Annotated in this window: 49 protein-coding genes, 8 tRNA genes, 1 rRNA gene and 2 pseudogenes (2 of these 60 cut by a window edge); 17 read left to right on the top strand and 43 right to left on the bottom strand. The window is 54.0% G+C overall.

Annotated elements, in window-relative coordinates:
- The 6 genes in view from NYE74_RS02150 to NYE74_RS02175 are tightly spaced (at most 32 nt apart) and all read right to left on the bottom strand, a layout consistent with a single transcriptional unit that may run on beyond the window.
- Positions 1 to 2,343 carry the 5' portion of a nucleic acid/nucleotide deaminase domain-containing protein gene (locus NYE74_RS02150; RefSeq protein WP_155619675.1) on the bottom strand. The gene continues 213 nt to the left of window position 1, outside the view, so the window shows 2,343 of its 2,556 coding nt (coding positions 1–2,343); its start codon is at positions 2,341 to 2,343; the stop codon falls past the left edge of the window.
- A 24-nt stretch (positions 2,344 to 2,367) separates the two neighbouring features.
- Positions 2,368 to 2,769, bottom strand: a complete 402-nt coding sequence (locus NYE74_RS02155; protein WP_128635263.1) for a DUF4280 domain-containing protein — start codon at positions 2,767 to 2,769, stop codon at positions 2,368 to 2,370.
- Between the two features lie 32 nt (positions 2,770 to 2,801).
- Positions 2,802 to 3,326 carry an imm11 family protein gene (locus NYE74_RS02160; RefSeq protein WP_128631028.1) on the bottom strand — a complete coding sequence of 175 codons (525 nt, stop codon included), beginning with the start codon at positions 3,324 to 3,326 and terminating at the stop codon, positions 2,802 to 2,804.
- Between the two features lie 16 nt (positions 3,327 to 3,342).
- Positions 3,343 to 3,972, bottom strand: coding sequence for a hypothetical protein (locus NYE74_RS02165; RefSeq protein ID WP_155619674.1), 630 nt, complete (start codon positions 3,970 to 3,972; stop codon positions 3,343 to 3,345).
- Positions 3,969 to 5,381 (bottom strand): phage baseplate assembly protein V, encoded by a 1,413-nt coding sequence (locus NYE74_RS02170; protein WP_155619673.1) that lies wholly within the window; start codon positions 5,379 to 5,381, stop codon positions 3,969 to 3,971. The genes NYE74_RS02165 and NYE74_RS02170 overlap by 4 nt, the downstream gene beginning before the upstream one ends.
- The gene (locus NYE74_RS02175) at positions 5,378 to 5,977 is read right to left on the bottom strand and encodes a hypothetical protein (protein WP_155619672.1); all 600 of its coding nucleotides are present in this window, start codon (positions 5,975 to 5,977) and stop codon (positions 5,378 to 5,380) included. The genes NYE74_RS02170 and NYE74_RS02175 overlap by 4 nt, the downstream gene beginning before the upstream one ends.
- Positions 5,978 to 6,554: 577 nt before the next feature.
- Between NYE74_RS02175 and NYE74_RS02180 the strand changes: the two genes are divergently transcribed.
- Both NYE74_RS02180 and NYE74_RS02185 read left to right on the top strand, forming a co-directional pair.
- Positions 6,555 to 6,734: a CopG family transcriptional regulator gene (locus NYE74_RS02180; RefSeq protein ID WP_155619671.1), complete on the top strand. Its 180-nt coding sequence runs from the start codon at positions 6,555 to 6,557 to the stop codon at positions 6,732 to 6,734.
- Between the two features lie 142 nt (positions 6,735 to 6,876).
- A complete protein-coding gene (locus tag NYE74_RS02185; protein ID WP_196427474.1) occupies positions 6,877 to 7,053 on the top strand; it encodes a hypothetical protein in 177 nt (58 codons plus the stop codon).
- An 89-nt stretch (positions 7,054 to 7,142) separates the two neighbouring features.
- Here NYE74_RS02185 and NYE74_RS02190 read toward each other — a convergent pair whose 3' ends face one another.
- Positions 7,143 to 7,904, bottom strand: coding sequence for an SIMPL domain-containing protein (locus NYE74_RS02190; protein WP_155619670.1), 762 nt, complete (start codon positions 7,902 to 7,904; stop codon positions 7,143 to 7,145).
- A gap of 287 nt (positions 7,905 to 8,191) precedes the next feature.
- Here NYE74_RS02190 and NYE74_RS02195 point away from each other — a divergent pair, with 287 nt between their 5' ends.
- Positions 8,192 to 9,310 carry an IS110 family transposase gene (locus NYE74_RS02195; protein WP_036623922.1) on the top strand — a complete coding sequence of 373 codons (1,119 nt, stop codon included), beginning with the start codon at positions 8,192 to 8,194 and terminating at the stop codon, positions 9,308 to 9,310.
- A gap of 718 nt (positions 9,311 to 10,028) precedes the next feature.
- Here NYE74_RS02195 and NYE74_RS02200 read toward each other — a convergent pair.
- The 7 genes and pseudogenes from NYE74_RS02200 to NYE74_RS33235 form a co-directional block, all read right to left on the bottom strand.
- Positions 10,029 to 10,298, bottom strand: coding sequence for an HPr family phosphocarrier protein (locus NYE74_RS02200; RefSeq protein ID WP_036627138.1), 270 nt, complete (start codon positions 10,296 to 10,298; stop codon positions 10,029 to 10,031).
- A 106-nt stretch (positions 10,299 to 10,404) separates the two neighbouring features.
- Positions 10,405 to 11,334 carry a DNA-binding protein WhiA gene (gene whiA, locus NYE74_RS02205; RefSeq protein ID WP_036627140.1) on the bottom strand — a complete coding sequence of 310 codons (930 nt, stop codon included), beginning with the start codon at positions 11,332 to 11,334 and terminating at the stop codon, positions 10,405 to 10,407.
- Between the two features lie 5 nt (positions 11,335 to 11,339).
- On the bottom strand, positions 11,340 to 12,284 hold the full coding sequence (locus NYE74_RS02210) for a gluconeogenesis factor YvcK family protein (RefSeq protein ID WP_051985939.1): 945 nt from the start codon (positions 12,282 to 12,284) through the stop codon (positions 11,340 to 11,342).
- A 90-nt stretch (positions 12,285 to 12,374) separates the two neighbouring features.
- The gene (gene rapZ, locus NYE74_RS02215; protein ID WP_036627142.1) at positions 12,375 to 13,268 is read right to left on the bottom strand and encodes an RNase adapter RapZ; all 894 of its coding nucleotides are present in this window, start codon (positions 13,266 to 13,268) and stop codon (positions 12,375 to 12,377) included.
- Positions 13,269 to 13,340: 72 nt separating this feature from the next.
- On the bottom strand, positions 13,341 to 14,291 hold the full coding sequence (locus tag NYE74_RS02220) for an ROK family glucokinase (RefSeq protein ID WP_036627146.1): 951 nt from the start codon (positions 14,289 to 14,291) through the stop codon (positions 13,341 to 13,343).
- A gap of 574 nt (positions 14,292 to 14,865) precedes the next feature.
- Positions 14,866 to 15,507, bottom strand: a pseudogene (locus NYE74_RS33230) (PAS domain-containing protein); the annotation flags it as partial.
- Between the two features lie 9 nt (positions 15,508 to 15,516).
- A pseudogene (locus tag NYE74_RS33235) lies at positions 15,517 to 16,194 on the bottom strand (DUF438 domain-containing protein); the annotation flags it as partial.
- A 189-nt stretch (positions 16,195 to 16,383) separates the two neighbouring features.
- Here NYE74_RS33235 and NYE74_RS02230 point away from each other — a divergent pair.
- The 11 genes from NYE74_RS02230 (at position 16,384) to NYE74_RS02280 (ending at position 29,073) form a co-directional block, all read left to right on the top strand.
- Positions 16,384 to 17,061 (top strand): response regulator transcription factor, encoded by a 678-nt coding sequence (locus NYE74_RS02230; protein ID WP_036627150.1) that lies wholly within the window; start codon positions 16,384 to 16,386, stop codon positions 17,059 to 17,061.
- Positions 17,058 to 18,476: a sensor histidine kinase gene (locus NYE74_RS02235; protein WP_051985796.1), complete on the top strand. Its 1,419-nt coding sequence runs from the start codon at positions 17,058 to 17,060 to the stop codon at positions 18,474 to 18,476. The genes NYE74_RS02230 and NYE74_RS02235 overlap by 4 nt, the downstream gene beginning before the upstream one ends.
- A gap of 60 nt (positions 18,477 to 18,536) precedes the next feature.
- On the top strand, positions 18,537 to 19,451 hold the full coding sequence (locus NYE74_RS02240; RefSeq protein WP_036627151.1) for an ABC transporter ATP-binding protein: 915 nt from the start codon (positions 18,537 to 18,539) through the stop codon (positions 19,449 to 19,451).
- Positions 19,448 to 20,164, top strand: coding sequence for an ABC transporter permease (locus tag NYE74_RS02245; RefSeq protein WP_036627152.1), 717 nt, complete (start codon positions 19,448 to 19,450; stop codon positions 20,162 to 20,164). The genes NYE74_RS02240 and NYE74_RS02245 overlap by 4 nt, the downstream gene beginning before the upstream one ends.
- Position 20,165: 1 nt before the next feature.
- Entirely contained in the window at positions 20,166 to 20,900 is a 735-nt protein-coding gene (locus tag NYE74_RS02250; protein WP_036627153.1) for an ABC transporter permease, read from the top strand.
- Between the two features lie 689 nt (positions 20,901 to 21,589).
- Positions 21,590 to 22,798 carry an ROK family transcriptional regulator gene (locus tag NYE74_RS02255; RefSeq protein ID WP_036627155.1) on the top strand — a complete coding sequence of 403 codons (1,209 nt, stop codon included), beginning with the start codon at positions 21,590 to 21,592 and terminating at the stop codon, positions 22,796 to 22,798.
- Positions 22,785 to 23,804 (top strand): ROK family protein, encoded by a 1,020-nt coding sequence (locus NYE74_RS02260; RefSeq protein ID WP_155619669.1) that lies wholly within the window; start codon positions 22,785 to 22,787, stop codon positions 23,802 to 23,804. The genes NYE74_RS02255 and NYE74_RS02260 overlap by 14 nt, the downstream gene beginning before the upstream one ends.
- On the top strand, positions 23,801 to 25,117 hold the full coding sequence (locus tag NYE74_RS02265) for an ABC transporter substrate-binding protein (protein WP_341004572.1): 1,317 nt from the start codon (positions 23,801 to 23,803) through the stop codon (positions 25,115 to 25,117). Before NYE74_RS02260 ends, NYE74_RS02265 begins: the two co-directional genes overlap by 4 nt.
- Before the next feature lie 82 nt (positions 25,118 to 25,199).
- Positions 25,200 to 26,132, top strand: coding sequence for a carbohydrate ABC transporter permease (locus NYE74_RS02270; RefSeq protein WP_036627157.1), 933 nt, complete (start codon positions 25,200 to 25,202; stop codon positions 26,130 to 26,132).
- A gap of 3 nt (positions 26,133 to 26,135) precedes the next feature.
- Positions 26,136 to 26,969, top strand: a complete 834-nt coding sequence (locus NYE74_RS02275) for a carbohydrate ABC transporter permease (RefSeq protein ID WP_051985798.1) — start codon at positions 26,136 to 26,138, stop codon at positions 26,967 to 26,969.
- A 31-nt stretch (positions 26,970 to 27,000) separates the two neighbouring features.
- The gene (locus NYE74_RS02280; protein ID WP_051985799.1) at positions 27,001 to 29,073 is read left to right on the top strand and encodes a hypothetical protein; all 2,073 of its coding nucleotides are present in this window, start codon (positions 27,001 to 27,003) and stop codon (positions 29,071 to 29,073) included.
- 393 nt (positions 29,074 to 29,466) lie between these two features.
- Here NYE74_RS02280 and trxB read toward each other — a convergent pair whose 3' ends face one another.
- Together trxB and NYE74_RS02290 are read right to left on the bottom strand one after the other, a co-directional pair.
- Positions 29,467 to 30,414, bottom strand: a complete 948-nt coding sequence (gene trxB / locus NYE74_RS02285; protein WP_036627158.1) for a thioredoxin-disulfide reductase — start codon at positions 30,412 to 30,414, stop codon at positions 29,467 to 29,469.
- 115 nt (positions 30,415 to 30,529) lie between these two features.
- Positions 30,530 to 32,269 carry a tetratricopeptide repeat protein gene (locus NYE74_RS02290; protein WP_036627159.1) on the bottom strand — a complete coding sequence of 580 codons (1,740 nt, stop codon included), beginning with the start codon at positions 32,267 to 32,269 and terminating at the stop codon, positions 30,530 to 30,532.
- Between the two features lie 235 nt (positions 32,270 to 32,504).
- Between NYE74_RS02290 and NYE74_RS02295 the strand changes: the two genes are divergently transcribed.
- Both NYE74_RS02295 and NYE74_RS02300 read left to right on the top strand, forming a co-directional pair.
- Positions 32,505 to 34,697: a tetratricopeptide repeat protein gene (locus NYE74_RS02295; protein ID WP_082207991.1), complete on the top strand. Its 2,193-nt coding sequence runs from the start codon at positions 32,505 to 32,507 to the stop codon at positions 34,695 to 34,697.
- A gap of 163 nt (positions 34,698 to 34,860) precedes the next feature.
- A complete protein-coding gene (locus NYE74_RS02300) occupies positions 34,861 to 35,250 on the top strand; it encodes an iron chaperone (protein ID WP_036627162.1) in 390 nt (129 codons plus the stop codon).
- A 251-nt stretch (positions 35,251 to 35,501) separates the two neighbouring features.
- Here the strand turns inward: NYE74_RS02300 and NYE74_RS02305 are convergent, their stop codons facing one another.
- The 11 genes from NYE74_RS02305 to NYE74_RS02355 form a co-directional block, all read right to left on the bottom strand.
- Positions 35,502 to 36,446, bottom strand: a complete 945-nt coding sequence (locus NYE74_RS02305; RefSeq protein WP_036627163.1) for a ribose-phosphate diphosphokinase — start codon at positions 36,444 to 36,446, stop codon at positions 35,502 to 35,504.
- Positions 36,447 to 36,857: 411 nt separating this feature from the next.
- Complete coding sequence (hisJ, locus tag NYE74_RS02310; protein WP_036629020.1) at positions 36,858 to 37,682, bottom strand: histidinol-phosphatase HisJ; 825 nt, start codon at positions 37,680 to 37,682, stop codon at positions 36,858 to 36,860.
- 22 nt (positions 37,683 to 37,704) lie between these two features.
- Entirely contained in the window at positions 37,705 to 38,520 is an 816-nt protein-coding gene (hisI, locus tag NYE74_RS02315; protein ID WP_051985800.1) for a phosphoribosyl-AMP cyclohydrolase, read from the bottom strand.
- On the bottom strand, positions 38,517 to 39,275 hold the full coding sequence (gene hisF / locus NYE74_RS02320; protein WP_036627164.1) for an imidazole glycerol phosphate synthase subunit HisF: 759 nt from the start codon (positions 39,273 to 39,275) through the stop codon (positions 38,517 to 38,519). Before hisF ends, hisI begins: the two co-directional genes overlap by 4 nt.
- A gap of 80 nt (positions 39,276 to 39,355) precedes the next feature.
- Positions 39,356 to 40,096 (bottom strand): 1-(5-phosphoribosyl)-5-[(5-phosphoribosylamino)methylideneamino]imidazole-4-carboxamide isomerase, encoded by a 741-nt coding sequence (gene hisA, locus NYE74_RS02325; RefSeq protein WP_036627165.1) that lies wholly within the window; start codon positions 40,094 to 40,096, stop codon positions 39,356 to 39,358.
- Between the two features lie 759 nt (positions 40,097 to 40,855).
- Positions 40,856 to 41,506, bottom strand: a complete 651-nt coding sequence (hisH, locus tag NYE74_RS02330; protein ID WP_278740320.1) for an imidazole glycerol phosphate synthase subunit HisH — start codon at positions 41,504 to 41,506, stop codon at positions 40,856 to 40,858.
- Between the two features lie 2 nt (positions 41,507 to 41,508).
- Positions 41,509 to 42,120: an imidazoleglycerol-phosphate dehydratase HisB gene (hisB, locus tag NYE74_RS02335; RefSeq protein WP_036627170.1), complete on the bottom strand. Its 612-nt coding sequence runs from the start codon at positions 42,118 to 42,120 to the stop codon at positions 41,509 to 41,511.
- On the bottom strand, positions 42,104 to 43,417 hold the full coding sequence (hisD, locus tag NYE74_RS02340; protein WP_036627173.1) for a histidinol dehydrogenase: 1,314 nt from the start codon (positions 43,415 to 43,417) through the stop codon (positions 42,104 to 42,106). Before hisD ends, hisB begins: the two co-directional genes overlap by 17 nt.
- 116 nt (positions 43,418 to 43,533) lie before the next feature.
- A complete protein-coding gene (gene hisG, locus NYE74_RS02345; RefSeq protein WP_371861014.1) occupies positions 43,534 to 44,151 on the bottom strand; it encodes an ATP phosphoribosyltransferase in 618 nt (205 codons plus the stop codon).
- Positions 44,152 to 44,221: 70 nt separating this feature from the next.
- Positions 44,222 to 45,427 carry an ATP phosphoribosyltransferase regulatory subunit gene (locus NYE74_RS02350; RefSeq protein WP_155619662.1) on the bottom strand — a complete coding sequence of 402 codons (1,206 nt, stop codon included), beginning with the start codon at positions 45,425 to 45,427 and terminating at the stop codon, positions 44,222 to 44,224.
- A gap of 221 nt (positions 45,428 to 45,648) precedes the next feature.
- The gene (locus NYE74_RS02355) at positions 45,649 to 46,866 is read right to left on the bottom strand and encodes an acyltransferase (RefSeq protein WP_240752260.1); all 1,218 of its coding nucleotides are present in this window, start codon (positions 46,864 to 46,866) and stop codon (positions 45,649 to 45,651) included.
- Between the two features lie 277 nt (positions 46,867 to 47,143).
- Between NYE74_RS02355 and NYE74_RS02360 the strand changes: the two genes are divergently transcribed.
- A complete protein-coding gene (locus NYE74_RS02360) occupies positions 47,144 to 47,305 on the top strand; it encodes a DUF4179 domain-containing protein (protein ID WP_115311267.1) in 162 nt (53 codons plus the stop codon).
- A 202-nt stretch (positions 47,306 to 47,507) separates the two neighbouring features.
- Here NYE74_RS02360 and NYE74_RS02365 read toward each other — a convergent pair whose 3' ends face one another.
- The 16 genes from NYE74_RS02365 to NYE74_RS02440 all read right to left on the bottom strand — a co-directional run.
- A complete protein-coding gene (locus NYE74_RS02365) occupies positions 47,508 to 47,756 on the bottom strand; it encodes a hypothetical protein (RefSeq protein WP_036627178.1) in 249 nt (82 codons plus the stop codon).
- Positions 47,756 to 48,268 carry an acyltransferase gene (locus tag NYE74_RS02370; protein WP_036627179.1) on the bottom strand — a complete coding sequence of 171 codons (513 nt, stop codon included), beginning with the start codon at positions 48,266 to 48,268 and terminating at the stop codon, positions 47,756 to 47,758. Before NYE74_RS02370 ends, NYE74_RS02365 begins: the two co-directional genes overlap by 1 nt.
- Entirely contained in the window at positions 48,265 to 48,918 is a 654-nt protein-coding gene (gene ppaX / locus NYE74_RS02375; RefSeq protein WP_036627180.1) for a pyrophosphatase PpaX, read from the bottom strand. Before ppaX ends, NYE74_RS02370 begins: the two co-directional genes overlap by 4 nt.
- A gap of 7 nt (positions 48,919 to 48,925) precedes the next feature.
- The gene (lgt, locus tag NYE74_RS02380; RefSeq protein WP_036627181.1) at positions 48,926 to 49,954 is read right to left on the bottom strand and encodes a prolipoprotein diacylglyceryl transferase; all 1,029 of its coding nucleotides are present in this window, start codon (positions 49,952 to 49,954) and stop codon (positions 48,926 to 48,928) included.
- An 11-nt stretch (positions 49,955 to 49,965) separates the two neighbouring features.
- Positions 49,966 to 50,907, bottom strand: a complete 942-nt coding sequence (hprK, locus tag NYE74_RS02385; protein WP_036627183.1) for an HPr(Ser) kinase/phosphatase — start codon at positions 50,905 to 50,907, stop codon at positions 49,966 to 49,968.
- 284 nt (positions 50,908 to 51,191) lie between these two features.
- Positions 51,192 to 52,313: an ABC transporter ATP-binding protein gene (locus tag NYE74_RS02390; RefSeq protein ID WP_036627185.1), complete on the bottom strand. Its 1,122-nt coding sequence runs from the start codon at positions 52,311 to 52,313 to the stop codon at positions 51,192 to 51,194.
- Positions 52,314 to 52,438: 125 nt separating this feature from the next.
- Positions 52,439 to 53,539: a PucR family transcriptional regulator gene (locus tag NYE74_RS02395; RefSeq protein ID WP_316560870.1), complete on the bottom strand. Its 1,101-nt coding sequence runs from the start codon at positions 53,537 to 53,539 to the stop codon at positions 52,439 to 52,441.
- 461 nt (positions 53,540 to 54,000) lie between these two features.
- A tRNA-Lys gene (locus NYE74_RS02400) sits at positions 54,001 to 54,073 on the bottom strand.
- Positions 54,074 to 54,081: 8 nt separating this feature from the next.
- Positions 54,082 to 54,167: transfer RNA gene (locus NYE74_RS02405), tRNA-Tyr, on the bottom strand.
- Between the two features lie 58 nt (positions 54,168 to 54,225).
- A tRNA-Phe gene (locus tag NYE74_RS02410) sits at positions 54,226 to 54,298 on the bottom strand.
- Positions 54,299 to 54,376: 78 nt separating this feature from the next.
- A tRNA-Asp gene (locus NYE74_RS02415) sits at positions 54,377 to 54,453 on the bottom strand.
- Between the two features lie 19 nt (positions 54,454 to 54,472).
- Positions 54,473 to 54,548, bottom strand: a tRNA-Thr gene (locus NYE74_RS02420).
- Between the two features lie 29 nt (positions 54,549 to 54,577).
- Positions 54,578 to 54,653: transfer RNA gene (locus NYE74_RS02425), tRNA-Val, on the bottom strand.
- 12 nt (positions 54,654 to 54,665) lie between these two features.
- A tRNA-Met gene (locus tag NYE74_RS02430) sits at positions 54,666 to 54,742 on the bottom strand.
- A gap of 20 nt (positions 54,743 to 54,762) precedes the next feature.
- Positions 54,763 to 54,854 (bottom strand) — tRNA-Ser (locus tag NYE74_RS02435).
- A gap of 202 nt (positions 54,855 to 55,056) precedes the next feature.
- Positions 55,057 to 57,671: ribosomal RNA gene (locus NYE74_RS02440) — 23S ribosomal RNA — on the bottom strand; it runs 444 nt beyond the window's last position.

The raw sequence follows: 57,671 nt of genomic DNA on the forward strand, positions 1-57,671 counted from the left end.
TGAAGGATCAATTCCTTCGCTTTGAAGATATTCATGTAGAACTCTTTCGGAATGACGCCCTTCAATGAATTTTCCATCAACTACTTTCCCTTCACTATTGGCTATTTTAGAAGTTAAATTCCCGTTGTTATCAATATATTCAAATATAGCATAGTTTTTAGCACTCTTATCGCCCTTTGCTATCCTTTCCTCAATAATCTTTCGGGATAGATCACTTTCTCCATACTTCACTTGTGATACAACATTAGCTTGCCCCCCAGCAACTCTATTCGGCCCTTCCTCCACATCCGGTTTACGATTATTATTAACCTCCAACTCCTCGATAGGAGTCGGCCTGTTCAATGTAGCCGTATTAGGCTTAATTCCCTTTTGGAAAAGACCTTGTACAGCGTTCTTAATAGGCTTGAAGAGTACTAACGCGCCGGAGAACATAGCGCCATAAGCGCCAGCATTTAATGCCCCCGATAAAGTTGGCCGACGTCCATTGATGGATTCCGTCAATACATAGTCAGTATATCCACTGGCAAAACCGGTAGCAAGCATGCCTGTATATGCACTCGTTAGCTGACTTGCCGTCATCGGAGCCAAACTAGATGTAGCCCCACCAATAGGTCCAAAAAGTCCCCCGGTTATGGCTCCGACAATCCCCCCGGTTACCGCACTCCTGAGGTAGGTAGCGCCGCTGCTTAGTTCGCCGCGGGCCAAGTCGCCGATGGCGGTTGCACCCACGGCCGCAATGGCTCCGCAAGCCGCGCCCATTAATATGGCTCCGGCGACTCCACCGGTCACCACAGTAGCGGCGACCACCAAAGCGACGACCACGACAACGGCCACGGCGGCCAAAACTGTATCGAAGAGGCCCCAGCCCTTCTTTTCTTGCTTCTGCGGCGTATAGGTCTGAATATCGTCATCATATTTGGAATAGGTTGTCCGGTCAGCTCCAACCAATTTGACCTGGCTTCCCAATACATGGTACTCGCTTTCCAGCGTAAACCCGCTCTGCTTGCTTAATTTTTTGGCCAAAATCATGTTGGTCGTCCGGAAGACAACTCGTTTGGGCGTATATAGCGAAATCTCCTCACCGGCGTTCATCATAAGCTTCCGATGGCTCGTCAGGGTGACGCCTGCCGCGTCGTCAAAGCTAATCTTTAACGGCTCTTTGGAGCCGCTCACGATATTGATCGCGGTCGGCGTCATTTCAAGCTCGCTGCCATGTTCGGTGCCAAAGTAGCGGTTTTGCGGATTCCCCGTTTTGCTGCAGTCCTCTCCATTGGTACGCACACACCCGGTGACTTTCGCCTTACTTCCGGCATCATCCGGAAAGTAAAGACTGGCCGTCGTGCCCTTCTGGGGCATCGAATACATCACATTCCCCGTCGGTGGAGCAAAAGGAAACCAATACGCCGCGGCCGGCGGCTGCTTTTCATCGATTTCCAGATGCAGCTTGACCTGCTGCCCTTTGACATCGAGCACCTTGCCGTTCAGCGAGACGCCAACCAGTTGACGATTCCATATCCGGTTTTGACGAATGCCCTCGCTTCTCGATAACCGGTAAGTATAGACCAGTTGGCCTTGATCCATCCCGGCTTTTATTTCGCTGATCACCAGCGGTTTCTCGCGAAAAAGAACCTCATCGCCAATCGAGTAACGCTCCCCCGTTCTTACCTCATAAGTAAAAAAATCCGTAAAATGCAACGGGGATGCCCCCGCCGCCATAGCCTCCTGATAGGCGAACAAATCTTTGCTTGCCGTATACGGCAAATCATCCGGAAGCCGAAGGCTGTTCCTGCTGGGCACCCCGATGTAAAGCCGCGGTTTGGCTTCGGAAATATCACTGAACAAAACCGTCTCAAAATGACTCGCCATCCGTTTCAGAAACTCCCAATCCGTCTCGTCATACTGGACAATAGGTTGGCCGATAGGTTCTTTATCGCCGATCAATTGAATCACATCGGACCCGGCATAACCTTTCAACACATTTCGTACAAGCTCGCCGTAGGTCATCCGGGAATCCTGAAAAGACCTGCGCCGCTTCTGGACATCCAGTTGGCTTGTGCCGGAAACGGCCTCCACCTCGACCACATAAACCCCGTTATGATGCTTGGTCTGCACGGCGGAGATCAGGCCGCTAAAAATTTTGCCCTCCCCCGATTCCTGACTTGCAAAAACCTCAATCCGATCATCCGCAGAGGCTTTGAGCACCGCATTCGTCTGATCCTGGTCATCGGCAACACCGCAGATAAACAACCGCCCATGCTCATTGGGCTTCCATTGCATTTGAATATCTTGAACGATCTTAATCCGGTACGGCGATGCTACTCTTAGGCTTTCATACCCTACCATATCCACTAGCCCCCGATCGCATAACTAATCCTTTTCCTGTTGGCCGCTGCTGTTAAACCGGATCACCCCGCCTAATGAGCAGTGTAATTCCGACTCCGTAGTCAACGCTGGTTTCCCATCGACCTTGGCCTGCTCTTTGGTTTTCTCCCATTTACTGCCGTCCAATAGAGCAAATTTACAGGGCTTTCCCTGGATTTCTTTGCCCTCCATCGAGATCAAATAAACGGTCTCACCGCTCTGATTCTCCGGACTGTCGCATGTCCCGAAGCTCGAAATATTCACCTCGGGAACGCAGTCCGCTTCATTCATCATCGGCTTGTCGTTAACAAAGGCCCCATGACTTTGCGGTAAATTCAACCTTCGGACATGCGAACCGCATTCGCAAAAAATTTTCGCGCCGCGAACCGCATATTCGTACTTATCCATCATTTCTCGCCCCTTTCACACCTGTATTTAGTTCACTCTACGGCAACCTTCTTCAAGCTGACCCCGACCAAATCCCGTCGCATGATACTCTCTGCTACATCCAAACGGACAATGATCAGAGGTTTCTCGCTTTCCCGTACACGGAAAATGCGTTTCTTCACCACCTTATCGCTTTGAAGCACCAGCTTCTTGATCACGCTGCGATCCGCATTAAATTCACTACGCGGACTTAGCGCTTCCACTTCCTCAAAAAAAGGCAGAAAGTACAGGGTCTGCTTGCCATTAAAATGATCCATCAGCGGAATATGCTTGAACATGCAATCCGGCTCGTACATGGCAATCAGCTTCTTCAATGGCTCTGACACCAGAAAGAGCTGATCGCTGAGCAGATCCGGGTACTCGGTCTCGGAAGTGGCCTTCACCTGAAAGATGGTCGTATCCGCGATGTGGTGGGCTTGCAAACGATTCATATGGCGGATATCGATTTTTTGCCGAATATGTTGTAAGACGGGTACATCAGCATAACGTTCATCCTGTTGCATCACAAAGAAATCCATGGCTTGCCTCCTCCCATCACGGCTCCTCCGCGATCCCTGCTGGTCCTGCTTCCGGCTGCCCGTAAATGACCTCGCTGCGATCCCGATATTCTCCCGCAAAAATGCAAAGATTTGGCTTCTTCGCCAGCAGCTTGTAGCCTTCACAATCGAGAACGGCCGGAACCATACTTCGCATAAACTCGATAGCGACCAGATGATAACGCTCCGCTTCCATTTGCAAAATCCGCTCAATGTCCATTGACGATACTTTCCGGGCATAGCTTGATTTGAGCTGGTCCAGCTCCCGCATTCTTTGAAATAATGGAGCGAAAATGAACTCGGCCTGCCAGTTCAAAGAACACTCTACCGGATCAAAAAACCAGCGTTCATCATAAAGGTCGATCCGGTAGTCAGCCTGATGCTCCTTTACACTTGTACGCAGCAAAGAAAGGTAGATAAACTGGATTTCTCCCTTCACTCCCGTATCTTGAAACCCGGCGCCCTTTCGGCAAACCGCGTCCATGACGCCGGCGAATCCCGCTTTAATGGAGTCTTGATTTTGAATAAAGGTCTCTGAAATCGTCTCCAAGTCTCCCTGCCAACGATCCAGCACATGATTCTCCAAAAACAAACCCAGCGCCTCTTCACGGCTCATGACCGAACTCATTTGATATTCACCCGGCCCCCGGTAAACGTCACCTCGTCCTCCACTTTCAGCGACGTGTTCCCTTGAATGAATTCAATACCCGACTCCCCTTGAATCAGAATCTTGGCGCCGCCGGTGATTTCGATATCCTCCATGGCCGTTAGCGAAATTTTCTTGTCGCTGTTAATTTCAATCCCGCCTTCGTCGGTGAGCCTCATCAACAGCTGGCCTCCGCCGATAATTTCAACCGCACCGGGTTTAAATACAATTTCTTTTCCGTATTTGGTGCTGATGCTCTTCACCGCCGGATCGCTTCGTTTCTGCGGATTTGCCGAATCCGTATCGACCGAGCTTGCGGCAAAAGCATGTTTCTCCTGCTCATCCGGAAAATAAAGCCGCACTTCATCCCCTACTTCCGGCATGCAATACCAGCCGCTCCCGTCCGGCGAGGAATACACCGTGGAATACGCAAACCACATGGCTTCACTTACCGGCTGATCCTGATCGATATGCAGCTTCACTTTCACTTTATCTTTGGCCACGTCAAGGATCGTCCCGAATAACGACGTTCCCGCAAGCGCATAAGGATATTCCGTGCGGCAGCGTAAGCCTTTGGCATCTTTTAAATCATATAAACTGCTCAGCACACCGTTCTCCAGCTTCGTCTCCACCCGGCCGACATACCATGTCCGCCCCTGAAACGTTACGGCATCGCCTAATTCCAACAGCTTGTGGCTGGCTACCGTGTAACTGATGCTGTTTTGCTCCGAAATATCCCCAACACCGTTCTCGGACTTCAGTTTGTAATCTTGCAAATCTTTTTTCATGGAGTAGTTATATTCATCCAGCTTCCGGGGATTATCGCCACCCGGCACTCCCACATACAGCTTGACGCCGGGCTGGGAGCTGACCGGAACCAGAGGAGCATGAAAATTCGAAGCCAATCTCCGCAAAAACGCCCAATCGGTCTCTTGATATTGAACCAGCAGGTCGTCGATGGTTTTGCCTTGAGACGCTTCATCGATGAGGTCCGAATCGGGATAGCTTGCGATCAAGCGGTGGAATAAACTTTTATAAGTTAACGTTTTGTTCTGAAAAGATCGAGTCTGCTTGCGAATGTCCATCAGGGCTGAGAGACTATGCGCCTCTATGGTAATGCTTCTTACGCCCCGAGTGGCCTGAACGGAAATATTCGTAATGACCCCGTAAAACAGCGGGATCGGTTTGTCCTGATCCTGAACCGCCACCTGAATGGTATCGCTGGCCTCCGCTTGTTCTATGTACTTATCCTTCAGGTCTTCGGAAATAATGCCGCTGAGGAGCAGCTTCCCATGGTCGTTCATCGGTTTATGGATGACGAGTTCCGTAATTCTCTCGAACTTGTAATGGGACACCACGATATGGGCCGACGTATAAACCGTTTCACTCATACTTGCGCCACTCCCTCATCCTCCGCCTTGACCGTAATGCTGCGAATAGCCTGATATGCGATATCTCGCCAATCCGGGTAGTCCTCATATCGGCAGCAAAAAGTTCCCATCAGGATCTTGCCGGCAAATTCCAGGAAATACATGATATTAAACAGGGCACCGTCAATCACCATATTTTTGAACTCAAAGTATCCCAACGTTTTTCCGTTAACGGTCTCTACCCCGCTGTTATAGAAAATATGGGAAGGATTCGATTTTTGAATCATCGTTTTCATGTCCGCTGTGAGCTCTTCGACCATCTCATCCTTGAAGTCAATTTCGACCCGATTCAGCGTAAAGTTTACGGCCCCCGCCTCATCGCTTCTTATAATTTCGGGCCGCTGCTCATACGGATACTTGATGGAGCGGAATTCCTTGGGCATCTCTTCAAAGTCAGCAGGAAGGTAGAGGGAAAGTTTATCCTCATAATAAGACTGCAACGTAAATTCATAATACCGCTTGCCGATTTTTACCGGTCCCTCCATAATCGAGCGGGGAACCATGGATTGCTCTACTTCATTGATAAGCTGGGTAATCTTCTCATCCATAAACGACATCCCTTTTCCTCCTTCTGCTTCCGAAGCATCAATTTTGTGAAATTAGTCCATCTATCCCTATATTTCGGAAATATCCTTAGGTAAATTAACCCAGACTCCTACAAAAAGCCCCAAATAGTAAAAAATCACCGTGACCGACGAAGCTTCCGCTTCGGGGTCAGAGTGATTTAGACTTTCTATATGGGTTCCGATCTTTTTTGAAATTCTACAGACGGAGTACGAATAAAATCTTAGCCTTGACAAAGCTGCAAACCACTGCGGCCTATTTATTTCGCCCTTTCAGACATTTCCCGAATCATTCGTTTAATTGCATTTCATACATTTATTTTCTCATTTTTAGCCTCAGTCTTCGAAAGATAGCGGAGTAACTGCAGGTTTTACACTTAATCAGGCGCTGTGGCAGCAATCCGGATAAGTAACTGTACATTTTGCAACTATTCCATTCAACCATGGACCAAGAAAGAATGGACGGTTGTTTTTTTGTCATAAAATTTTCCAATAAATATTTAAAATCAAGTTGACAACTCGTAGCTACAGATCTGTATTTATCTTGTAGCTACGAATTGGAGGTGATATGTTGGTAGCTAAAAAGAAACCGGGGCCGAAAACGGACAATCCTATGGATACTATGCTGCGTGTTCGGGTAGATAAGATTACACTAGAAAAACTAGATGACAGCGCAAAAGAATTAAATACTTCACGTTCAGAAATCATCCAAAAAGGTATCCATAAGATCCATGACGACCTCAAAAAATAAAAGGAAGCGGCGCACTCTCGACAAAGAACCACGCCACTTCCCGCCTGCAATCACCTAAAAGGCAGACTGCATAAATATCCTATCATGTGCAGTCGGTCCTTTCAAGGAATTGTAAATATAAGAAACTGAAAGGGTGACGTATATGAAAAGCATTTTGGAAGAACTTTTTGACGGGAATAAAAACCCGGCTGAACTAATCATTCCAAGAAATCCCCAAGCGGATTCCATGTTCGCCGAAGCGTCCTTTGTATACGGTTTTATACTTGCCTTATGGATCATGATTGAAGTGACGACCGGAGAGACGGAGCTTGTGCGTTAGTAAGATTAAAGCCTGCATATACCAAGAGATTTGCATAAAGCGGAGCCGCCTCCGTCAAACACACGGAGGCGGCTCCAGCTATCGCAGCCTTACTTCATCTCATAAACCACGTTAACCGTCGTCCGCAACTCGATTTCTCCTGCTTCTACGGGTGTGCTTCCCGCGCTGTCCATGGCAACCTCGTTAACCGCCTTGTACTGCACCGAAATGCTCGGCATGCTGGCGTTTTCCAGGCTAATGCTTACCGCCTGGCCCAACGTGCGGCCGGCCGCTTTGGTAAGGATGCCCGCTTTCCGGCCCGCATCGGCCATCGCCTTTTGGATAACTTGCTCTTCGTATTGCTCCGGTTTCTCGGCGCCAAAGCGGATATCGTCGATTTGATTGGCCCCCGCAGCGGAAGCCGCATCCAAGAGTTCTCCCACCTTATCCAGATTGCGGTAGGTCACATCCAGCGAATAACGGGCCGTATACCCGTTGATGGATTCCGCTCCTGTTTTATCGTTATACGTATAATCGGGGCGGACCGAGAATTGACCGGTTTTGATATCTTTTTCATTAATGCCCCAAGTTTCCTTAAGCAGTTTGGTCAGCTTGGCCGCTTTCTCGCCGTTCGTTTTCTGCGCTTCCTGGGCCGTTTTCGCTTTGGTGACCACACCGATGGACAAATAAGCCACATCCGGCTTCACGGTAATCTCGCCTTTTCCTTGAACGCTGACTACGTTGGTTTGAAAATTGCTCTCGGCGGCAGTGGCCGTTCCGACCACCCCCCATGAACCGTTGACGTATGCTCCTCCCATCAGCAGGGAACCGGCAATCAAAATGGACGCGGCAGGCTTTAACCACATTTTCATAACTCATGACCTCCAATGTTGGTGGATTTTAACTACTAAACGCACCCCGTGGACAAATGTTGCAGCAAATGAGAATAACCGTCAGATAAATTTCGCTCCGGCGGTCCTTTGATTTGAAAACCCTTACTTTAGCGGATATAGGCGCAGCTCCTTTAAACGAGGCCATCACTCTAGCTATGATGAACGTAAACAAAAGACAGCCCTCCATATTGCTACATCTCGTAGGTTAAAATGGATAGTGAAAACCAAACCATTTCAGAGCTACATAGCAAAGGAGAGCTGATACTATGCAGTCTACCACAAAATTCGTCGGTTTAGATGTATCCAAAGAAAAAATTTCGGTTGCTATTGCAGATGCAAGCGGTGAAACTCCTCGCTATTACGGGAGCATTCCTCACACCCCGGCGGCGCTGCGCAAGCTGATCAAAGAACTGGGACCGGCCGAAACGCTATCGTTTTGTTATGAGGCAGGTCCGACAGGTTACGAAACCTATCGCTGGATCACCTCCATGGGAGCCCATTGCGTTGTCATTGCTCCGTCGCTTATTCCCAAACGCCCTGGTGATCACGTGAAGACGGATCGACGGGACGCCGAGCAGCTTGCCCGTCTGTTTCGTGCAGGAGAATTGACTCCTGTCTACGTCCCGGAGCGGGAAGACGAGGCTTTGCGGGAGTTGGTTCGCGCCCGGGAGGCCGCCAAAGAGGACGCGCATCGGGCACGCCAGCGGATATTGAAGTTCCTGCTCCGCCATCAAATCGAACCGCCGGCTACGATAAAGCGTCGTTGGACCCGGAAGTACCGTTCCTGGCTGGAGCAACTGACATTCCCTTATGAGCCCATGCAAGTAGCCTTCGACGAGATGCTCCATACCTTAAATGAGATCGAGCAGCGGATGGGGCGTTTGGAAAAAGCCTTGGTTCAGCAAGCCACGGTCGGCTCCAAGGCAACTCTGATTCGGGTGCTTCAGTCCCTGCGTGGGATTGGACTACTGACGGCCGTCACTCTAGCTGCTGAGATCGGTTCATTTACTCGCTTCCGCTCCCCGGCCCAACTCATGGCGTATTTAGGGTTGGTTCCTCGTGAGAGTTCAACCGGCCTGAGTACTCGGCGCGGAAGTATGACCAAAGCCGGTAACGGGCGCTTGCGCCGATCCTTGGTGGAATCCGCCTGGAGCTACCGTCATCGGCCTGCGGTGAAAGGAGATCTCGCCAAGCGTTTGGATGGCATGCCGGCCGATATACAACTGTTGTCGTGGAAAGCGCAAGAAAGATTGCATTACAAATACCGTCATCTCATTTTTGGAAAGAACAAACACAAAAATGTGGCCGTAGGCGCGGTGGCCAGGGAGCTAACCGGGTTCATATGGGCTGTTGCTCGAACGGTGGAACAACCGGTGGCTAACTAACGCCCCTTCCGTCCCCTTTGGGGAGACGCAGGGAGCGTTGCCCCCTGCACCCCCACACTCGCCGTGAGGCGTTCCTCATTTCCAATGAGGAATAGGAAAAGTGTTGATTTGAACCTAACCGCTTGTCAAGAAAAGCGCTTGACAAGCTCACGCCTGAGCACGAGGCCCGGGAGCAAACGAAGGTTCCGGGAGAGAATTTGCGTCAACCGTTTGCACTAGGTGAGTAACTGAACGTGCGCTTCTAGCTTGCAAGAGCTCTCCTTGACGAAGGCATAACATGTGGTACCAACCCACGGATAGCAGCGTGCCGACCGTCGCTCGCATTTTTGCTCTCGCGCCACGTGCTCAGGCACCTCTCACACGGAGGGCTTGACAAAAACGTTCATAGCAACGGTTGTGATTGCCGTTATTTCGTCAAAACGTAGGAGAAAACAAATTTAACGGTTGCAGCAGAGCTTATTTTGCCTTTTTGCTTTGGATTCGAGCCTTTTTTGCCCAAATAAGCGTGATTACAACCGTTAGAAATTGAAATCCCGTTTTTTCGGCTAAATAAGCCCGATTACAACCGTTAGCGACATACTATAAAAGATCCGGGATGCAGGGCCGCCGCTAGCTCCAAACGAATGGATTGGCCCACTGCTTTTTGTGCTAACAAAAAAAGGATGAATCCACTTCACGAAGCGGAACCATCCTTTTGTTTCCGATGAAAATCCGGTGATTACTGGTTCTCCAATTCCTCTTTGCTGACCAAATTGATTAAAGCGTTTGCAGCCTGTTCTGCATCCGCGCCTTCCGCACTAATGTAAATTTCAGTACCGGTGCTGATGGCCAGACTCATAATCCCCATAATGCTCTTGGCATTCACTTTTTTATCGTCTTTTTCAACGAAAATTTCCGAAGAATATTTATTCGCTTCCTGAACGAAAAGCGCAGCCGGCCGAGCGTGCAGTCCCGTTTTCAATCGAACGGTAACCGGGTTTCTAACCATGAAAACTTACCCCCTATACGAATTCAATCATCAGTTACAAATTCGTGGTCATTATAATTTATATCATTATATCATACACAACGTGCTACACACTAGCAAAACCGCTTTAGCCCCCGCGAATTTTTTCCGCCAGCTCGTCGATTTTGCGCAGCCGGTGGTTCACCCCGGACTTGCTGACCGTTCCCTTCAGCAGCTCGCCCACTTCTTTCAAATTCATGTCGGGATGGGCCAAGCGGATCTCGGCGACTTCGCGCAGCTTATCCGGCAAATTCTCCAGGCCTACTTCCTTTTGCAGCAGCTTGATGTTGTCGATCTGACGGACGGCGGCGCCGATCGTTTTGTTCAGATTCGCCGTTTCGCAATTGACGATACGGTTGACCGAGTTGCGCATGTCGCGCATGATCCGCACATCTTCAAACTTGAACAGCGCCTGGTGAGCCCCGATGATGTTCAGCAGCTCGATGATCTTCTCGCCTTCCTTGATGTACAGGATAAAACCTTTTTTGCGCTCGATGCAGCGCGCGTTCAAATGGAACTCGTTGGCCAGCTCGACCAGGGCTTTGCAGTGTTCCTCATACATCGAGGAGATCTCCAGATGGTAGGAGGAGCCTTCCGGGTTGTTTACCGAACCGCCGGCCATAAACGCGCCGCGCAAATAAGCCCGCTTACAACAGTTTTTCCGGGTGAGCTCCGGATTAATCCCCGGCGTGAAAACAAATCCTTCGGAAACGATTTTCAGTTCCTTCAAAATTTCTTCCACTCGCCCGGGGATCCGCACGATGTACACATTATTTTTCTTGAGACGCATTTTTTTGCGCACGAGCAGTTCGGTGTGAATCTGAAAATGCTTCTTGAGCAAAGAATAAATCCGCCTTGCGATCGCGGCGTTTTCGGTCGAGATGTCCAGCACGACCTTTTTGTTGGAGACCTGGACCGAACCGTTCATCCGGATCAGCGCCGATAACTCGGCCTGCTCGCAGCAAGCGGAGGCTTCGACCATGGTCAGCTCTTTTTTGGTTTGCGCCGCAAATGACAAGGGACTCACCTCTTTCGCAAAATCCAGTCTTGGACCAGTTGATATATATGATGGCTTAATTTGTCGGCATCATGCCGCAAATACCGGCGGAACAACACCAGCGTGTCCGCGATGACCTTATAGCCTTGACCGGTGACGTTGTCCCAGTCGACCTGCACCGGTTTAGCCCCTTTCTCGGCGTAAAAATCCTGCACCTGCGCCGGAATCTCCCCGTCGTTTACGATGACATAATCGAATAAGTGCTTCCCGACATGATTGTAGACCGCCTGCAGATGATCGCTCACCGTATAATCGTCCGTTTCCCCCGGCTGGGTCATGACGTTGCATATAAATATTTTGATCGCCGATGTGTTTTCCAATACCGCCTCCGCCAGCTTCGGCACGAGCAGATTCGGAATAATGCTGGTGTACAAGCTTCCCGGTCCAATCAAAATAGCGTCCGCCTCCCGGATCGCTTCGACCGCCTCAGGCAGCGGCTCCACTTCCTCCGGCTCCAGAAAAATACGCTTGATTTTCCCCCGAACCTCGGGAATTTTCGATTCGCCGGTGACGATCGAACCGTCCTCCATCTCCGCATGCAGCACGACGGCCTGGCCGGCGGCAGGCAGCACGCGCCCGCGGACGGCGAATACGCGGCTGAGCTCGCGCACGGCCGTCACGAAATCGCCGGATATGTCCGTAATCGCCGCTAGAATCAAATTGCCCAGGCTGTGCCCGGCTAGTCCCGAACCGGCCGCAAACCGGTAGTTCAGCATATCCGACAGCAGCGGTTCAACGTCGGCCAGCGCCGTCAGCACGTTGCGAATGTCGCCCGGAGGCGGCATCTGCAGTTCGCTTCTAAGAATTCCCGAGCTGCCCCCATCGTCGGCTACGGTTACGATAGCCGTGATATCGAGCGGTTTCTCTTTCAATCCGCGAAGCATGACGGATAAACCGGTTCCCCCGCCCATCACGACGATCCGCGGAACCCTTTCTTCCTTGGCCCGATGTATCACTAATGGTTCACCTCTTAACTTGAGTCCACGCCAGTGGGAGCTCTCTTAATGCCGATCCCGTCCTTCGTCCCGGTGGCTCACGCGAACCGATTCCGTTTCACTGGTTCCGAGCATCCGGCCCAAATATTCGGCGATCGCCACCGAACGGTGTTTGCCGCCGGTGCAGCCGATCGCGATGATGACCTGGCTTTTGCCCTCTTTGTGGTATTGCGGCATAAGGAAATGCAGCATATCGAGCAGCTTGCTCAAAAACTGCTGCGTCTCCGGCCACTTCATAACATATTCATATACGTCGCTGTCTCGTCCCGTGTGTGGGCGAAGCTGCTCAATGTAATGCGGATTGGGCAAAAAGCGAACGTCGAATACCAGGTCGGCGTCAATCGGGATGCCGTATTTAAATCCAAACGAAGTAATATTGACGGATAAGTTGCTGCTCTCCAAATGGGAGAATCGGGAAATGATCTTCTCCTTCAGCTGGGCCGGCTTCATGTTGCTGGTATCGATCACCTGGGTGGCCGACATCCGCAGCTCATGCAGCATCTTGCGCTCCAGCTTGATCCCGTCGAGCGGCATGCCTTCCGGCGCCAGCGGGTGACGGCGGCGGCTCTCCTTGTATCTTTGGACGAGAACCGAATCGGTGGCATCCAGAAACAGGATTTCGCACTTGATGGTGAAGTGGTTTTTAATGTAACCGAGCGACTCTTCAAGCGCCGTAAAAAATTCCCGCCCGCGCAAGTCGATCACAAGCGCTACCTTGGCGATTTTCCCTTTGGATTGCTCAATCAATTCGGCGAATTTGGGAATCAGTACCGGAGGCAGATTGTCTACGCAGAAAAAACCGAGATCCTCCAAACTCCGTACGGCAAGCGACTTCCCCGCACCCGACATGCCCGTAATAATGATCAGGTTGGCAACTGGACTCGTTTCAATATCCGGCATCGTTATTCCCTCCCGCAAATTCTCCATATCCTAAAGTCCTGAAATCTATATCGGCTTAACAACCAAATCCGCTTATGAACGCAGGAACAGGCCGGCGGCGCCAACCATGCCGGCATCGTTCCCCAAGGTGGCAGGGACGATTCTCACGCCCCGCTGCACCGGCTCCGGCGTCAGCTTGGCGAACACGCTGCGGATTTCGTTAAACAGAATATCGCCCGCCTTGGACACCCCGCCGCCGATGATAAACAGCTCCGGATTAAGCACCACGGCCACCGCCGCCAGCGATTTGCCCAGATAGAAAGCGGCGCGGTTGACGATGCGGATCGCCGCTTCGTCGCCGGCCTTGGCCGCGTCAAACACGTCCTTGGCCATGATGTTCTCCACCTGCGCCAGCGAGGTGCGGTCGCCGCGGGCTACGGCGTCCTTGGCCATGCGAATGATGCCGGTCGCCGAGGAGACCGTCTCCAGGCAGCCCATTTGGCCGCAGCCGCAGCCGATCGCTTCCAGGTCGGGAACGACCGACATATGACCCAGCTCGCCGGCCATGCCGGAGAAGCCTTGATAAATTTTACCGTCGATGATGATGCCGCCGCCGACGCCGGTTCCCAGCGTATAGCAGACGCAGTTGTCGACGCCTTTCCCCGCGCCGCCCCAGGCTTCGCCCAGCGCCGCCACGTTGGCGTCGTTGTCTATTTTGATCGGCTTGCCCAATCGCTGTTCCAAAATCTCGCGAATATGGAAATCTCTCAAACCTACATTCGGCGCCAGAATAATGATGCCTTCGCGGACGTTCGTAAACCCGGCGACCCCTGCGCCGACGCCGGCCACTTGATCCCAGGAGAACGGAGACTGCTCCACGACCAGCCGGACATAACGCTCAATGTTGTTTACGATCGTATCGGCGCCCTTTTCGGTTTCCGTCGGGCCTTCATAGGTATGAAGGAGCTGTCCTTCTTCATTGCAAATGCCGACTTTTATGGCCGTACCGCCCAGGTCGACACCAATGTAGATTTTTTCAGACATTTCACAAGCCACCTTTATCATAAATAATATGCTGCCAGAACAACGGGTACGCGCATGCCGCCCCGTAGTATACTCCTACGTACCAACTATAAGCGAACCCTTCCTTTCGGTCAAGTGAAGGCAAGAAACGCCAAACCCCTGTCGAGACAAGGGATTCCGGTGTGACATAACTCATGGAAACCGAGTAACGCACCTAAGAAAACTCCTCCCAAAAATATAAGTACCAAAAATGTCGTTATTCCGCCAATATCCCCGTTCAATGAGAAATAAAGGAAATTTATGCCGCTATTTTCCCGAATCGCAAGGAAATACCCGCGTTCCGGACCATTCTTAGGAAAATAAGGGCAAAAAATGCCGCTAATGGGGGTGGACAAACCTGCCTCTGGATAATAAGTACATAAAATGTCGCTATTTTTGAAGGCCGATGTTTCACCCTAACAAGAACCGGCCGCTCCTCCACAAAAACGCAGGCCGCATGCTCCCCTCCAAGCAAAAAGCCCCGGCATTCGCGAAGGCGCGAACATCAGGGGCTTCACCGTCAAGCTATTTATGAACAAACTTTACCCGAGACGGGTCAGGACAAAATCCGTTTTTGCCCTTCCAAAGCGCGGATCGGGGCGATGTTTTGCGTAAACTCCAACGTGCCCAGGTAACGGCCGTCCTCGCTTCTCACCGCAAAATACCGGATATAGACGAACTTGTCTTTGACCGGAATCCAAAAATCCTCGACGTCCTTACGGCCGGCCTTGAAATCCTCCAGCAGCTGGTTGACCACATGCACGCTTTGCGGCGGATGGCAGTTCTGCACGGTGCGGCCGATCACGGCTTTGGTCCGGGCGAAGATGCGCTCTTTACCGTGGGAAAAGTACCGGACCACGTCGTTCTCGTCGATAAACGTCAGGTCAACCGGCAAATGGTTCATCACCGCTTCCAGCTGCTCCATGGACAGGATGCCGGTGTCGAATTTGACGTACCCTTGCGGTACGCCATGCCCCTGCTCCGCCAACGCGCCGCCCTCCAGACCGCCTTCCCCGGCATCGCCGTTACCGGACTCCAGCGTTACCCTTTCCGGGACCCATTCCTGCTCGGGCGCCGTCAAACAATACCCGATCACATCGCTTTCCCGGGCGATTTTGACCCACTCGTCTTCGGTCAGCTTCTCCAGAGCCATCGGGAGCAAAATATTTTCTTCCTTAAAGATCATCTCATTTACTTCCGTGATGATCCGCTCCAGGTCGATGCAAACCGTTTCTTTATCGGCATCGGCGAACCCGTTCTTATCGGCGCTTCCGCTGGCCAGCTTGGCTTTGGTTTCCTTGATCATGGCGCGGATGCCGTCGTCGACGCCCCACATCACCTTGGTCGGCCCGTAAATCCCGTACTTCTCAAGATAGGGGAACAGCAGATTTTCCTTGCGGCTGTAATGTTTGTCCAGGTCCAACAGCAGGTTTAAATCGTCCAGCAGCTTAAAAACGAGCTCCTCCTTATCCTCCTTGCGGAATTTATCGAGATGGAGCCGCAGCTTGAAATTGACCAGCCGTTCAACCTCGCGGTTTTCCAGCTTGAAGGTATGCACCGGGTGCCCGGGCTGCTCCTCCGGCTTCGCCGAACGGTGGATTTCCTCGATCGAGCCCTTGAAAATCGCCGTATGCACCGAGCAAAGGCGCTGCACCTCCGCCACCGGAATGCCTTCTTCCTCCATCAAGGCGTGCTCCAGCGCCGATATTTCCGCGACTGTCACGTCGCCGACCGCCTCTTCAAACCGCGCCTTCACCTCATCCACGCTTTTCCCCTGATGCAGCTCTTTAATGATTTGCTTCAGCAGTTCCTGGCGGCGGCGCTGCTCCGGCTCGCCATCCCCCCGGTTTGCGCCGTATTCCCGGTTGTTGATCAACTCGCTCATCTCCGGTTCCTCCTCTTTTTTTATTTAGATCAGCTTGGCTGTTTCAAATTTTAGTGATAAACATTCTCACAACTAAAAAGTAACACGAGGCCATACCGGGTCTTGTGATTCCGATCACAAACTTCAAGGGATTTCGCGCTGTTTCTTTTTTGAAGCGATTTTGCCACAATAGAGACAGGAGGGGTTTTGATGCCAAATGTCAATTTGTTATACATAGAAGACGATATCGAAATCGGAGAGTGGGTCAGCCAAAACCTGCGGGAGCGGGGCTTTAAAGTCACTTGGCTAACTAACGGGGAGGGGGCGGTGGAGCAAGCCGCGGACTGCCAGCTCGTCATTCTCGACGTCATGCTGCCGGGGCTCGACGGCTTCACCGTCGGCAGCCGGATCAAAGAACGGTTCCCGAACCTGCCGGTGCTGATGTTGTCCGCGCGCACCTCGATCGACGACAAGCTGCAGGGGCTGCGGTTCGCGGACGATTACTTGACCAAGCCGTTCCACCCGGACGAGCTGGCCGCCCGGATCGAGGTACTGCTGCGCCGCAGCGGCAGCCCGGCCGAAGAAACGCTGCAGATCAAACATCTGCTCGTGTATGAAAAAGAAAATCGGATCATCAACGAGGACAACGGCGAAGAAATCGTTCTTACCGGCAAGCAGTTTCACATTTTCACCTACCTGCTGCGCCATCTCGGGCAGATTATGACCAAGGAACAAATTTACGAAGCTGTCTGGGGCGAGCCGTATTTCGATGGAGATAAAACGCTGATGGTCCATATCCGCCACCTGCGCGAGAAGCTGGAACGCGACCCGGCCAATCCCGAAGTCATCGAGACGGTCCGCGGCATCGGCTACCGGGTGAGAGCATGAAGCTGCGCCCCGTCCGAAAATACCGGAAATCGCTGCTTACCGGTTACGTCCTGATCTTGATGATGGCGTTAGTTCTTATCCCCGTTCTCATTCCGATCAGCTTTTTCGCTTCCTGGGGCGTCAACATTTTGCTGTACCCCCCGCAAACCGGCGATACCACGCGCCCCTATTACGGCAGCGGGCTTGATATTGAAACGGCCTGGCACAAGGAAGCGGCAGCGCTGCGGGCTGCCGGCCCGGAGACGATCGACGCCCGGCTCAAAGCATGGAAAGGGCAGTATCCGGACGCCGCGCTGTATTGGGTGGATTCATCCGGAACAACCCGGCTGCAAGTCCCCAAGCAAGCAAATGTGCCGGCAAAGTGGACGCTGGAAGATGCGATCGCCTTTATGAAAAAGCGGGTCAATGCCGACCCGTTTACCGTTGTGGCCTTTATTGGCGGGGACGAGCGGGCGAACCAGGGATTTATGGTGTTCGAGCTCCCGCGCAAATTCATGACCAGGGACATTTCGGACCGGAACGACGGACGGTTTTACGGCGCGTTCCTCGGAATCATGCTGGCCTGTTTCGTGCTGCTGTCGTATTTGTTTTTTCGCAATATCCGCAAAAGACTGCTGCGCCTGGAAGCCGGCATGACGTACCCCGGGCCCTCCGGGCTGCCGTCCCCGGTCAAGGAAGGACGGCCGGACGAAATCGGGCGGCTCGAGCAGGCCTTCAACCATATGGTCTACGAGCTTCAGGACAGCCGCCAGCGGGAGCGCGAAGAAGAGGAGCTGCGCAAAAACCTGATCAGCCAGTTGTCCCACGATTTGCGGACACCGTTGACCGTGCTGGGGGGGCATCTGTACACGCTGCGCAAAGAGCCTTTGACGGAACAAGGCCGGCAATCGCTGGCTCTGATGGAAGCCAAACTAGGCGACCTGTCCGGCCTGATGGATCATTTGCTGTCTTACAGCCTGCTTTCTTCGGGCAGGTACGCCATGTCGCCGGAAAAACTCGACGTGCTGCGGCTCGTGCGGGAAAGCGCGGCGGCCTGGTATCCGCTTTGGGAAAAAGAAGGCATCGCCGCCGACATCGAGCTGCCGGATCAGCCTTTATATTGGAACATCGACGCTCAGGGCTTCCGCCGCGTCCTGGATAACCTGTTCCAGAACCTGGTGCGGTACGCCCGCTCCGGCGGTTATGTCGGCATCTCCTTGCAGCCGCGCGGGGAGGCCATCGCCCTGGCGATCAGCGACCGCGGCCCCGGCATGAACGCCGATTCGCCCTCCGGAGGGGCCGGTCTCGGCCTGCAGATCGTCGACCTGCTGCTCCGGGAAATGGGCCTGGCGCGGGAGACGGAGTCTTCGAGCGCGGGCACGCGCGTATACATTTTTCCCGGCCGGCCGCTTCCGCAACATTTAAACAAAACTTAAACTTGCCCCACCTTCCCGTTTAAACTCATCGCGGTATCATGTTTCCCGAGGTGATAAATCGTGAATGAACTGATCATTCAAACGGAAGGTTTAACGAAAAAATACCGCGGCCGCGCCGCGGTGGACGATTTAAGTCTGAAAATCGCCAAAGGCGACATCTACGGTTTCCTTGGGCCCAACGGGGCCGGGAAAACGACGACGATCCGGATGCTCCTCGGGCTGATCCAGCCGACGGCCGGGACGATCCGCATGTTCGGCAAAGACCTGCGCAAAGACAAACTGGCTATTTTGCGCAAGATCGGGTCTCTGGTGGAATCGCCGTCCTATTACGGGCATTTGAGCGCGATCGACAATCTGGAAGCGATCCGCCGCATTCTCGAGGTGCCGAAATCGCGCATCGACGAAGTGCTCGACATCGTCTCGCTGCGCGGCGAAGCGCGCCGCCCGGTCAAGGGCTTCTCGCTCGGCATGAAGCAGCGGCTTGGCATCGCCGCCGCCCTGCTGGGCAGCCCCGAGCTGCTTATTTTGGACGAGCCGACGAATGGCCTTGACCCGACCGGGATCCACGAAATCCGCGAGCTGATCAAAAACATGCCGAAGCAGTACGGCATCACCGTGCTCGTCTCCAGCCACCTGCTCGGGGAAATGGAGCTGATGGCGAATACGGTCGGCATTATCCGTCAGGGCCAGATGGTGTTCCAGGACACGATCGACAACCTGCGCCTCACTGCGGCGCACGATATGGAGCTGGTCGTCTCCGAGCCCGATGCGGCCCTGTGGATCGCCCGCGATTTGGGGACGGTCGGGAAACTACAGGACGGTACGCTCAAGTTCCCCGGCCTGGCTGACGCGCAGGTCGCCCGTTTGGTGAAAGCCCTGGTGGAGAACGGGCACGCCGTCTACCGGGTCGAGCAAAAGAAAAAGTCCCTGGAGGACATCTTCATGCGGATCGTCGGGGAGGGGAGCTCCCTATGATGCTGCGCGCATTGTCGGCGGACTTTCTGAAAATCCGCCGCAAAGGCATATGGTTCCTGATCTTTCTCGCCCCGCTCGGGCTCGTAGCCATGCAGGCGCTGAATTTCGGACTCCGCTTCGACTATTTGATGAAGAGGTACGCCGACGACCCTTGGGGAGGACTGTTAAAAAACATTTCCGGGTTCGTCCCGATCGCCCTGTTTCTCGGCTGCACGCTGGTCAGTTCCCTGGTGGCGAATGTCGAGCATCAACTAAGCTCCTGGAAACAGCTGCTGGCTTTGCCGATTTCCCGCACGGCCGTATTCGGCGCCAAGTTCCTGCTCTGTTTGCTGCTGCTGTCCGTTTCCTGCATTTTGCTGCCGATCGCCACGATAATCCTCGGCCTTGTTTTTGGCTTCGCCCTGAATGGAATACCTCTGGCGGATTTGGCGCGGATCGGGTTTTTCCCGCTGTTCGCCGCGCTGCCCTTGCTCGCATTGCAGCTCTGGCTTTCGCTCACTTACCGCAACCCGTCGCTGCCCGTATCGCTTGGCGTGGTCCTGTCGCTCGTATCCCCGTTTACGCTGGACCTGTCCGAGTGGTTCCCGCTCAACTGGCCGGTGTTCGGGTATCTTGGTCCGCATCGCGAATGGTTCGTGGCGCTAGGCATCGCCGTCGGCGCGGTGATTTTGCTGGCCGGACTCGTTCATTTCAACCGAAAGGATGTGGATTGACATGAAAACGTTTCTGAACGTGCTTGCCGCGGAGCGGCTCAAAATGTCGCGTTCCCGCCTTTGGCTGGTATTGCTCGCCAGCCCCCTGCTATCCACCCTGATCGGCCTTCTCATGAACCTGCCGGACGGGGCCGACGCCTGGCCGGCGCTCCTCGGCGGGATGTCCATGCTGCACGCTATGCTGTTTCTGCCGATCATGGCCGGATTGTTCGCTTCGTTCATCTGCCGCTACGAGCATACCGGTGGCGGCTGGAAACAGCTGCTCGTCCTGCCCGTTTCACGCCCGGCCGTTTATATGGCCAAATTTACCGTCGTGATTTCCTTGTTGGCGGCGACCCAGCTTATCTTTCTGGTCATGCTGCTGATCGTCTCTCAGGTGCAAGGCCTCGCTTGGCCGATTCCGTGGAGCATGATCGCCGTCAGCCTGATCGGCGGCCTGGTCGCCTGCCTGCCGCTGGTGGCGCTGCAGCTCGGCGTCTCGCTGGCCTGGTCCAGCTTTGCCGCCCCGCTCGCCGTCAACGTCTCGCTGACGATTCCGAACATGCTGATCGTCAACTCGGACAAAGTCGCTCCGTTTTATCCGTGGGCCCAGCCGATTCTGGCGATGATGCCGAAAGGGGAAGCCGACTACGGGGCGTTTAATCTGCCCATAGAAAACCTGCTTATCACAGTGCTGGGCAGCTTCCTGATTTTTCTCGCCGCGGGCATCCTGTATTTCCGCCGGAAGGCCGTTTAACGGCCAACTATTAACGGCGCTCTTACTTGTAAAGGCCTCAGACACCAACACGCTTTTCGAAAAGACGGCTTCGGCCCCCGTCTGCATCCACGTGTCAACCGCTAACGGGCCGTAACAACCTTATCCCTCATTTCCCGGGATTTCCCGCTGAAACGGACTCAGCAGCCTTTATTGGGCTCCAATTGAGGCCACTAGAGCGAATTTGAAGGAAATAAGGTCTGTTCGGTCCGTTTACAATTTTTACTCCCCCTGTTTTGGAGCGTTATTCAGGTCCGTTGCAGCTACCCCTTGCCTTTTCATAGCGCCTGTAAGCCAGCATGCTAGACATCAGGAATCCGTCCACTGTCCCGAGGATTGTGACCAAGAAAGACATGCCGTACGCCCGAAGGAAGGTCTTTAATTTGTATGCGCATTCATTTTTGAAAAAAAGATGAAATTTCAGAAATAATGTAATGTTTTCTAACATATTTTCACCCAATTTTCTGAAAATCTATTGTTTTAAAGATTATCATGTAAAATATATTGACATAATGAAATTTTGGCCTCTATAATATTTTTAAAATTAAAAAAGGCCAAGAGAAAAGTATATTTTTTTGTACAATAAGTAAAGTTTCTTTACTAACTGATCGAAATCCATATTAGTTAGTAAATATTACTAATTAAAGTGAAAAGAAATGGAGCTAGACACGATGAAAAATGCGACGATCGGGAATCCGCAATTAATCAGAAGCATGAACGAAACGATTGCCTTGGAATTTATTCTTCAGCATGGACGGCTCTCCAGAGCGGACCTCAGTCGAATTACCGGGCTCAGCAAGCCTACAGTGTCCTCGGCCATCGCCAACCTTCTCGCTTCCGGTTTAATCAGGGAGGTGGGCCACGGCGAGAGTGGACCTGGGAGAAAGCCGACATTGATCGAATTTAATGGCTCAAGCCATTATGCGCTGGCCGCAGAGATCGCCGCCGATCACATTCACTTAGCCCTATCGAACCTCCTTGGCGAAACGATGGCGGAGCACCAGTACGCTATTCGGGACACGAATGAACCAGCTTCACTGACGGCAGAACTGAAGGCTAAGGCCGAGGCGCTCTTGTCCGGTCAAGGGATCGGTTGGAATAAAGTGATCCATATGGCGATTGGCGTCCCCGCCGTGGTGGACGAACAAGGCGAGCTGTCGATTATGGTTTCGAAGCTCCGCGGACTTGAGAAGCATCTCAGCAAGGCTTCCTTGGCTCGGGTGTTTCCCTGCCGCATTATTTTGGAAAATGACGTGAACCTGGCAGCGCTCGCGGAATTTAAGGAAGGGGCAGCGGCGGGAAGCAGCTTGTTCGCTTATTTGTCACTCGATGCCGGGATCGGCGCCGGCCTGATGATTGACGGCAAGCTGCTGCGCGGGCTCGGCGGGGCAGCTGGCGAATTCGGCGAGATGCTGATCGAGCCGGATGTCAGGCTGGAGGAACGCATCTCCGAAGCCGGGCTGTTCTCGCTCGCCGAAGCCGTGTTGCGCCGGGACGATATTCCATCCGTACTGCGGGGGCATGCGCAGATGGAGACGGCGGATATATTCGCGGCAGCGCGGAGCGAAGACCCGGCGGCACTGCAAATCATCGGGGAGTACAGCCGAATCGTAGCGAGAGGGATCCATAACCTTTGCGTTGTTTTGGCTCCCCGGCTGGTCGTGCTCGGCGGTTCAGTCGGAGAGAACGGCGAGGTTATGCTTCCTTTTCTGAAAGAGATCATCGCGGCGGAATTTAAGGATAAGCCCGAACTGAAATGCACGGCGCTGCGCAGCAAATCGGTGCTGAAAGGAGCGATCCAAACAGCGGTTGCCCATACCCTGGAATACATTAAAGACAACTTACTAGCGAACAAAGCGAGGGATAATGTTGCTGAATGAATCCACCCCGGAAATACTGATTGCCGGCATTGATGTCGGCGGAACTAAAACCTTGCTGATCCTGTCCGATCTGACGGGCAAGGTGCTGTCAAAACGAAAAATCGCCACATCGCCGGATGCCGATCCCGATGTTTTCTTTCAAAGGCTGATCGGCGAGATCGAAGCGATGGCGAAGGAAACGGGACAAGGCAGCGAAGCGATCGCGGGCATGGGCTTCGGTTTCCCGGGAGTTGTGGACGAGGAGACAGGGGTTCTAACCAATGCTCCGGCATTCCCTTGGGTCCGTGCCAATGTGAAGGAAAGCATCCGCAAGTTTTTTAAGGGCCCGTTGTATCTGGACAATGATGTCAATGTAGCCGCGATGGGGGAAAAATGGCGCGGTGCGGCGGCCGGTGCTCAACACTTTCTCATGGTCACGGTCGGCACTGGAATCGGCGGTGCGCTGGTGTTGAACGACGAGTTGTACAAAGGCTCCGCGCATTCGGCCGGTGAACTGGGCTATTTTGTGATTGAAGCTCCCGCTCCAGAATCCGTTGCAACACAAGCGAAACCGGAAATCCGATTCGGTCATTTTGAACAGACGGCTTCGGGAACGGCGATCGGCCAGCGGGCACGGCAATTTTTCACCGCCCGGGAGCGAAAATCGCCTATCCTCGATCTGGTGCAGGGCGATATATCCCGTATCGACGCGAAGCATGTTCTCCAAGCAGCGGCGCAAGGAGATGAGGTGGCCTGGAGCATTCTGGAAGAGCCGGTTACCCATATGGCTATTGGCATCGCCAATGCCATTTCCATATTAAATCCTGCTTTAGTCGTGATTGGAGGTGGTGTAGCAGAAGCGGGCAATGTCTATTTAGATGCCGTTCGTTCGAAAGTCAGGGGGTTTACGCCGATCGAAGCGACGATCGTTCCGGCCAAGCTGGGCAATGAAGCGGGCGCGATCGGCGCCGTGGCTGGTGCAGTGAAGAGATTGAAAACATCCATTCTAGGGAGGAATCAAGGATGAAAAGAAGATTATGGATCACCTTGGCAAGTCTCATTTTGGCAGGTTCATTGACCCTAACGGGATGCGGTTCCAATCCCGGCAGTTCTGGAAACCCCGGCAGTTCGGCTGGGGATAACAAGAAAGAGCTTGTGATTTGGGATTGGGCGGACCCATACAAAGCCGAAATTAGCGGACCGATGGACAAGGTCATCGCCGATTATAAGGCCGAAAACCCGGACGTCGAGCTGAAAATCGAAAAGATCACTAATGATTCGCTCCGCACCAAGTTGCTCGCGGCCGTATCTGCAGACAACCTGCCGGACGTTGCCTTCCTGGATGGACAATGGCTGGCCGAATTCCAAGCAACCGGCATGCTGGCGGATCTAAGCTCATATACCAACGAATGGGACGGGTCCAGCGATTTTCCAGAAAAAGTGTGGGATTCCGTCGTATTCGACGGGAAGGTTTATGGAATTCCCGGCGACGGCGACGTAAGAACGCTGCTTTATCGAAAAGATCTGTTGGAAAAGACGGGACTACAGCCGCCGAAAACCTGGAGCGACCTTGTAACTGCCGCCAAAGCACTGATGGAAGCCGGCAAATCGGAAGGAATTCAGTACGGCTTTGCCTTGAACGGCGGCGACTCGGAGCACACGTCCATGCGTTCCTTGCCTTGGATCTGGGCTCTGGGCGGGGATTTCGTCGACGATAGCGGCAAGCCGACACTGAACAGCGCTCCGGTCGTGCAAACCGTGCAGTTTATGTCCGATCTGGTGGCGAAGGAGAAGGTAGCACCTCCCGATAGCTACATGAAAACGAAAAAGGAAGTAGCCTCCAGCATCATCAGCGGCCAGGCGGCCATGGCGATCGTCGGGTCCTGGGAATGGCGCAGCGATGCCAATTTCCTCGGGCAGAGCAATTTGACGAACAAGCTCGGCTCCGCCGCCATCCCGGTGCCTGACGGCGCATCTGCCGACAGTCCGGCCACGGCGGTAGGTTATGGGACCTGGGTAGTGTTCGACAACTCCCAAAACAAAGATGCGGCCTGGAAATGGATTGAAAAGGTAACCTCGCCGGAGCATGAAATCGAAATCTTCAAAAACGGCACCGGCAACATGCCGATGCGCTTGTCCGCTTATCAGGACGAGGTCTTCACCTCCGACCCGATCTTTCAAAGCTTTGTCGATATTATGCCTTACGCCCGTCCGCGCGCCAAAACGGACAAGTACGAAGTCATATCCAAGGCGTACCGCGAAGCGGTTCAGCAAGTCCTTGGCGGTCAACTGTCGCCGCAGGAAGCGCTCGACAACGCGCAGAAAAAGATTCCCCAATAGTCGTTAACGGCGCGTTTGGAGGTCCGGCGACATCCGGAACCGGGCCTCCCTTCTATTTTTGAAGCGAAAGGAGCCACCCATGATGGAGGAGCGGACTTACAGGCAAGCCAATATACAATCCTCTTTAAAGCCCGAGAAGTGGAGATGGGAAAAGGAATGGACGATAGCGCTCATTTTTCTGCTCCCGGTGCTGGCGTTTATCGGCGTATTCGCTTTTTACCCGACTTTTTATGCCGTGTACCTCAGCTTTTACAATAGCAAATTTCTTGTATTCGACCGCACGTTTGTCGGTCTGAAAAATTACGCAGAAGTTCTAGGAAGCTCCGTATTCTGGCTCCCGCTGTGGAAAACTGCCGTGTTTACGTTCTGGTCTGTCGTCTTTCAGTTCGGGCTCGGCCTCCTGTTAGCGCTCAGTTTGAAAAAGACGTTTCGAATCAACGGTTTTCTGCGCAGCCTGATTGTCATTCCATGGATCTTGTCGCCGATCGTGGTCGCCGTCATCTTCCAATTGTTCTACATCTCCGACCGGACCGGTCTGCTTAATTACATGCTGATGTCCGTCGGCGTCATTTCCGAGCCGATTCCCTGGCTTGGCGTGGAGAATGCCATGAATATGGTCATCGTCGCCAACGTGTGGTTTGGCATGCCGTTTTCGATGATCATGCTGCTTGCCGGACTGCAATCCATCCAAAATGACGTTTATGAAGCTTCCATGATTGACGGAGCCAACAAACTGCTGCAGCTCTGGTACATTACGCTGCCGCTGCTGAAGCCGACGATTCTCGTGACGTTGGTATGGATTACCACCAGTACCTTTAACGAATTTGACCTGGTGTATGCCCTAACGGCCGGCGGCCCGCTCGAATCGACCAATCTGCTGGGCATTCAGATGTACAATACGGCGTTCAAGATAGGGCAATTTGAAAAAGGCTCGACGATTGCCGTGCTGATGTTCCTGATCAACTTGTTCATGAGTGTCGTGTATTACCGAATGCTGAGAAGGAAGGAGGGCTGACAAATGAAACGTCGATCAAACCGCACTTGGGCCGTGCTCACCTATGTACCTGCCGTGACTTGGGCAATCATCTCGCTGGCTCCGCTGCTCTGGATTCTGATGCTGTCCCTCAAGCCGCAGATCGAGTGGAACAGCTTTCCCCCTACCCTTTTCCCGAAGGATCCAACCGGGAGCAACTATATGAGCGCTGCCGTCAATTCGCCGATTGTGACTTATTTTACGAACAGCCTGATCGTGACCGGCGTGTCCCTGATTTTGTCGCTGCTGGTCGGTTCCCTGGCAGGGTATGCGCTCGGAAGACTCAGCTTCCCGTTCCGCAACGCGATTTTCATGGCGATCTTCTCCGTACGGATGATTCCCGCTCTGCTGACGGTGATCCCGCTGTACGTGCTGATGCATTCCCTCGGTCTGCTTGACTCCCTGGCGGGCATCATCCTCGTTTATACGGCGACCGGCATTCCGATGGTCATTTTCGTCATGAAAGATTTCCTTGAAGGATTGTCCAAGGAGATTGAAGAAGCGGCAATGATTGACGGCTGCTCGCGGATGCGGATTTTCTTTACTATCTTGCTGCCTCTGGTTCGGCCCGGCTTGGCCGCCGCAGCGATTCTGGTATTCGTCCGTACATGGAACGAATTCCTGATCGCCTTGACCTTGACCTCCTCGGACGGAATGCGGACGATCCCCGTGGGCCTGCGCAGCGCATTGGGAGAACGAATGGGCGAGATCGGGCCGATGGCCGCTTACACCATCATCGCCATCGTGCCGATTATTATTTTGTTTCTCTTTTTCCAGAAGCATTTCGTCGGAGGACTGTCTCAAGGTTCTTCCAAGTAATTTCGATTAAATTTGATGGGAGATGTTTGCAGTGTCAATTAGAACTTATTCAGACCAACACGCGATTGTTACGGAACATTATTGGTACGGCATCACCCAATACGATGTGTCCAACCGCCGCCTGCTGGCCCAGTTTGACGGCAACGGCGGCGTGTCCAAGTATTCAGTGGCCGGCGAATGGTCGATATTGAACGAGAACAGTTGGTTTACGGCCTGGTCAGTTAACGGGCGAAGGCTGCCGGCGAAACACCGCAAAACGGTTCGCGTCCTGGGGAGAATGATGGAAATCGATTTCCGGTCCTCAGCCGAGCTTGACGGGGTGGCCGTCTCGGCGCAGCAATTCTGCAATGACGAAGACAACGCGGTGTATGTTCGGTTTACATTCAGAAACGAAGGTAACGCCGCGGCCAGGCTTTACCTGCGCCACGGAATGCTGTGGGAGCTCAAAAGCCATATGGCGGCAATGGCCGCCAAAAACGGAACCTACCGGGCGATGGAGATAAAGGAAGTTTGGAATGAGGCGCGGACACAGTGGGAGGCCCAGCTTGGCGACGACTACCGGATTCATTTGGCCTCCAGCCACAAGGCTGAGTATATCGAGCAGGAAGGTCCGCGTATGATTCTGGACTTCAAGGACGAGATCGAGCCCGGGGCGACGGCCGTATTCACACTGACCTTTTCCGGCGGTATGCAGCCGCTGGCGGCGGAAGTTCTGGCCAAAGGAGCCGACTCGGCCCAATTGGCGGCAGAGTCATACCGCGCCTGGCTGCGGGAGAGCTTTACGGCCAGCGGCCAGCGGACGCTCAATTCATTGGTCGCCGCTTGCCTGAACGTGTCTCATTCCATGTACAAGGAAAGCGGGGGGCGTTTCGCCGCTTTTTATGCCGGGGTGAACTACCAGAGTCCTTCGCGGACTTATTTCCGGGACGGTTACTGGACGGTGCTGCCGCTTTTGCCATTTAAGCCGGAATGGGTCAGAAACGAAATCGTCACGCTAGCCCAAGGCATCGGCCCCGACGGATCCTGCCCGAGCGCAGTGATCTACAATGTGTTGAAAGAAGCCTACGAGCAGTTTTGGCCGGACCACTATGACTCTCCCTCCTTCTTTGTGATGATGCTGCATGACTATTTGGCCTGGACGCATGATGCCGGCCTGCTCAGCGAACAGGTAAACGGGCGGACCGTTCTGGAACTGGCCAGCCTCTGTCTCGGCAAGCTGGAGGGCATCACCGATGAGGCGCTGCCGCAGATGATCAAACCGGACAACCGCCGCGATTGGTGCGACAACGTGGTTCGCCAGGGCATCGTTGCCTACGATGTACTGCTGTACATTCGCGCCCGCCGATGTTATGCGGAAATCATGCAATTTGTTGAAACTTGGCCGGCCAACGGAGACGATCGCAAGCAGTGGGACGCCAAGACAGAGCGGCTCGAGCTTGGGCTGCGCCAGTATCTTTGGAGCGACGAAACCGGGTACCTAAATTATTTGAATGTAGGCGGCGAGGGATTGACGGAAAACAACGTCTCCATCGAACAGTCGCTGGCTCCGCTGTTCGGCATAGGCGCCGAGACGGATCAGCGCCGGGTGTTGGACATTTTGACCGCGCGGCTGGAAAGCCGCAACAACGATGAACAGCCGTTCGGAGACTGGGGAGTAATGACCGTATTCCCGCAATATTCGCACGCGCAGCATCTGGTCGAAAAATCCGCCTACCCGTTTCGTTATCACAACGGGAGCGATTGGCCTTACCTTAGCGGGATGTACGCTTGGGCCAAGCTCCGCCATCGCCGTGACGACTGGGAGTATCCGCTGACACGCTGGTTCACTTATGGTCTGGAGCGCGGCTGGTTGACGCCGGTGGAGTATTATGACCCGGTCTACGGAAAAGGTTCGGATTTGCAGGGATGGAGCGGCATGCCGGCCGCCGCCGTACTGTTCGGCGGTTTGAACCTGTATCCGCCGCTGAACGGGGAAATGTCCCCTAAACTGCCGCCGTGGGGCGATTGCCGCGTGCAAGGCATCAAATACCGCGGTAAAATTTATGAATTTGCAGCGGAGAACGGCAAGATAACGTTCCGCTCGACTGCAACCATTTCCGACTGATACACCAATACGGCGCTTGGCCGCCAATGCGTCCGCCGGTCTAAGGGCCGGCGGACTGCATAAGGTGTATCTTACCATCTGAAATTATGCGAAGCCCCTCCCCCACGAAATGCAAGAGTTCATTTCATATGCGCCCATATGCCCCAAAAACGGTTCGTCAAATGCAAAATTGCAGTTCATTTTCGGCCAAAACACCTTTTTTATCGAATACCCTCAAATGAGATGCACTTTTGCATTTGATCCAGTCAAGCCGCCCTTCCTTCAAGCCACTCCCCCGTTTATACACGCCAAAAAAGGCGCCCTAACGGCGCCTCTTCTTAAATCCGCTATCTTAAACTCCGTTTTCTTACATCCCACTTCTCTTAGTTCATCGCTCCTTAGCTTCCAATTCCCTTAGTTTCCGCTCCAATCGTGCACCATGCTGCCTTCGAGGAACTTCTCGCAGTCCATCGCGGCCATGCAGCCCGAACCCGCCGCCGTAATCGCCTGGCGATAGCGCATGTCCTGCACGTCGCCGCAGGCGAACACGCCCGGCACATTCGTCTCCGTCGTCCCCGGCTTCACTAGTATGTAGCCGTGATCATCGGTTTCGACCGCCCCGCCCAGGAATTTCGTGTTCGGCGTATGGCCGATCGCTACAAACACCCCTTGCGCCTCCAACAGTTCCTCCTGGCCGGTTGCGTTGTTGCGGACCTTCAATCCCTTCACGGTCCCGGTTTCGTCCGTGACCACTTCAAGCGGCGTCCGGTTCAGCGCCCAGCTGATCTTCCCGTTGCCCTTAGCGCGATCCTGCATGATTTTCGAAGCGCGCAGTTCCTCCCGCCGATGCACCACCGTCACCTCGGTGGCAAACCGGGTCAGGAAATTCGCTTCCTCCATCGCGGAGTCGCCGCCGCCTATGACGAGGATTTTTTTGCCGCGGAAAAAAAATCCGTCACACGTCGCGCAGGTGCTTACGCCGCGCCCGACGTTGTCCTGCTCGCCCGGAATGCCCAGATACTTGGCCGAAGCGCCCGTGGAGATAATGACCGACTCCGCCTCCAGTTCCTCGCCGCCTTCAAGCTTCACCTTAAACGGACGTTTCGAGAAATCGACTCCTTCCACCCAGCCGTTTCGGAACTCGGCGCCGAAGCGTTCCGCCTGCTTGCGCATATTGTCCATCAGCTCGGGACCCATGATACCCTCCGGAAAGCCGGGGAAGTTCTCCACCTCCGTCGTCGTGGTCAACTGCCCTCCCGGCTGCGTCCCTTCAATCACAATAGGGCTCAAATTGGCCCGCGCCAAATAAATCGCCGCCGTCAGTCCGGCCGGACCGGTGCCGATCACCATCGTTTTACGCATCATGTCTACCTCCTTGGTTCCCTTAGAAATAAAAATCAATCCGCCATGCTTGCCATTCATGCCATTGATTCGCCATTACAAGTTTTCCCCAAGTTGGACCGACTTACCCCCGCAACTACCGTACCGATGGAAAAATCGCCTCGATTTTCTCTTTCACGCCGCACACTTCATCGACCCGCGAAGCATACCGGCGGGCCGTCGAAGCGGAAATATTGTATTTGCTCGCCACCTGCTCATAGGTTACGGGCCGGCGGTGCATTTTGGCCGTCAAATACTCCAGCGCCGCCGCCCAGCCTTCCAAGTGCGTAATTTTCGGCGTATCCGGATAGAGCCGGGTCAAAAAATCAACCCACAGCGTCTCCATATCATGCTGCTGCTGGAGATCATAGCTGGGCCGCATCTGTCTCATCGCCAGGTTGATCACCGATTGCCACTCGCGCTCCCAAACCGGCAGCTTCGTCGTCACGCGGCTAGGATCGACCATCGTTGTGGCCGCCCCGAAGCGAACCGGAAGCATTTTGCTCACGCCCAGACTACGCAGCACAAAAAGAGCCATATCCTTCAAGTACTCATCTTCCTCCGGCTCCAGCAAAAAAGCCTGCAGCGCTTCCTCAACCTCCTGGTCGGCGATCAGGCCCAGCGCCTGAATGACCTGCAGCTTCGTCTTCGCATCCCCGTGGCGCAGCGCCCAGAAGAACGAGGAGCGGACGAGCGGGTTGTCCTTGAGATCGGCAGGGAAGCCGTCTTCGGATGTCTCCCAACGCTTAAGCTGCTCCTCAAACGGCAGCAGGTACTGGTAATTGACCGAAAACGGCTTGGATGCCTCATCCCCGCCGCCGCTTTGATCCAGCTGCGCCAGATAAAAGCCGGCCACGGAGGAGCCGGGATCGAGCCTTTTCACGTGCTGCCACAGCCTCCGCGCCTCGGCGTACCGCCCGGTGTAATAAGCGGCTACCGCCGCATAGTGGGAAACGCTGGGTTCACGGCGCATCTCTTCGTTCTGCAGCAGCCGCTTGAAGTGCCCGAAGGCCGCCTCGTGCCGGCCCAACATGCCCATCGTCGTAGCCAGCTTGAACACATGCTCCTGGTGAAACGGCACGATGTTGCTCAAGCGTTCCGCCAGTTCCTCCATCGCTTCCCGATTCCCCTCATGCTGATAAAACACGGCCAAATTGCACAGCCCGTGCAGGTTGCCGGGATCCTGCGCCAACACCTCATGCACCATACCCATCGCCTTGTCAAAATGCCCGAGGTAATAATAGCCAAGCGCCAGGTTGTTGCGGGCGGCCAGGAAATCGGGGCGGCCTTGCACCAGTTCCTCCAGCAGCTTCACCGCCTGGTTGAACTTGCCTTCCTCGAGCAGGGCCCTGGCCTGATCGTGCTCGTACAAGCCCTCCCTCGACTTGATGCTTTTCAGCTTGGTCGGACGATCCAGCTCGTATTGGAGCAGATCCATCATCTCTTCCGCTTCGGTCAGGAAATAGCCGCTGGCATCCTCCTCCAAATACGTCACCAGCGCTTCCTCCGCCGCTTCAAACAAGTCCATATTGGCGTAATTGTTGGCCATGTAGAAATAACATTCCGTCATGGTCGGATCGATATCCCGAAGCACGGTGGCCAATACCTCGTTGGATGCCTCATAATCTCCCATCTCCGAAAGAATTCCCGCCATATTGCAGTGGTTCACCGGGTTTTCCGGCTCGTACTCCACGGCTTTGCGAAAATATTTCAATGCCTTGTCGTAGTGATAGCGGTCTAACGAAGAGACGGCTCTCTCAAAGAAAAAGCCCGCATCCATCGAGAGCGGCAGCACTTTCCCGCGCATATCCCCGGACGGTTGTTTTTTCTCGTGCAAGCAAGGCACCTCCTCTGGTTTTTAATTGATGCATTCTATGTTATAAGATCATATCGTCAGCTTAGTACGTGGTCGTAAACTCTCCAACACACAGTATACCATAGGTAAAGCTGTCCTCCCATGGGAAATCCGTGCGGAAAATAACGGTTTTTTGGAGGCAAGAGGAAAATCGGAAAAAAGCGCAGAATTAGTTAGCAGAATTATTATTTAGAATGAGGCAGAATGAGGGGATTTTTTGCGAAGCAGAATCAGAGCTTTTGTAGTGGCTGCCGTATTGGCGGGCGGCGGCATTCTGGGGGGATGCCTGGATCAGGACAGCCCGTCCGCGCTTAACGGTTTGGAGAAGCAGATTTCCGACAATAACCAAAAGGGCTACCAGAAGATCGAAGAGGGCGCGTACGAAGACGCCTTGCCGTTTTTGAACAAAGCCATAGAATACGTCTATAAACTCGATCCGGAGCTTAAAGATCTGAAGCGGGAGGTCGAGCGTTCGGAGTTGATCGACTCTCCTTTTAACAATATAAGCTGGGCTTACAACGAATTGGGCGATTATGCCAAAGGGCTTGATTATATCGAGAAATCCTTGTTGATTCTCCCCAATACCGATGTGGAGTACGTCAACAAAGGGAACGCGCTGAACGGTCTGCGCCGGAACGAGGAGGCGCTGGCCAGCTATAAGCAGGCCGTTGCGCTGAACAGCCGGAGCGAAAGCGCCATTTACGGCATGGGTTTGGTTTCCTACGAGGAAGGCGACTACGAGGAAGCGCTGGCGCAATTCAAAAAGTATCTGGAGCTCGTGCCGTCCGATACCGACGCGGCGGAAATGGTTATCGACTCCCTTCTGGCGCTGGACCGGGATGAAAAAGCGGTGAAGTTTGCCGATTCCTTTTTCAAGAAGTATGAGGATAGCTACGAAGGGTACATGATCAAAGGATATTTGCTGGAAGAAACCGCGGAGTTCGAAGAAACCGAGCGGTTCTACAAACAGGCCGGGGAGAAATTCCCCGATCTTCCGGAAGCTCAGCTGAAGCTGGGCGAACTGTACTACGATAACGGCGATTACGATACGGCGGCGGACCATTTTAACCGGCTGCTCAATAAGTTCCCGGACGAACCGGAAGTATACACATGGCTGATTTGGACTTCCAGCGCCCAGGGGGATCTGGACCAGGCCGAGGCGGTGTACGCGAAGAGCCCGGACGCGGCGGAAATTCATAATGCCATGGGCAACGCCTATCTGGATCAAGGATTATACCTCGAATCGCTCCCGTATTTCGAACGGGCGATCAAGCTGGATCCGGCCGACGAAACCGGCTATATTTACAAGCTCAAAGCGCTGGATTGGGGAAAAAGATACTACCGGTGCGTCGAGTTCGGCCAAAAGCTTGCCGATCTGGCGTTCAGCCACCCTGATATTCCTTGGTACATCGGACAATGCCAGCTTGAGCTGGAAAATTATGAGGAGGCCATCCCCTATTTCGAACAAGCGGTACACCTCAACCCCGAAGATTATGAATCGTTGGCGCAGATCGCCTACGCTTATTTGCTGCTTGAGGACGATGCGAAGGCCAAGGAGTATAGCAACCGGGCGCTGAAAATCTACGACGAAGACTCGACGGCCCTTTATGTGCAAAGCTCGCTCGAAGAGAAGCAGGAACCGCTAGGCGGACGGGTCCGCCAATTTTTCCTGGACAATTACCTGTACCGGAAGAGCGGCGATCAATTGGAGCAGGCCTTGGAGAAGCTGAAACAACCCGGCCTGTCCGTTGAACAGATCGGACGGACGATTAACAACGCCAAGCTGGCGGACGACAGGTTCACCTTTGCGATCTATGGAGACGCGTACGACCAAATGACGGCGGCTCGGGACGACAATATCACTTATAAAGAAAAGGGAAATACGTACTACTTTGCCTTCGATAGCTTTACGGAGACGACCGATGATCAATTCATTCAGCTCCTGGACCGGATTCCGAATCCTGAAGACAAAACGTTGGTCCTCGATTTGCGCGGCAACGGCGGCGGCCTGTCCTATAGCGCCAATGCCATGCTGGACGTGCTGCTGCCCGACCTGGTGACCAGCACGATCATTTACCAGGACGGCTACACCAGCAGCTATTATTCCGACGCGTCCCATACCGGATTCAAGAAGATCTATATTTTCGTCGACGAAAATACGGCCAGCGCCGCCGAGCTTTTGACCCTGGGGCTCAAAACGTACCTGAACAACGTCACGGTCGTCGGCCGCGACACCTTCGGCAAAGGCGTGGGCCAGGTAGTTTTTGAAGACAAGCGAAACCGCATCATAGTCTATGTCGTAAACCACTATTGGAACGTCAAGCAGAACAATATCATGAACGCGCACATTAAGCCGGACATTTACGTAAAGGGCAACAAACTGGACGATTTTATGCGGGCGGTGAAGTAAGCCGGCCGAAGATAAGGGGGCGAGATAATCGATGACTTTTGTCTGGGAAAATACGATCATCAGCCTGCTGTTTATCATATTGCTGGTGATTGTGATATGGACGGCGGTTAGGTCGATTAGGAAGAAAAAATAAAACCCCGGAAAGGGCGCCCAAGGAGGACTTATGGAAGAAAGCAAGCGGACATTTGCCACAATCGATGAATATATCGCCCAGTTTCCGGCGGACGTTTGCGGCAAGCTGCAGCAAATTCGCAGCACGATCCAGGCAGCCGCGCCGGATGCTATCGAGAAAATCAGCTACCAAATGCCCACCTTTGCGCTGGCCGGCAAAAACCTCGTGCATTTTGCCGCTTTCAAAAACCATATCGGTTTTTACCCCACCCCCAGCGGGATTGAGGAATTTCAAGCCGAGCTGGCCGGGTATAAAAATGCCAAAGGGTCTGTGCAATTCCCCTTGGACGAACCGCTGCCGCTGGAACTCATCGGCCGGATCGTCCGATTCCGGGCCGCCGAAAACCGCGAACAGGCCGCAGCCAAGCAGAAGAAGCGATAGAAGTGGTGGAGGCGGTTATGCGGTAGAAGTGGTAGTGTAGCTGTGGTAGCTGTGGTAGCTGGTAGGTGCGGTAGATGCGGTAGATGCAGGAAAATCCGCCGATAAGCCGGCGGTCCTCCTTACGAAATAATATAAGGGCAAAAAATGCCCCTAATGAGGTGAACATGGCAAGGCTCCCGATAATAAGTACATAAAGTGCCGCTATTTTTAAGGCCGACGGTCCGCCGTTCCAGTTTTACGCTTATTACAAATCAAATCCCGCGATCTTTAAACAAAGCGGCGATAGACCCGCCCTCCAGAATAAAATGGATGGCCTTCGCCAGCATCGGGGCAACGGAGAGCACCTTAAAGTGGGGGAGATGCTCCGGCTGCGCGATCGAGTCGGTCACCACGACCTCGCGGATGTTTTCGTGCTGCAGCTTTTGCAGCGCCTCGCCGGAAAACAATCCGTGCGTGGCGCACACGTATGCATCCTCCGCCCCCCTCTCCTTCAGCCCTTCCACGACGTTGACGATGGTCGACCCGGTGTCGATCAAATCTTCGATAATGATCGGGGTATGTCCCGCCACATCGCCAATCACGTGCGTGATCACCGACTGGTTGTGGGCCGGACGCTTTTTGATCATGATCGCAAACGGAGAATCAAGCCCATTCGCCAGCTTTTCGGCCATCGAAGCCCGGCCGGCATCGGGCGATACGATTACCGGACGCGGGATATTCCGGGATTTCAAATATTCGGTCATCAAATCAAGCGCAGTGAGATGATCGACCGGGATGTTGAAAAAGCCCTGGATCGCCGGGGCGTGCAGGTCGATCGTGACCACCCGGCTGGCCCCCGCCGTCGTCAGCACATCGGCTACCAGCTTGGCCGAGATCGGCTCCCGGGGCGCCGACTTGCGCTCCTGGCGGGCGTAGCCGTAATATGGCAGGATCACATTAACCGTCCGGGCGGAAGCCCGCTTGGCCGCGTCGATCATCACCAGCAACTCCACGAACAGCTCGTTGGTCGGGTGGGACAGCGCCTGAACCAGAAACACGTCGGAATTGCGGATGCTCTCCTCATAATGGACGTAGATTTCCCCGCTTTTGAACCGCGAAAGCTTGATTTTCCCAGGCTCCACGCCGAGCCGCCCGCAAATGTCCGCCACCAGCTTCGGATTGGACGAACCGGAGAAAATTCGCATTTTGCCTTCCATAACATCCTCCCGGAATATCGATAAATTAGGCTGAAGCGCCCGAGCTTCTGATTCCTATAGTGTTCCATTTTCGCGACATACATGCCTAATTCCTGCTCCGGTTGGCTTTAAACCCGTGTTCAAAAAGTCGGGTTTTCAGGACCGAAGCGTATGCTTCCGATATGCGTTTTTTCAAAACGCTTTAGTCGGATGAAGCTAGGGACTGAGTAGCGGAGCTAAACGTTTTCGGAGAAAACGGCTTCGGAAGCATAAGCTTAGTGAGCCTACGTGAGCAACTGAAATGTTTCCGTAGGGAACATGCTTCGGAAGCATATCCCCACCCGGCTGAATTCAAGATTCGACGCCCGATCCACTTCATGAACGGCTTTGTCATGGAAAGATGACTTTTTGAACAACCTCTATTAAGCCCTCCTACGGGTGAAGCGGCACCATCGTTCTTCGCCGCCCTGCAAACGCCGCCAGCTCACGAACCCCCAGATTGTACAGAGCCGCCCGCGCCGTATCCAGATGTTCGCCGAGCTTGTTCGGATCATGCGCATCCGAGCCCAACGTCAGCGGAATCCCCAGCCCGATCGCCATTTGTAATATCCGCTCGCTCGGGAACATTTCCGCGCAAGGCTTGGACAGCCCGGAGGCGTTCAGCTCCATGGCCACCCCGGCTTCCGCCACGGCAGTAAGCGCCTGACGTTCCAGCCGTACGTTTTCCTCTTGGAGCGCAGGTTCCGGTTTATATCCAAAGCGCTTGATGACGTCCAAGTGGCCCATAATATCGTAAAAGCCCGTTTTTGCCGCCTTGGTTACAGCATCGTAATACCGTTCATAGACCGCGAAAACGTCCTGGCCTTCCCAATGGTGCACTTGACGGAAATCCGAAACATCCCATTCCCCGAGAAAATGCACCGAACCGATCACATAATCCCAAGGATAACCGCGAACGATGCTTTCGATACGTTCTTCCCAGCCTTCGATGTAATCGGCCTCCAGCCCGACCTTTACCTCGATTTGGCCGCGGTATTTCTCCTTCAGCGCCAAGGCCTCCTCCACGTAACGCGGCAGCTCGTCCAGCGGCATAGCCATCTCCGGATAATAATCGGCCGGATCGACATGCAGCAGCGGCATATGATCCGATACGCCGATCTGGGATAAGCCGATTTCAATCCCCCGCCGGATGTATTCCTCCAGCTTGCCGACGGCGTGTCCGCAGCGGTCATGATGCGTATGGTAATCGATCAGCATCTTAAGGCCTTCCTCCCCCCGCTTAGTCGCGGCGCGGACGCTCATGGCGCCGCTCCAGTTCCCGCATGATTTCGTCCAGCGGCAAACCCCGCTCACGCAGCAGAACGAGCAAGTGGTAAATCAAATCGCTCACCTCGTACCGCAGCTCGTCATTGTCGCCGTTTTTCGCCGCGATGATCGACTCGGCCGTTTCCTCGCCGACCTTTTTAAGGATTTTGTCGAGCCCTTTCTCGAACAAATAAGTCGTGTAAGCCCCTTCCGGCCGCTGCTCGTAGCGCTCGGCGATCAGCTGCTCCAGCTCGGCGAGCACCGCGAAACGGTCTAAGCCGTTCGCCTGGGACGCAAGGCTGTCACCGGGCCCGCTAGAGCCTTCCCCGGAGCCTGCCCACTGAGGAGCTGCCCCGGACACCGCTGACATTGTTGCACCCTCCGCTGTCCCCGCTCCTGCTACTGACGCCACTGCTCCACCTACGTCCGCCGTTGCCGCCGTACGGTAAAAGCAAGTATTTTCACCGGTATGGCAAGCCGGACCGTTCGCATGAACTTCCACCAGCAGCGTATCGCCATCACAGTCGTAGCGAAGCGCGGCAATCCGCTGCGTGTTGCCCGAAGTCGCCCCTTTGTTCCACAGCTCTCCGCGGGACCGGCTCCAAAACCAGGTTTGCCCCGTCTCCAGCGATTTGCGCAGCGACTCGCGGTTCATATACGCCAGCATCAGCACCTCTTTGCCGGCCGCATCCTGTACGATCGCCGGAACGAGCCCCTGGCTGTCCCATTTGATCGTTTTCTCCAGTTCTTCGATCGAACATGTATATTGCAACGGTTGATTTTCCGTCATCGTATCTCCACCCCTTTGGCTTTCAGATCTTTTTTCAGATCCGGAACCGCAATTTCTTTATAGTGAAAAATCGTCGCCGCTAGCGCCGCGTCCGCCTGCCCCTCGGTGAACACCTCGTAAAAATCGTCGATGTCCCCGGCCCCGCCCGAAGCGATCACCGGAATGCCCACCGCCCTGCCAACCGCCCGGGTCAGCGGCAGATCAAATCCGTCCTTGGTGCCGTCGGCATCCATGCTGGTCAGCAAAATTTCTCCCGCGCCAAGCTTCTCGGCTTCCCGCACCCATGCGAGCGCGCGGATTCCGGTCGCCTTGCGGCCGCCATGGGTGTACACTTCCCATTCGCCCCAGTCGGGGTTGAATTTGGCGTCCACGGCCACCACAATGCACTGCGAGCCAAAACGGCGTGCGCCGTCCGAGATCAGCTGCGGGTTCAGCACCGCCGCCGTGTTGATCCCGATCTTGTCGGCCCCGGCCCGCAGCAGGCGCTTCATATCATCCACCTGGGAAATCCCCCCGCCTACCGTAAACGGAATGGCGATTTCTCCAGCCGTTTGCTTTACGACCTCGACCATAGTGGCCCGCCCTTCATGCGAGGCGGAAATGTCCAAAAACACGAGCTCATCCGCTCCCTCGCGGTCATACAGCGCCGCCAGCTCCACAGGATCTCCGGCATCGCGGAGGTTCACAAAATTGACGCCCTTGACGACCCGGCCGTCCTTGACGTCCAGACAGGGGATAATTCGCTTTGCGAGCATGGTGATTCGACTTCCTTTCTGCTTCAACTTGGATCCAGCTTGGAAAATTGGATCGGATGGCCCTAGAACCTGGCCTCACTCTACTTCAAAGCTTGAATCGCGGCAATCGCCTGCACCAGCTCGAAGTTGCCGGTATACAGCGCTTTGCCGACGATCGCGCCGCCTACGCCCTCGTTCGCATGTGCGGCCAGACGGAGCAAATCGTCCTGCACCGTAACGCCGCCGGAGGCGATCACCGTTTTGCCGGAGGCCTTGGCGAGCGATAAAATCGCTTCGACGTTGGGCCCCTGCATCATCCCGTCGCGGGAAATATCGGTAAAAATAAACGTCTCCGCCCCTTTGCCCGCCAGTTCCTTCGCCAGCGCTTCGGCCTGAACCTCCGACGTTTCCAGCCAGCCGCGCGTCGCCACGAACCCGTTTCGAGCGTCGATGCCGATCGCCGCTTTGTCCCCGTAGGTGCCCAGCACCGCCTCCGTAAAGGCCCGGTCCTCGATCGCCGCCGTGCCGAGAATGACCCGGCTGACGCCCAGCGCCAGCAGCCGCTTCACGTCCTCTAGCGTGCGCAGCCCGCCGCCTACCTGCACGGGTACCTGCACGCTGCGGGCGATCTCGCCGATCAATTCGTCATTGACGGGATGACCGGCCTTGGCCCCGTCCAAATCGACCACATGGATAAACGCGCCGCCCTGGGCTTCCCAGGATTTGGCCACCTCCACCGGATTGGCGTTATACACAGTTTCCCGGTCGTAATCGCCCTGCACAAGACGGACGCACTGGCCGCCCCGGATATCGATCGCCGGATATATTGTAAATGATGACATCGGATTCTGCTCCTCCCGCCGCAAATAAATTTCCTTGAAAAATAAAGGTAATTTATGGCGCTATATTGGCACTTTTCCGAGACTGGCCCGAAATAGCGGACATTTTTGTCGTTATTTTCTCAAACGGGAGCGATTGGGGGGCCTTTGGGAGCGCTCTGGTGAAAATAAGACCATTTTTTACCGCTATTTACGGCCAGGCCGGAAATCGAGTCCATATAAGGCCAAAAATTACCGCTAATGAGCCAGCAGTGATCCACTAGCGCTGCATTAACTCTTACAGAAGGACAACTTGTTGCCCTGATACGTACTTTCCGGATTTCGCCAAAGCTCAGGTTTTCGAGCCGATACTATCGACTATCACCCACGCCCGCCGGAAATAACGGTTGTAGCAGGTTGTAGCAGGCGCTATTTTACGAAAAAAGACCTTTTCCAAACTCTAACGGTTGCGAGCGCTGTTATTTCCCTTAATCTAGTGAAAATGACCGGGTTTCAGCGAAATAAGCGCCATGGCAACCGTTACAATTTGAAATCAACGTTTTGGGCACAAATAGCGGTTGTGGCAACCGTTAGAATCATCTTCTGCAACGCTACTGCCACCGAGCAGGCTTGCCCGGACCGGGTTTGCCAGCCTCGCCACGGCCTACCGCCTCAGGCTGCACGCTCCCCGCCCACTACCGCCGTGCGGCCGCCGGCTCTCCGCTCCCGACGCCCGCCGAGCTCACCGCCCGCCCGGCCCGGGTCCGCCAGCCTCACCACGGCCTACCGCCGCAAGCTGCCCGCCCCGCTGCCGGCACGGCGCTCCACGAGCGCCAGAAAGTTCCGCAGCAGCGCCATCCCAAGCTGGCCGCTTTTCTCGGGATGGAACTGCATCCCGTACACGTTGCCGCGGCCGACGATCGCCGTGACCGGGTGGCCGTAGTCCGTGACGGCCAGCAGGTCCTCCCGCCGCTCGGGCAGCACATGGTAGGAGTGCACGAAGTACACGTGCCCCTCCTCCAGCCCGGCGAGCAGCGGGTTTTCCGGCTGCAGAAATTCCAGCCGGTTCCAGCCCATGTGCGGCACCTTCAACCCCTCGCCGCCCGCAAAGCGCACCGCCCTGCCCGGCAGCAAGCCCAGGCCCTCGTTCCGTCCATGCTCCTCGCTCTCGTCGAAGAGCAGCTGCATCCCGAGGCAGATGCCGAGCAGCGGTTTGCCGCTCGCAGCAGCCTGCCGTACCACCGCGTCCAGGCCCGACGCGCGCAGATGCTCCATCGCGTCGCCGAAAGCGCCGACGCCCGGCAGCAGCACGCCGTCCGCTGCCAAAACTCGCGCCTCGTCGCCCGTGACGATCCCCTCGTAGCCGAGGCGCTCCACCGCTTTGCCCACGCTGTGCAGGTTGCCCATGCCGTAATCGACGATTGCGATCCGCATCGCTACAGCACTCCCTTCGTCGACGGCACGCCGCTGACGCGCGGATCGATGGCCGTAGCCTCGTCAAGTGCCCGCCCGAGCGCCTTAAACACCGCTTCGATCATATGATGCGTATTTTGCCCATAGTGGACAATCACGTGCAGCGTAATCCGCGCTTCCAGCGCCAGCTTCCACAGAAACTCGTGAACAAGCTGCACCTCAAAGCTGCCGACCCGGTCCGACGGATACTCCGCCCGGTACTCAAAATGCGGACGGTTGCTGACATCGATCACGACCTGGGCAAGCGCTTCGTCCATCGGAATAAAAACGCTGGCATAGCGTTTGATTCCTTTTTTGTCGCCCAGCGCTTCCCGGATCACCTGTCCCAAGCAAATGCCGATATCCTCGACCGTGTGATGGTCGTCGATTTCAATGTCGCCGTTAGCCCGTACCGACAGATCGAATTGGCCATGCTTCGTGAACAAATCCAGCATATGGTTCAGAAACGCCACATCCGTCTCCAAACGGGTCTGGCCGCTGCCGTCCAGGGCAAATTCCAACTGAATGTCCGTTTCATTCGTTTTCCGGCTCACGCCGGATTTCCGTACCGTTCCTGCCTCATTGTTTGCCGCCATCTTGGTTTCCCGCCTTTCCTTCCTTATTCAGCCGGATTTCAATCGCCCGGGCGTGGCCCTCCAGCCCTTCCCGGCGCGCCAGCTCCATAATCGTCGCCCCGTTCCAAAGGAGCGCTTCTTTGCTGTAATAAATCAAACTCGATTTCTTAATAAAATCGTCCACATCGACCGGCGAGGAGAACCTTGCCGTCCCGTTCGTCGGAATGATATGGTTCGGACCGGCGTAATAATCACCGACCGGCTCCGAGCTGTACGGACCGAGAAAAATCGCCCCGGCGTTTTCGATCAAACCGAGGTAATTCATCGGATTCTCCACGATCAGCTCAAAATGCTCCGGCGCCAGCCGGTTGATCGCACGAATGCCATCTTCGATCGAATCGACGAGGATGATCGCCCCATACCGTTCAACCGCTGCACTGGCGATCTCCCGCCGCGGCAATTCCGCCAGTTGCCGCTGAATCTCCGCTAGGCACGCCTGCGCAAACGCCTCCGACGGCGTCACCAGGATCGCCGACGCCATTTCATCGTGTTCGGCCTGGGACAACAGATCCGCCGCCACATAGGCGGGATCGGCGCTGTCGTCGGCCAGCACGGCGATTTCGCTCGGGCCGGCGATGCTGTCGATATCGACGGCCCCGTACACTTCGCGTTTGGCCAGCGCGACGTAGATGTTGCCCGGCCCGCAGATTTTATCGACGGGCGCGATCGTGTCCGTGCCGTAAGCGAGCGCGGCGATCGCTTGCGCCCCCCCGGCCCGGTAAATTTCGTGCACGCCGGCCTCGGCGGCGGCGACGAGGATGTACGGGTCGATGCCCGCTTTGCCGCCCGTCGCCGGTGGCGTCACCATCACGATCTCCGGCACGCCGGCCACCTGCGCCGGGATGACGTTCATCAGCACGGAGGAAGGATACGCAGCTTTCCCGCCGGGAACGTACACGCCGACCCGCTTCAAGGGCCGGATAATCTGGCCCAGCAAGCTTCCGTCGGGCTGCAGGTCCATCCACGAATTGCGCTTCTGCCTGACGTGAAAACGGCGGATGTTGTCCGCCGCCGCCGCGATTGCCTGAACGAACGACGGTTCCACGGCGTCGTACGCCGCCTTCAGCTCCTCCTGGGTCACCCTCAGCGAAGCGGCCTCAAGCTTCATACCGTCGAACTTTTCCGTATACGCCAGCAAAGCCGCGTCGCCCTGCTCTTTGACCGCTTTGACGATCGCGCGCACCGCTTCGTTTTGCTCCGGCGATCCGTATTCGACCTCCCGCCGCAAATCAAACTCCTGCGCCGACACTATTTTCATTCGCCATTCCCCCCGCCTCGTTCATCCTTCTATAATATTGGCCCTTCTTGACTAATTCCCGTTCCCTTCTTTAGCTCAACTTAGATTGGTCTTGATATCTTTCGAGCCTGCGCTGCTTACGCCTTTACCTGATCCCGTACGATCACTTGGGCCAGCGCGTCGCACACCGCCTGAATTTCCGCGTTTTTCATCCGGTAGCTTACCCGGTTGGCGATCAGGCGGCTGGTGATGTCAAAGATCCGTTCAAGCTCGACCAGCCCGTTTTCCTTTAACGTTTGCCCCGTTTCCACCATATCGACGATGCGGTCGGCGAGGCCGATCAGCGGCGCCAGCTCGATCGAGCCGTTCAGTTTAATAACCTCCACCTGCTGTCCCTGCTCCCGGAAAAACTGCGACGCCACGTTCGGATACTTCGTCGCCACTCTTTGCTGAATGCCGGGCTTCCAGTCGGGCAGCGCGATCACCGACATCCGGCAGCGGGCGATCCCGAGGTCAAGCAGTTCGTACACATCCCGGTTCTCCTCCATCAGCACGTCTTTGCCGACGATGCCGATATCGGCCACCCCGTACTCCACATATGTCGGAACGTCCACCGGCTTCGCCAAAATAAATTCCATGCCGATCTCCGGCAGCGGAATGACCAGCTTGCGGGTCTCGTCGACGTCGTGCGGGATATCGATCCCCGCTTCGCGGAACAGGGCCGCCGCTTTTTTATAAATGCGCCCTTTGGGCATCGCTACTTTAATAATTTGTCCCAAGCCCGTAGCCCTCCTTTCGTACCCTTGCTTGCAAAGTAAAGTCCGGTCAAAAGCTCGTGATCGTGAGGATTTCGCCGTACAACGGTCCAAGCGGCCCCGTACGGGCGCCCGCCGCCTGGCCGCCCCCCGGCAGCAGCTCATTCACGGCGCCCGCATGCCGCATCAGCACGCTTCGCCCCTCCCGGCGCAGCCGCTCCGCTTCGGCAAAAGCCCGCTTCCGGTTCGGTGCATCGTATTGCAGCAAGATCGGCAGCTCCCGCTCGGCCGAAATCCCGTCGACGCCGTCCAAAATCCGGTTCGTTTTCAGCGAGAAGCCCGTCGCCGGAGCCGGCCGCCCAAACTGGTGCAGCAAATTGTCGTACCGCCCGCCGCTGCATACCGGAAAGCCGAGCTCGGCGGCATATCCTTCAAACGTCATGCCCGTATAATACGAAAAATCCCCGATCATCGTCAGATCGATCATCACATGCTCGGCCACGCCGAAATCCTCCAACGCGTCCCAAACCCGGCTAAGATGCTCTACCGCCGCTTTGGCGGTCGGATTTTCGCTCAGCTCCAGCGCCTGGCGGCAAATCTCCTTGCCTCCGCGCAGCCGTAAAATCCCTTCCAATTCGGCGCGCTGCCGCTCCTCCAAAGCAAGCCCGGCGAGCGTTTCACGGTAGCCGACGAAATCGCGGTGCAGCAGCCCGTCTTTGAGCACATCGCGGATGTCTTCGCGTCCGGGCACGGCCTCTTCCAGCAGCCCGTTCAGAAACCCGACATGCCCTAACGCGATTTTGAACGATTTGACCCCGGCCGCCTGCAAGGAGGCCACCGCCAGCGCGACCACCTCCGCGTCCGCATCGGGCGAGTCATCGCCGACAAGCTCCACGCCGGTTTGGTAAAACTCAGCTTCCTTCCCCGCCTCCTCTTCGATCGCCCGAAATACGTTCGCATGATAAGACAATCTTAAAGGCAGCGGCTCTTCTTTGAGCAGCGAAGCGACGACCCGAGCGATCGGGGCGGTCATATCCGAACGGAGGACCATCGTCGTCCCCCGGTTGTTCAACAGTTTAAACAGCTTCTGATCCGATGTTGAACTGGCTACGCCCACCGTATCGTAATATTCCATCGTCGGCGTCATGATTTGCCGGTATCCCCAGCCCTCCATGCAATCGAGGACGCGCCGCTCGATCGCCCTCAGCTTATCCACGGCGAAAGGCAGATAATCCCGGACGCCCGCCGGTTTTTCAAATCCTTTTGGTTTAGACAAAACCTTCACCTCACCCGCTCATTGGTTGCTTTATTTACTTTAATATATTAAAGTGCTACCATACTACCAAATTAAAGGATATGGCCTATCTTATCATATTTATTTTGAAACCGTCAATGCGCCGAAACGCGGTACAAGCCAATATGCCCCTCTTTTTATTATTCCCCGAACCCGAACAAAAAGAAAAGCCCGGCCGTCCCGGGCCGGGTCTTTGAAACGTATTACAAATTCGCGTTAACCGACGGTGTTTGCCCGCCGTCAGGCTGTTTCGGCAGTTTCTTTTTGCGCAAGGAAGCCGGGACGTTCCCCAGAAACACCCAGGCAAAAGGCAACCTGCGAAAACAAAATTGCACGAACACCCAGGAGATAAACAACGCGCACAACGACCCGCCGATGATGTACGGCAAGTAGAGCGGAGAATCTCCGGGCAGATTTTTATTCGTGCGGAATACCCGGTATACGAGCAAAACCGCTGGATGGAACAAATAGATGGCAAATGACAGTTCGCCCAACCGGGTCAGAGCTTTTTTCCAAAATGCCGAACCCCTACGGTGAATGAAAAAGGCCGCCCTCAGCAGCACCATTGCCGAGAACATGGCCTGCACGTTCCAGGCCAGTTCGAACCAAAATGTGTTGGGCCTGCTTAGTCCTAGACGGTAGGTATGCCATAGCTGAATATGGGTAAAAGCGACCGCTAACCAACCGATCCACATTGCGGCCGTCAATATCCGCTGTTTTGGGGACATGTCGCGCCAGTCGGTCTGCAGCCAACCCTTGATTCGGTCGAAGCAGATGGCGACCGCGGCTCCCATAAAGTAGTACGCCATATAAGTCGGGGCGTAACTTCCCTTATTCGGCAAATGAAGATGGTATTTGTTCAAGAACACGAAAGCCCACTGAATGGCCAGTCCCGCCGGCAAAATCAACGCGATCAGCACTTTGCTGTTGCGGAACGATTTAAACAGCCAAAGCAAAAGCGGGAACAGAATATAAAACTGAATGCTGATAAATACGAAATATAAATGGGTGTAAGACGTGCCCGTTAACAGTCCCTTGACCAGTTTTTGCAATTCATACATTTTGGAGTTGGCGATTAAATCATGACGTTGGATCGCTACCACCAGAAAGTAACAACAAGAAACCAAAATGTACGGCAGAATAATATTAAGCAGCCGTTTCTTGTAAAACCCGCCGACAAGCTCTTTATTGATTGGCCGGTCATAGTAATTATAGAAGAGGACGAAACTGCTCAAAAATATGAAAGTAGGAGTGCCAAACTTAAAAAAGATGTTCATCCAACTATAAAAATAATAAATCGGTGAGGTCAGCGCTTGCTCCGCAGCCGCAAATGAAGAAGAATGCACCTGGATGACTGCAAAAATGGCAATTGCGCGAAATATGTCGAGCTGCGGCAATCGCTCCTTGACCACTTTGTTCACTAGATCAACTCCTAATCGTTATGTAAAAATTACGTTTACCCATGAAATTAGACGCTCGTTTCCATGAAAAGGTTACATGCACTGCCTTATTAACTATACTCGCATCTCCTTTTGTTTTCAAAACCTCTTTTCAAATTGTCAAACTATTTCCTTCACTTCAATTTTTAAATAAAACCGTTTATATCCTTGCGGCGTCTTTATATAGAGCGTTGAATTCCCCGGCCGGGATTGCTTCGGCGCTCCACGAACTATGCTAAGAAAGGGAAGGAGCCCGGTTGTGGAAGAGAGAGGGGGTTATAAGGTTACCGTGGACGGGGTATTGGCGGACAACCAGACCATGATCGTATTCTATACGTTGGAAAATTTATCAGGTTCAGGCGAGTCCAAAGATTCAGCATTTATGCGCCAGCAAATATGCAAGCTCAGCCATCGTATTTGACAGTCTATATTACGAGGATTGGAACGAAGTCACCCTGCAAGTTGATGGCTGGGGGACAAGCGATTATCAGCCCAAGGAGTTCAAACTTAAATTAAAATAACCAACAGTGCCGCCCTTTAACGGGGCCGTCGTTGTAACGGTTGCCAGCGACGTTATTTCGATAAAATGTAGGGGGAACCAAATTTAACGGTTGCTATAGAGCTTATTTTGCCTTATTTCTATGAATCCGGGCCTTTTTCACCCCAATAAGCGCACCTGCAACCGTTAGAAATTGAATTCCCGTCTTTTCAGCCAAATAAGCGTGATTACAACCATTAGCGAAAGGCTGGAGAACCGGGATGCAGAGGCCATATTTCATGGTTGAGCCAAAATAACAGCCGAAAAAGCCGCCTAGGCAGATGGTTATCTGACCTTGAGGCGGCCTTTTTCGATCATGGATTTCCTTGAGCATTACTTACCCTCAGGGTCCGCTCCCTCCGGGCTTTTCCGCTCGAGCACCCGCAGCGGGTTGCCGCCGACAAAAGCGCCCGCGGGCACATCCTTATGTACAACCGACCCGGCGGCGACCACCGCGCCGTCTCCGATCGTTACGCCAGGCAAAATCGTGCAATTGGCCCCGATCATTACCTCGTTGCCAATTTGCACTTCGCCCAGCCGATACTCTTTAATCAAATACTCGTGCGCCAGAATGGTCGTATTATAGCCGATAACCGAATTCCGGCCAATCGTGATCAATTCCGGAAAAAACACGTCCACCATCACCATCAGGCCAAAAGCGGTGTGCTCTCCGACCTTCATGCCGAGAACGCGGCGGTAAATCGCGTTTTTTAAGGACAATACCGGACAATAACGCGAAAGTTGGATAAAAATAAAATTCCGTACGCCCTTCCACGGGCTCACCGTCCGGTAAAGCTGCCACAATGCGTTTGGTCCTTCGACCGGATAACGCTTCACCTTTCTCACGGATTCACGGGCTCCCAGCCTAACACGCCGTACAAATCGGTCATGTCTTTCAGGATAAAATCAGGCTCGTATTTTTGCAGCTCCTCCACGCCTTTGAGCGACCAGGCCACGCCTGCCGAAAGAACTCCGGCGGCATGCGCGCACTGCAGATCGGCTGCGCTGTCGCCGACCATTAATGTCCGGTCCGGACTGGCCTTGAGCTGCTCCAGCGCCGTCAAAATCGGTTCGGGATGAGGCTTCGGATGCTCGACATCCTCCACCGTCACAATCGCTTGCATATACTCCAGCAGCCCGAACCGTTCCAAGGCGAGCATGGCCGTTTCCCTGATCTTCGTCGTCACCACGCCAAGCGTAATCCCCCGGTCATGGAGTTTGCCGAGCACTTCCTTGACATAAGGAAACTCCCCGACCAGTTCGTCGTGACGCTCCCGGTTGTATTTCCGGTAATCGGCGACCAGGTCCGCAACCTCTTCCCGGCCCGAGAAGACTTGCAGCTGGTGCTCAAGCGTCATCCCCATGTACGGGATGATTTCCTCCCGCGTGTGAGGTCGCAATTGATTTTTCTGAATGACATGCAAAAAAGTCGTAATGATCAATTCATTTGTATCGATAATCGTTCCATCGAGATCAAATAACACCGTGTCAATCATGCAGCAGCTACTCCTTCTTCTCTTCTGGGCTGTCCGGCAGTTCCTCCGTTTTATCGGAAATAGACTCGGCTTGCTCCGGTTCGGCCGACTCCATCGCCGACAATTTTTCCGCTGCAGCCGCTTTGGTCGAAACGATCGGATCGCTGTAATGCGGCAAAGCACGTACGGTTCGGCGGCGAATAATCATAAATGCCACGGCGGCCACCACAATAAACAGAGCAAGCAGCTGCGAAATTCTCACATTGCCGTAAGAAGGGGCAAGATACCCCTGTTCAAAGCCGAGCCAAGTCATCGGCGTCCACAATCCGTTTACGAACGCCGCCAGCCAGGCCGCACCCTGAAACGCCAAGCTGTCCGTACGCAATGCTTCGATGAAGAAGCGGCCGATGGAATACCAGATAAAATAGGAGGCAAACAGCTCCCCGGCCCGCAAAAATTTCTGTCTGCGCAAAATCAGCAGCAAAATGAGGCCCGCCAAGTTCCACAAAGATTCATACAAAAACGTGGGATGATGATAGGTCCCGGCCACGTTCATCTGATTGACGATAAAGGACGGGAGATGCAAATGGTCCCGCAAAAAGCTTTCCGTCGTCGGTCCGCCATAGGCTTCCTGGTTGACGAAGTTGCCCCAGCGTCCGATCATTTGCCCCACGATCAGGGAAGGCGCGCAAATGTCGGCGATCCGCCAAAAGTTGTACCCGCGCCGCCGTACAAAGATGACCGCGCAGATGATGGCGCCGATCAGGGCGCCGTAGATCGCGATGCCGCCGTTCCAGATTTTAAAAATATCCCACAGGTTGTCCTTATAGTCTTCCCACATAAACGCGACAAAATAAATTCTCGCGCCGATAATGGCCGACGGTACGCCGAGGAGCAGCAAGTCCATAAAAAACTCCTGGGAAATGCCAAAGCGTTTCCCTTCGCGGATCGCCAGCAGAAGTCCGACCAAAGCGGCGCTTCCCAGAATCAGGCCATACCAATGCACTTTCAAAGCACCGATAGAAAAAGCTATCGGGTCCAATAACAAGGTACCCATCGTTCACGCTCCTAATCCAAATCGTCGATATCTTCCGCAATCGTCTCCGTGAGCTTCGTCGTAAATTGCAGCGCCGCGTTATACCCCATCCGTTTGAGACGGAAGTTCATCGCGGCCACCTCAAGGATCACGGCGAGGTTCCGCCCGGGACGCACCGGAATCGTTGCCAGCGGCACGTCGGTGTCGATGATGCGCGTCGTTTCCTCATCAAGCCCCAGCCGGTCATACTGCTTCTCCTGCTGCCAAGCCTCCAGCTTAACGACCAGCTGTATCCGTTTGTTGTTGCGGATCGCCCCGGCGCCAAACAACGTCATGACGTTGATGATGCCGACGCCGCGGATTTCCAGCAGATGCCGGATCAGCTCAGGCGCCGAACCGTGCAGCTGGTTGTCGGACGTTTGGCGGATTTCCACGGCATCGTCGGCAATCAAGCGGTGGCCGCGCTTTACGAGCTCCAGCGCCGTTTCGCTTTTCCCGATGCCGCTGCTGCCGGTGATAAGCATGCCCACCCCGTACACATCGACAAGCACCCCGTGAATCGTTGCCGTGGGGGCCAATTTCCGCTCCAGGAAGCTGGTGATCCGGCTTGACAGGATCGTTGTCGCCATGCTGCTTCGCAGTACGGGGATTTGCTTAATCGAGCTGATTTGGATAAGCTCCTCCGGTACTTCCCAGGAGCGGGTGACAATAATGCAGGGCGTCTCATCGCTGCTGCACAATCGTTCCATCCGTTCCTTCCGTTCGTTTACCGGAAGCATTTCGTAGAAGGCTAATTCCGTCTTCCCCAAAATCTGCACCCGCTCCGGCGGATGGTATTCAAAATAGCCGGCCATTTCCAAGCCCGGGCGGTACAGATCATCTACCGTAATCGCCCGTTTTAATCCCTGCTCTCCGGAAACGACCTCGAGCCCGAATTGGTTGACCAATTCCGACACTTTTACTTTTTTAGCCATGTTGTTCTTCCTTTCCCCTACAAGCGATCCAGACTAAACAGTCTGTCCTAGTCTCCAGCACCATTATCCGGTGTAAAAGAACACAAATTCACCATACGCTTAGATCTTCCAATGTATTCATCGTAATGGAAATTGCAACGTAAATCAATCTTCGGAGCAATATACCATTTTCAGATTATTCTCTTTCATCCGATGCCCGCTATTTTTGCCCCGATTTCGCAAACGGGTTTCTCACATCACAGCAAAAAACCGCCCTTCGGGGCGGTTTCTTCATTGCTAACGAATTAGTTGAAAAATACGTTGCGTTCCGTTTCTTTGTCAAAGATATGGATTTTGTTCATATCGATGGCCAGCTTCACGTTATCGCCTTCACGCGTATTGGAGCGGCCGTCTACGCGGGCGATCAAAGTGTCGCTGCCTGCGCCGTTCAGGTACAACTGCATTTCGTGGCCCAGGTTTTCCGTCAGGTACACGTTGGCTGTGAACGCCGTTTGCGGAGAAGCTTCCAGGAATACCGGCTCTTCATGGATATCTTCCGGACGGATCCCCATGATCACGTCTTTGCCGATATAACCTTTATCTTTAAGAATGGTAGCTTTGCCTTGAGGCACAACAACATCCAGATTAGTTGATCTGAATCGAACGGCACCGGCTTCTTCCACCAAATTACCGTTTACAAAGTTCATCGTAGGCGAACCGATAAATCCGGCTACGAAAATGTTGCCCGGCTGGTTGTAAAGTTCTTCCGGAGAAGCGGCTTGTTGGATGATGCCGTCATGCATAACAACGATCCGGTCGCCCATCGTCATAGCTTCGATCTGGTCGTGTGTTACGTAGATGCAAGTCGTTTCCAGACGTTTAACCAGCTTCGTGATTTCGGCGCGCATTTGACCGCGCAATTTAGCGTCCAAGTTGGAAAGCGGTTCGTCCATCAGGAACACTTGAGGATCGCGGACGATAGCGCGGCCCAAGGCAACCCGTTGACGTTGACCGCCGGACAGAGCCTTCGGCTTGCGGTCGAGCAAATGCTCGATATCGAGGATTTTTGCCGCTTCGCGAACACGGCGGTCGATTTCGTCTTTCTTCACTTTACGCAATTTCAAACCAAACGCCATGTTTTGATAAACGTTCATGTGCGGATACAAAGCGTAAGATTGGAATACCATCGCGATGTCGCGGTCTTTCGGAGCTACGTCGTTGACGACGCGGTCGCCGATGTACAGTTTGCCGTCGGTAATTTCTTCAAGCCCGGCGATCATACGAAGGGTCGTGGATTTACCGCAACCGGACGGTCCAACCAGCACGAGGAATTCTTTATCTTTAATGTCGAGGTTGATGTCTGCCACTGTTGCCTTCTCGGCACCCGGATATTTCTTGAAAATGTGTTCTAAGCGTACGCCTGCCATGGATTTTTGCCTCCCGTTAAAAGAATTGGTATGATGCTTATCGACTTCATGTAATCGGATACATTTTATATTTATATCTTAATCGATAGGGGGCAACCCATCCATCCACAAACTGCACAAAAAAACTACCGGGTTTTCGTCACTTTATACAATAAGAGCTCCAATTTCACCAAAACGGCGTCGCGAAACGTCCTGACGTCCAATCCCGTTTCCTGCTTGAACTTATCGATCCGGTACAGCAGCGTATTCCGGTGAATATATAGACGCTTTGCGGTTTCGCTGACGTTGCAGTCCAGCTCAAAAAAAGTTTCCAGCGTGGTCAGCGTCTCCTCATCTTCGAATACTTTGGCGTGATCCCCGGTCTCTTTGATGAAATGCAGCCTCTCTTCTTCCGGAATGCTGTACACCAGCTGCTCCAGCTTTAGCTCCCACGGCAGGTGAATTTTTTTCGTAATATTAAAAATACGTCCCAGGGTCATGGTCTGGTGCAACGCCAACGCGGCCGACGTCAGCCCGTTTTCCTCAACCAGCGCGTTGCCTACGGCGATATGAATGCCGCCGACCCATTCATTCGTAATAAGTTCGTACAATCCCTGGCATAACGCTCCGAGCATATCCTTTTCCGTCTCGGCCCCCTCTTCGCTTTCCTCGCGCAGGTTCGTCAAAAGCTCCTCCCCGAGCAGGATCAGCCATTCCTCTTTTAGCGGAACTAACACGACATCCCCGCCAAAATAACTGCGCAGCAGTTTATGGAGCTTTGCAAAAGAAACCGTCTTTCCCTGACCTATGTGATCCCAACTTAACAGAAAGGGGAGCATCTGTCCTTTTAACCGGGACTTAATCGGAAATTCATTCGGAACAGAAAAATTGATTTCATGGCGGCCCATACGCTCAAGCAACCATTCTCCAAGCTGGATACTCCGGGATTCGTCGTCCTGTTTTAAAGGGGCGCCTTTAGACCGCTGATCACGCGCCACAGATAACAACAACTGAATCAGCATCGCTTCCGCTTCCGTCACTTGTCCCGCGTCCGCCAGCATCACCTGAACGGCGTCCGCCTTCATGTTCCAAAGCCAAACAATCCGTCCATCCTTGCGTAAAGGCCCGTTTTCCCCTGCGTTACTCGCCTGCACGGTCTCGCGCCAGACTTGAACATCCCAAGTCGACTCCGTAATTGGAGCGCCGATGATACTCTCCACCTGCTGCTTCAGCTTTTTAATCTCCATATTGCGCCTTTCCCATCTATCCATATTTAACGTTCGTTCATTTTATTTTATCACAACCGGGCTTTTAACTATAAATTTGACGATGTTTAGGTGAATGGTTCTCGCGACGGGCGCAACGCACTGGTTGGAAATATCCAATAGAATAGAAATCCAGTGCGTACCTGCTTCCTGCTCCTGCTTTCTTGAGGTCTGCGGTCGAGTGGAATAGTTGCAAAATATACGGTTACTATTCGGAAATGATGCCGTAGTGCTTGTTTAAGTGTAAAACCTGCAATAATTCCGCCATTTCTCGAAGAAGAAGCTAAAAAAAGAGGAATTACTTGCATGAAATGCAAGTAAACGAATGATGGGGCAAATGGCTATAAGGTTAGTTGTATGATTTGCAATTAATGCTCAGAATGGGGCCCATTAAACCCCAATAATATAAAAAAGCCGCCAACCCAAAGGTCAACGACTTTTGATGAGCCATGAAGGACTCGAACCTTCGACACCCTGATTAAAAGTCAGGTGCTCTACCAACTGAGCTAATGGCTCATAAAAACTGGTGGAGGCTGATGGATTCGAACCACCGAACTCGTAAGAGAACAGATTTACAGTCTGCTGCGTTTGGCCACTTCGCTAAGCCTCCATACTGTAGTATATGCTGCCCTTTTTGCCCGAATACGATCCAAAGAGGGGGCATAAAGTGGCTCGGGACGGAATCGAACCGCCGACACGAGGATTTTCAGTCCTCTGCTCTACCGACTGAGCTACCGAGCCTTACGTAATTAGCCAAAAAAATAAAGCGGTTAAGTTGATAACTTTCCCACTTTATTGTGGAAATATTCAAGAATGTAATGGCGGAGCCGACGGGATTCGAACCCGCGATCTCCTGCGTGACAGGCAGGCATGTTAGGCCTCTACACCACGGCTCCGCAGTAAAAAGGAATCACATGGTGCCGGCGAGAGGACTTGAACCCCCAACCTACTGATTACAAGTCAGTTGCTCTACCAATTGAGCTACACCGGCACGGTTAAAAATAACGATTAAATAGTTCATGGTGGAGGCTGAGGGGATCGAACCCCCGACCCTCTGCTTGTAAGGCAGATGCTCTCCCAGCTGAGCTAAGCCTCCAAATCAAACTATTGGTAGCGGCGGAGGGGATCGAACCCCCGACCTCACGGGTATGAACCGTACGCTCTAGCCAGCTGAGCTACGCCGCCATATGATAAGCTTGTACAAATGGCGGAGAGAGAGGGATTCGAACCCTCGCACCGCTTACGCAGTCTAACCCCTTAGCAGAGGGTCCCCTTATAGCCACTTGGGTATCTCTCCAAGCCATAAATTCAAGGTTAATCCTTGAAAACTGGATACGAAACTTGATTTGCGTGTTAGCCCTATTCAGTTCCCGGGGTCCCCGAAAAGTAATCGGAATTACCTACGAAGCCTCGCGTCACTTTTTGGGGTATATTTCCGGGCCCCGCCAAAGTACTCGGACTCAGCTTCGAAGCTTCACGTCACTTTGGTGGGTAGAGTTTTGGATAAGCCCTCGACCGATTAGTACCTGTCAGCTCCATGCATTGCTGCACTTCCACCTCAGGCCTATCAACCTCGTCGTCTTCAAGGGGTCTTACTAATTGGGAAATCTCATCTTGAGGGGGGCTTCACGCTTAGATGCTTTCAGCGCTTATCCCGTCCGCACTTAGCTACCCAGCTGTGCTCCTGGCGGAACAACTGGTACACCAGCGGTGCGTCCATCCCGGTCCTCTCGTACTAAGGACAGCTCCTCTCAAATTTCCTGCGCCCACGACAGATAGGGACCGAACTGTCTCACGACGTTCTGAACCCAGCTCGCGTACCGCTTTAATGGGCGAACAGCCCAACCCTTGGGACCTACTTCAGCCCCAGGATGCGATGAGCCGACATCGAGGTGCCAAACCTCCCCGTCGATGTGGACTCTTGGGGGAGATAAGCCTGTTATCCCCAGGGTAGCTTTTATCCGTTGAGCGATGGCCCTTCCATGCGGTACCACCGGATCACTAAGCCCGACTTTCGTCCCTGCTCGACTTGTCAGTCTCGCAGTCAAGCTCCCTTTTGCCTTTGCACTCTGCGAATGATTTCCAACCATTCTGAGGGAACCTTGGGGCGCCTCCGTTACTCTTTAGGAGGCGACCGCCCCAGTCAAACTGCCCGCCTGACACGGTCCCCGTACCGGATCACGGTACCGGGTTAGAACTCCGATACGATCAGGGTGGTATCCCAACGGCGCCTCCATGGAAGCTTGCGCTCCCACTTCTTAGGCTCCCACCTATCCTGTACAAATCGTATCAAAGTCCAATATCAAGCTGCAGTAAAGCTCCATGGGGTCTTTCCGTCTTGTCGCGGGTAACCTGCATCTTCACAGGTATTAAAATTTCACCGGATCTCTCGTTGAGACAGCGCCCAAGTCGTTACGCCATTCGTGCGGGTCAGAATTTACCTGACAAGGAATTTCGCTACCTTAGGACCGTTATAGTTACGGCCGCCGTTTACTGGGGCTTCGGTTCACAGCTTCGGATTACTCCTAACCGCTCCCCTTAACCTTCCAGCACCGGGCAGGCGTCAGCCCGTATACTTCGCCTTGCGGCTTCGCACAGACCTGTGTTTTTGCTAAACAGTCGCTTGGGCCTTTTCACTGCGGCCCCCTCGGGCTATAAACCCTACCGGGGCACCCCTTCTCCCGAAGTTACGGGGTCATTTTGCCGAGTTCCTTAACGAGAGTTCTTCCGCGCGCCTTAGAATTCTCTTCTCGCCTACCTGTGTCGGTTTGCGGTACGGGCACCTTCTCCTGGCTAGAGGCTTTTCTCGGCAGTGTGAGATCATGACCTTCGGTACTGTAAATTTTCCCTCCCCATCACAGCCCAGCCTTACGGTGTGCGGATTTGCCTACACACCAGCCTCACTGCTTGGACGGGGCATTCCATCGCCCCGCGTCACTACCCTCCTGCGTCACCCCATCGCTCATAGCGGATTACGGTGGTACAGGAATTTCAACCTGTTGTCCTTCGACTACGCCTTTCGGCCTCGCCTTAGGTCCCGACTTACCCTGAGCGGACGAACCTTCCTCAGGAACCCTTAGGCTTTCGGCGGATCAGATTCTCACTGATCTTTTCGTTACTCATACCGGCATTCTCACTTGTATGAAGTCCAGCGCTCCTTCCGGTACACCTTCAACCCTCATACAACGCTCCCCTACCCCTGAATCGACTTCACTCCTGCTTCGAAGTCCTGTGTTTAACCCCGAGGTGCATTTGGCCGAAACCTTTGAACAATATTCATCGGTTGCTTTCGGCAAAAATGTACCTGGTTATCACCGCCTCAAAGAAGCAGTGAAGTCGATTCAAGCCATAGCTTCGGTGGTGTGTTTAGCCCCGTTACATTTTCGGCGCAGAGTCACTCGACCAGTGAGCTATTACGCACTCTTTAAATGGTGGCTGCTTCTAAGCCAACATCCTGGTTGTCTGTGCAACTCCACATCCTTTCCCACTTAACACACACTTGGGGACCTTAGCTGATGGTCTGGGCTGTTTCCCTTTTGACAATGGATCTTAGCACTCACTGTCTGACTCCCGGTGAATCAGTCTATGGCATTCGGAGTTTGACTGAGCTTGGTAACCCTTGCGGGCCCCGCACCCAATCAGTGCTCTACCTCCACGACTGTCACACCGAGGCTAGCCCTAAAGCTATTTCGGGGAGAACCAGCTATCTCCGAGTTCGATTGGAATTTCTCCGCTACCCCCACCTCATCCCCGCACTTTTCAACGTACGTGGGTTCGGGCCTCCAGTGCGTGTTACCGCACCTTCACCCTGGACAGGGGTAGATCACACGGTTTCGGGTCTACGCCTGCAAACTAAATTCGCCCTATTCAGACTCGCTTTCGCTGCGGCTCCGCTTTCTCAGCTTAACCTTGCTTGCAAACGTAACTCGCCGGTTCATTCTACAAAAGGCACGCCATCACCCATATAGAGGGCTCTGACTTCTTGTAAGCACACGGTTTCAGGTTCTCTTTCACTCCCCTTCCGGGGTGCTTTTCACCTTTCCCTCACGGTACTGCTTCACTATCGGTCGCTAGGGAGTATTTAGCCTTACCAGATGGTCCTGGCGGATTCATA

This window comes from Paenibacillus sp. FSL P4-0127 (genome assembly GCF_038007325.1).
Taxonomy (GTDB): Bacteria; Bacillota; Bacilli; order Paenibacillales; family Paenibacillaceae; genus Fontibacillus; species Fontibacillus macerans.

Excerpts from the sequence above, each read along its gene's own strand:
- NYE74_RS02165 (WP_155619674.1), bottom strand. The coding sequence starts at position 3,972 with ATGAGTTCGGTCATGAGCCGTGAAGAGGCGCTGGGTTTGTTTTTGGAG.
- NYE74_RS02395 (WP_316560870.1), bottom strand. The coding sequence starts at position 53,539 with ATGGAGATTAAAAAGCTGAAGCAGCAGGTGGAGAGTATCATCGGCGCT.
- NYE74_RS02185 (WP_196427474.1), top strand. The coding sequence starts at position 6,877 with ATGAAAAGCATTTTGGAAGAACTTTTTGACGGGAATAAAAACCCGGCT.
- hisJ (WP_036629020.1), bottom strand. The coding sequence starts at position 37,682 with ATGCTGATCGATTACCATACGCATCATGACCGCTGCGGACACGCCGTC.
- hisA (WP_036627165.1), bottom strand. The coding sequence starts at position 40,096 with ATGTCATCATTTACAATATATCCGGCGATCGATATCCGGGGCGGCCAG.
- hisD (WP_036627173.1), bottom strand. The coding sequence starts at position 43,417 with ATGAAAATAGTGTCGGCGCAGGAGTTTGATTTGCGGCGGGAGGTCGAA.
- lgt (WP_036627181.1), bottom strand. The coding sequence starts at position 49,954 with ATGGGTACCTTGTTATTGGACCCGATAGCTTTTTCTATCGGTGCTTTG.
- trxB (WP_036627158.1), bottom strand. The coding sequence starts at position 30,414 with ATGCGTAAAACGATGGTGATCGGCACCGGTCCGGCCGGACTGACGGCG.
- NYE74_RS02245 (WP_036627152.1), top strand. The coding sequence starts at position 19,448 with ATGATGCTGCGCGCATTGTCGGCGGACTTTCTGAAAATCCGCCGCAAA.
- NYE74_RS02305 (WP_036627163.1), bottom strand. The coding sequence starts at position 36,446 with ATGGAAGGCAAAATGCGAATTTTCTCCGGTTCGTCCAATCCGAAGCTG.
- NYE74_RS02210 (WP_051985939.1), bottom strand. The coding sequence starts at position 12,284 with ATGGGCGGGGGAACCGGTTTATCCGTCATGCTTCGCGGATTGAAAGAG.
- NYE74_RS02365 (WP_036627178.1), bottom strand. The coding sequence starts at position 47,756 with ATGCTCAAGGAAATCCATGATCGAAAAAGGCCGCCTCAAGGTCAGATA.
- NYE74_RS02300 (WP_036627162.1), top strand. The coding sequence starts at position 34,861 with ATGGAAGAAAGCAAGCGGACATTTGCCACAATCGATGAATATATCGCC.
- NYE74_RS02260 (WP_155619669.1), top strand. The coding sequence starts at position 22,785 with ATGTTGCTGAATGAATCCACCCCGGAAATACTGATTGCCGGCATTGAT.
- NYE74_RS02230 (WP_036627150.1), top strand. The coding sequence starts at position 16,384 with ATGCCAAATGTCAATTTGTTATACATAGAAGACGATATCGAAATCGGA.
- NYE74_RS02200 (WP_036627138.1), bottom strand. The coding sequence starts at position 10,298 with ATGGTTAGAAACCCGGTTACCGTTCGATTGAAAACGGGACTGCACGCT.
- NYE74_RS02170 (WP_155619673.1), bottom strand. The coding sequence starts at position 5,381 with ATGAGTGAAACGGTTTATACGTCGGCCCATATCGTGGTGTCCCATTAC.
- hisG (WP_371861014.1), bottom strand. The coding sequence starts at position 44,151 with ATGCCCAAAGGGCGCATTTATAAAAAAGCGGCGGCCCTGTTCCGCGAA.
- NYE74_RS02155 (WP_128635263.1), bottom strand. The coding sequence starts at position 2,769 with ATGGATAAGTACGAATATGCGGTTCGCGGCGCGAAAATTTTTTGCGAA.
- NYE74_RS02275 (WP_051985798.1), top strand. The coding sequence starts at position 26,136 with ATGAAACGTCGATCAAACCGCACTTGGGCCGTGCTCACCTATGTACCT.
- hisF (WP_036627164.1), bottom strand. The coding sequence starts at position 39,275 with ATGCTCGCAAAGCGAATTATCCCCTGTCTGGACGTCAAGGACGGCCGG.
- hisH (WP_278740320.1), bottom strand. The coding sequence starts at position 41,506 with ATGCGGATCGCAATCGTCGATTACGGCATGGGCAACCTGCACAGCGTG.
- rapZ (WP_036627142.1), bottom strand. The coding sequence starts at position 13,268 with ATGCCGGATATTGAAACGAGTCCAGTTGCCAACCTGATCATTATTACG.
- NYE74_RS02390 (WP_036627185.1), bottom strand. The coding sequence starts at position 52,313 with ATGGCAGGCGTACGCTTAGAACACATTTTCAAGAAATATCCGGGTGCC.
- NYE74_RS02265 (WP_341004572.1), top strand. The coding sequence starts at position 23,801 with ATGAAAAGAAGATTATGGATCACCTTGGCAAGTCTCATTTTGGCAGGT.
- hisI (WP_051985800.1), bottom strand. The coding sequence starts at position 38,520 with ATGACGGAAAATCAACCGTTGCAATATACATGTTCGATCGAAGAACTG.
- hprK (WP_036627183.1), bottom strand. The coding sequence starts at position 50,907 with ATGGCTAAAAAAGTAAAAGTGTCGGAATTGGTCAACCAATTCGGGCTC.
- NYE74_RS02255 (WP_036627155.1), top strand. The coding sequence starts at position 21,590 with ATGAAAAATGCGACGATCGGGAATCCGCAATTAATCAGAAGCATGAAC.
- NYE74_RS02220 (WP_036627146.1), bottom strand. The coding sequence starts at position 14,291 with ATGTCTGAAAAAATCTACATTGGTGTCGACCTGGGCGGTACGGCCATA.
- ppaX (WP_036627180.1), bottom strand. The coding sequence starts at position 48,918 with ATGATTGACACGGTGTTATTTGATCTCGATGGAACGATTATCGATACA.
- NYE74_RS02175 (WP_155619672.1), bottom strand. The coding sequence starts at position 5,977 with ATGTCGTTTATGGATGAGAAGATTACCCAGCTTATCAATGAAGTAGAG.
- NYE74_RS02190 (WP_155619670.1), bottom strand. The coding sequence starts at position 7,904 with ATGAAAATGTGGTTAAAGCCTGCCGCGTCCATTTTGATTGCCGGTTCC.
- hisB (WP_036627170.1), bottom strand. The coding sequence starts at position 42,120 with ATGGCGGCAAACAATGAGGCAGGAACGGTACGGAAATCCGGCGTGAGC.
- NYE74_RS02250 (WP_036627153.1), top strand. The coding sequence starts at position 20,166 with ATGAAAACGTTTCTGAACGTGCTTGCCGCGGAGCGGCTCAAAATGTCG.
- NYE74_RS02270 (WP_036627157.1), top strand. The coding sequence starts at position 25,200 with ATGGAGGAGCGGACTTACAGGCAAGCCAATATACAATCCTCTTTAAAG.
- NYE74_RS02160 (WP_128631028.1), bottom strand. The coding sequence starts at position 3,326 with ATGGATTTCTTTGTGATGCAACAGGATGAACGTTATGCTGATGTACCC.
- NYE74_RS02195 (WP_036623922.1), top strand. The coding sequence starts at position 8,192 with ATGCAGTCTACCACAAAATTCGTCGGTTTAGATGTATCCAAAGAAAAA.
- NYE74_RS02235 (WP_051985796.1), top strand. The coding sequence starts at position 17,058 with ATGAAGCTGCGCCCCGTCCGAAAATACCGGAAATCGCTGCTTACCGGT.